Here is a 57,671-nt window from a genome sequence, read left to right as displayed (position 1 = left end):
ACACTTGTTCACGGATGAAGCGAATGGTGTACTTACTAAGAAAAATGGGGAATATGCTTCGTGTCCGGATACAATACCGCCGCTTGAGGATTTGTCTGTTCCGGCCTTGACCAATAGTAACTGGGATGGGGCGGAAATATTCTACATGAATTCTACCGATCAGAATGAAGTTAAATATATCCATGTTCCGCCTGATTCTGTTGAAACAAACGCGTATGGAACGTACGATAAATATTTAGATAATATTGTAGTTGGTAGTTCCACGGGAAAGGCCCTTTATGTTTTGATGCCGCCCGGAGGCAAACTGACGAGAATCTTTTCCAAGAACGGTTTCTCTTTTGACCCCTCGGCGAACGATTTTAAGATTCAGGTTGTCTATGTTAAGGAGGGAACCGAGTTTAAAAACGGCGCCTGGGATTTAACAAATGCCAATGAATTTACCTACTTGAGTAATAAGAAATACTCGGGTAATTTGCTTTTTTATACGAACAGTGATATCAAGTGGAATTATTGGGTAAGTGCGTCGTTCCAGGGAACGTGGATGACGACTGGTAAAATGGTGGTTGCTGGTCACTTCAAGTTGGCAGGCCAGGTTATCGCAAGGCAGTTGGAAATCATGAACGATGTCAACGGCGATTTCAAGTATATGCCGTTTGATCCGCCTTGGATTGACATCAATCCCGAAGCCCGTAGTTGGGGCACAGTCTACGAAGGTGTTGCCGGTCCTCAGCCGCTTTCGATTGTTTTGAATGAACCTCCGACTACGGATGTCAGTTTCAAGTACTGTTTCGTATTTGACGGCAATCAGGCAAATAACAAGGATTCGGATCCGGATTCGTTGAATGCCTGGGCAAGCTTGGAAGATGTGGTTGCGAGTGAAATCCCTGTATGTAATGGAACGTCTGTATATCAGGTTGTTGATTTCCCCAAGGGACATACAATTCCGTCGAAGACCGTGTCTGTGACCGTTGCGAATGACCTTGTTGAAGAATGGACGGAATTTTTCAAGATACGTGTGTTCGATATGGTGGGCGCCGTGCTCCCGAACAAAATGCGTGAAGGCGAATTCCTGATAGAAATTGACGATGACGACAAGGCTCCCAAGAGCAAGGACACCGTATTTGTTGGCGTTGAAGATGCCGATAACCCGTTTATCAAGTTCCCCGCTATGACGGGAAATGGCGCCGCTCTTGATGAATATCAGATAAAGATTGAATCCTTGCCGATGAAGGATGGCAATGTTGTCGGAACGCTGACATACGACGGTGCTGTAGTCGATGCTGACGTCATTGCAGCAGGTTTGGTTATTTCTAACGAAGATATTGGCAAACTCGTCTATCATGGCGAAGAAAATGCGTATGGAGATGACAAGGCTTCGTTCACTTATAGGGTCATCAGCAAGGATGTTTCTGCCGTTGCTGCCAACACGGTGACTATCAACCTGCAGGCTGTAAACGATGCCCCGACTGTGACTGCCGATACGATTAAGATCGGCGAAGTTGACCACGAGGTGAAGTCCGGTTCCATCGTCGGTGCGGATATCGAAGGTGATGCTTTGGCATATTCTTTCGATAACGCCTTTGATGAAACATTCACCGAGGCCAACTACAATAAGATTACGTCGCTCTACGAGATGGATCCCGCAACGGGCGTTGTCTCTGTAAAGAATGACGCTGTTTTGAATTACGAATCGGCCGACAGCGTGCTTGCCATCAAGGTGAAGGTCGTCGACAATGCTGCTACGACCAGCGGTGTGGGCAAGGATTCAGCCTATGCCGTTGTCGTGCTCCAGATTGTCGACCAGAACGAAGCTCCGGTTGTTCGTGATACGACGTTCTCGGTGGACGAGAATTCCAAGGCTGGAACCGAGGTCGGCAAGCTGCTTGCGACAGACCCGGATGTAAAGAGCGCAGACTTCGGTGTGCTCAAGTACAGTCTTGTTGAAACGGATGTTCCGTTTGCAATCGACAATCAGGGCGTTATTACGGTTTCTGAAGATGATGCTCTTGATTTTGAAACAAAATCCAGTTGGATTATTCATGTTGTTGTTACGGATGGCTTCTTGCCGCAGACGGTTGAAGTGGTCATCATAATCAACGACCTGAACGAGCCACCGCACATCGAGGAACCCGAAAACGAATATAACGTTGTCGAAAATACGGGGAATGGAGTCGTGTTTGCGTCAATCAAGGTTACGGACCAGGATAATGACGACGGAAGGACAACTTTGACGGCCAAACTCGAAAACCTTATCGAGTCAGAAGGCGTGACTGCAGAAGACCTTTTCGAAGCCACTGTGGTGGAGGATACGACGGACCATTCTCTGAGGATTGTCATTACTGTAAAGGACAGCGCGAAGCTTGATTACGAAGCCCTGCTGGCAAATGGCGAAAATGAGGTTCTCTTCGATGTAAGGCTCCTGCTTACGGACCGTGGTGCCGCCGAAGGAAGCCTTACTGATACTGCTTTCACGACGATTTTCGTGACTGACGAGAACGAAAAGCCGACTGCCGAGGATGGCGATTTCACGATTGCCGAAAATTCTGCGGCAGGAACGCTTGTCGGCAAAGTCGTTGCTTCTGATCCGGATACGGCAAATGCCGCTTTCGGAACCCTCTACTATAGCTTTGTGGAAACGTCGACCCAGTTCGAGATCGATGCTGCCGGTACAATTAGGGTTCTCGAAGGTGCCGTCCTTGATTACGAAACGACTCTTCCGGACCACAAGATTACGCTCCATGTGAGAGTGACCGATGGTGTATTTGCCGATACGGCTACGGTGACGGTTACACTTACCGACGAGAACGAACCGCCCATTATTATCGACGACGACAAGGACAACTATGACGTGCCCGAAAACACGCTTGCGACAACGGAAATCGCTCGCTACGAAATCATGGATGTCGATGCTGTCGATGCCAATTTTGCGACAGCTCTGAAGGTTGTCCTTTCGGATATGGAAGAAAATGCAATTTCTGCCGACAACCTGTTTGAAGCAAAAATTGAACAGAGCGACAGCAAGACATACGCCGTGATTCGCGTTAAGAATTCTCCGGATTTCGAAGCGATACTGGATGCAAATGGCGATTCTGTATTCTTTGTTGCTCTGACCCTGAAGGATCAGAACGGCGTTGCCGGTTGCAATTCCGTAACGCTCGACAAGAAGATTACGGTGCTTGACGTGAACGAAGCTCCGGTCATTGCCAACAGGAACTTCACCCCGGATGAAAATATCGAAAACGATGAAGTCGTGGGCGAAATGACGGTCGATGAACCCGATACGAAGAATGTCGAGTTCCGCCATCTGGCTTTCTCCATCATTGAGAATGTCCCGTTCTACATGGATTCGAACAAGGTGAAGGTGGGCGATGCTAGCCTGCTTGACTTTGAAACGACTCCGGAATACACCTTCCGTGTGGTGGTGAAGAACTGCGAGAAGAATGCCTCTACGGGCAATTACACTGAACGCTGCCTTGCCGATACGGCCGACGTGAAGGTCACGCTTCAGAACGTGAACGAGGATCCGGAAATCAAGTGCATCGTGGGTGATACCAAGTGCAATGGCCCGTTCGAAATCGCCGAAAATTCGAAGACCGGCACTGAAATCCACGCATTTGCGATTACGGACGTGGATGCGAACGATGCGGGCAAGTTGACTGTTGCCCTCACCGATTCTGTGCCCGGTGGTACCGCGGCGACGCTCTTTGACGTGAAACTGAACGACGCTCATTCGGAAGTGACCATCGTGGTGAGGGATAGTTCCAAGCTCAACTACGAAGCGGTGGATTCCGTGTACGTGGTTGTCCTGACGGTCAAGGATGTTGGTGGCAAGACCGATACGCTCATCCGCACGATTAATGTCAAGGATGTGAACGAAAAGCCGACGATTGCCGACAAGAGTTTGGATCAGCCCGAAAATCTTGCGAAGGACGCCGTTGTGGCGGAACTTTCTGCGACGGATCCCGATACGAAGCATGTGGCTGATTTTGGTCACTTGGATTACTCCATCATTACCGAAAACATGCCGTTTTATATGGATTCGAACAAGGTCAGGGTTGACGATTCGACAAAGATTGACTTCGAGACAACTCCGGTGTTCACCTTCAATGTGAAAGTGGAAAACTGCGAGAAGAACGCCTCTACGGGCAAGTACACTGAACGCTGCCTTGCCGATACCGCTACCGTGACGATTACCCTTACGAACGTGAACGAAGTTCCGGAAATCAAGTGCATTGTGGGTGACACCAAGTGCAACGGCCCGTTCGAGATTGCCGAAAATTCGAAGACCGGTACTGAAATCCATACGTTTGCGATTACGGACGTGGATGCGAACGATGCCGGCAAGTTGACTGTGGCCCTCACCGATTCTGTGCCCGGCGGCATTGCGGCTACGCTCTTTGACGTGAAGCTGAACGACGCTCATTCGGAAGTGACCGTCGTGGTGAAGGATAGTACCAAGCTCAACTACGAAGCTGTGGATTCCGTGTATACGGTTATCCTGACGGTCAAGGATGCCGGCGGTGCGACGGATACGCTCATCCGTACTATCAATATCAAGGACGTGAACGAAGCCCCGACGATTGCGAACAAGACCGCGGAGCAGCCCGAAAATCTTGCGAAGGATGCCGTCGTGACAGAACTTTCCGCGACGGATCCCGATACGAAGCATGTGGCTGATTTCGGCCATCTGGATTACGCGATCATTACCGAAAACATGCCGTTCTACATGGATTCGAACAAGGTTAGGGTAGGCGATTCTACGAAGCTCGACTTCGAGACGACTCCGACGTTTGTCTTTAACGTGGAAGTGAAGAACTGCGAGAAGAATCCCTCGACGGGCAACTACACCGAGATGTGCTTGGTCGATACAGCCCTTGTCACCATCAACCTTAAGGATGTGAATGAGACTCCGAAGATTGTCGTCGATGACGATGATGACGGTGACGATGATACCGACGAGGATTGCATCGCGAACTGCGATACGACTGGCCGCGGACACGACCCGGTTTCCAAGAAGACCCTTACGGTGGGCATCGATGAAAATAGCGCAACCAACGTGGTCGTGTTTGCCTATGTGGTTGCGGACGAGGACGTTGGCGACGTGGGCAACCTGACGCCGAGTCTGAAGGATGACAACAATACGGGTGTCGATTCCCTCTTCAAGGTTGGCATGAAGACGGAAGGCGGCAAGACGAAAGTGGTCGTGTATGTGAAGGATGGCTCGAAGCTCGATTACGAGAAGGTCAAGCTCGAACATGAAGTGACGGTCTTCATTACGGACCCGGACGGCCTCCAGGATTCCATCGTGCGTATCATCAAGGTGCAGGATGTGAACGAGGCTCCTGTGGTTAAGGACTTCACCAAGACCATCGCCGAAAACCTCCCGAACAATTCTGTGGTGGGCGAACTCGACGCTACGGATCCTGACGTGCTGAACAAGGCGTTCAGCACACTCACGTACACGATTCTCGAGAATGACGTCCCGTTCTATTTGGATTCCAATGTCATCAAGGTTGCCGATAGCGACAGGCTGAACTATGAAAAGGATTCCGTGTTCACATTCCATGTGAAGGTTTCCGATGGCGTTAATTCCGCTACGGCATCGGTCACGATCAAGCTTTCCAACGAAGATGAAAATCCGAAGATTATCGTGGATGACGATGATGACGGCGATGACGATTCCGACGACAAGTGCATTGCGAACTGCGATACCACAGGTCGTGGTGTCGATCCGGAGGGTAAGAAGACCCTTACCGTGGGTGTCGAAGAGAACGTGCCGACAGGAACCGTTGTTGTGAGCTATGTCGTTGCTGACGAAGATTTCGGCGAAGTGAAACATCTTATTCCGACACTTTTGGATGACAAGAATTCGGGTGCCGATTCCCTGTTCTCGATCGCTTTGGATACCACGGGCGCGAAGACCAAGGTTGTCGTCACGGTGAAGGATAGCGCCAAGCTCGATTACGAGACAATCAATCCGAAACATGAAGTTTCGATTGTCGTGACAGACGTGAATGGCCTTGCCGATACGCTCAAGCGCGTTATCGAGGTGATTGACATCAACGAACCGCCAACCTTCGAATCCTGGCCGTTCGAATTCAAGGAACACAACGAGCCCGGCGTTGTCGTGGGACATGTGGAACATGGCGAAGATGTCGATACGATGGCTATTTCTGGAATCAGCAAGCCTGAAAACTACATCCACGACAAGTTCGAGCTGACGGGCGGTGCTGACGGTGCCGATACGTTGTTCACGCTGTTGCCCAATGGCGACCTGGTCGCGAACAAGACGTTCAACTTCGAGACCGATCCGACGGAATACACCATCTACATCTCGTTGATGGATACCCTGATGCCGGAACTCGTCGAGACCGACACGATCCATATCACGCTCCTCGACCTCAATGAGGATCCGTGGATCGTCACGGACTCCGTGGTTGTCGAAGAGAATGTGGAGAAGGGAACCGTTATTGATACTATCGAGGCCAAGGATCTTGACCTCTACGATACCGTGCTGACATTCACGCTTGTCGAGGACAAGAGCGGCTGCTTCGATGTCTCGGAGAGCGGTGTCGTTACGGTGAAGACCGACAACTGCAAGGAACTTGACTACGAAAAGAACAAGGAACTCCCGATCAAGGTGAAGGTGACCGACACGAAGGATGCTTCCGAAACCAAGACGATTGTCGTGAAGATTACCGACGTGAACGAAGCTCCGGAAGTTGATGACGAAACCATTACGGTCAGTGAAGATACGCCGATTGGAACTCCTGTCGATACGGTCAAGGCTATTGATCCGGATGACGATCCCAAGTACAACGAGCTTATCTACACGATTGTCGGTGGTGATTCGTCCGTATTCAAAGTCGATTCCACGACGGGAGTCGTGACGCTGATTGATTCTCTCGATTACGAAGAGAAGAGCGAATACACTCTTGTTGTCGAGGTGTTCGACGGCGAATTCAGGGATACGGCCACCGTGACCATCAAAGTCGGCAACGTAGTCGAAAGTTCCGAAGTGGAAATCACCCGTGCCGAAACCCGCGATACGGTCGTCATCAATCCCGATACGCTTTACGTGAACACTCCGGACGTGTGCATCGAATGGAAGGCTGACGGCAAGCTCATGGGACCGGATTGCGATCTCGAGCTCCACGAAGGCGAGAATATCATTGTCCGCACCTTCCAGGATCCGACGAAGGACTTCCCGGGCGTGGATACCTTGGTCATTTACTTCAGTACGGCAACCCCGGTCGTGACGGTCTCGAAGGCTTCGGATGCGAACGCGAAGACCAACATCTTCACCATCGTGGAAGAGGCTGCTGCCAAGGATACCACGTTCTACGTGAACAATCCGAAGAACGATATTCTCGTGACGGTGACGGATACGGTTACCCACACGAGCGAATCGTTCACGGTGAAGGTTGAACTCGAGGCTGTCGACATTCCGTCCAACACGTTCAAGAAAACACTTGGTGGACTTGTGGATGCCTGTGTGACCCTGAACGAACATGCGACGGATGTGACCTATACCCCGGTCAACGGCAATTCTACCGCCGTGACCTACACGGAAAAGGTCAACGGCAAGGATGTGACGGTCACCTACTACACGGATTCCGAGGGCAACATTATCGAGAATGCCGACGGAATCAAGACGATGACTGTCACCTACACGACCGAGGTGGAAGGGCGCGAAGTCCGCATCTCGTACTTGGCCGATGCCGTGACGGGCGAGGTTGTCCAGACTACGGGCGGCTACGCCAAGCAGGAATCCGGCAAGGATTCCAAGGATGGCGGCAAGGAATCTGGAAAGGGAGGCAAGGATAATAAGGACTCTAAGGATGGCAAGTCCGAGAATCCGGTTGTCTTTACGGTCACCTACGATTACGTGGATGCGAACGGCAATATCATGACGGTTGCCTATGGTGTCGATGCCGAAGGCAACCTCGTGAAGAACGAGGATGGCAACCTCGGCTACGAAGTGAGCTATACCTACACGAACAAGTACGGCAACTCTGCGACCCGCTCCCTGTTTATCGTGGTTGACCAGGTTTCGCCGGTCGTGGAAATTGTTGCGCCTGTCGATGGCGAAGTGGTGTACACGAACTTTGTGGACGTGAAGTGGATGGTGAATGGCGAAGTGCAGGACACCCTCATTACGCAGGCCCTGGAGAAGGGCGCGAACGCCATCGTGCGCTTCTACCGCGACAAGGCCGGCAACCAGGCGTCCGATACGATTATCGTTATCATGAAGAACGCGAAGGACGTGGACATCGCTGTGGAACAGCCGGTGACAGTGGTGACCCGCGAGAAGACGGAAGAGTACTATGCGTCCAACGAGCCTGAGGAAGGCGAGACGTTCGCCGTTACCATTTACAATACGAAGACGGATAAGGAAGTGGAAACCCAGGTGGGCGGAGATTTCGAATCTAAGCCCGGCAGTGGCGACGAACCTTACCCGGGACTTGCTGGACACTTGGGCCCGACTCTTGGCATTGATACCAAGGTGCCGACCGTGAACGCGATTGGCGGCCTTGCTACGCTTGACGACCTTGTCGGCAAGGATGGCCTGGTTCCGCTGGAAGGCGTCGATGCCGCAAACAGCGTGAAGATTACGGTCGATGAATACATGGACCAGTATTGCGACGCTGAATTCGCCGAGAACGTGGGATCCGATATCAGCCGCGCGAACCTCTTCAGGACGAAGATGTACGTGAAGATCTGGATTTACACTAGCCTCGGCCAGTTTGTGGATTACTACTCCTTCACGCAGGATCTGGACAACCCCGACTACGTGAACGATGCGGGCCTCCTCACGATGTACTTCGAAATGAAGCCGGATCGTGACGGCAATGTCCGCACGGAATCGGGTCGTCTGTATGCGACGGGTGCATATGTCTACAAGACGGAAGTCGAGCTGAAGTCCACGCTACGTTGCTCCGTGCCGCCGTTCACTGAAACGACGAGGGGCAGTGGCAAGTATGAACCGGACAAGGCATCCAACAAGAAGGGTGCGACCCGCTCTGTCAAGGAAGACCTGCTGAAGAGCTTCGGCTACAAGCGCCCGGACCAGAAATAGCGCGCCCCTGGCGATGAAATTTTTGTAACCCCTTGATACTCAGGGGGTTATTTATTTCTATGGGAAATGGCGACTGCATGGCGCTCCGGCGACGCTTTGGCGATGGCTGGATGCGGTGTCAAAAAAGGGTTGCAAAAGACTTCTTTGTAAAATGCGGCATGTGCTTTTTTGCAAAAAAAGGTTTATTTTTAACAAGTCGAACGCCCCAAAAGGAGTCTTATGAAAACTTCTCCGTTCCGCCTGCTTCCGGTCCTCTTTCTAATCCCCTCTCTGGCCTTCTCTGCATCTGTTGCGGGCAAGGTGCGCGCCGCCCTTGGCGAATGCGAGAGGCAGAAGGCAAAGCAAGTCAAGTGGTCTCCGCTTGTCGTGGGGGCTTCCATTTTCCAGACTGACCGTCTCCGCACGGGAGCCGAGTCCGAAATTATCTTCGGGCTTCCGGACGGGAGTACCGTGTCTATAGCGGAGAATGCGGAAGTCGAAATTGAACGCCTCTTGGAACCCGACGGCAAGGGCTCCTTCGATACGCGTCTGAACGTGGAAGACGGCTTCGTCAAGTTCGCCATCAAGAAGCAGAAGAAACAGTCCAAGTTCCGCTTCAAGACGGGGGTTCACACGGCATCCATCCGTGGAACGGATGGCTTCGTGGGTGGCGGCGAGAATTTTTTTGCGAGTCTTTCGACGGGTAAGCTGGATGTGCAAACGGGCGAGGACGGTCCGGCATCTTCTATCGGTGCGGGCGAGACGATTTTCGGAAAGGATTCGCTCGTGACGCTCAAGCTAGCTTCTTCGGGTAACCCGAAACTGGCGCGCCGCCTCGTGGCAATCATGAAGTCGGGCAAGGCGCTCGACGAGATGGTGAAGGATGTGAAGGCAGCGGATGCTTCTGTGCAGGAAGAGATGAGGAAGGCCGCGGTGGAAAGTTTGCCCGAGAACGGATTCACGCTGGATGCGGAGAGTGCAGAAGTGTGCGAGGCTGGCCTTACCGTCAGCGGAAACTACCGCACGGCCGATCCGAACGCGAAGCTCGTGGTTAAACTTGGCAAGACCTTTACGTCGTCTAATCTTGTGGCGGTGGCGGATGGCGCTCCGCATGCATTTGTGCAGAATATTCCCGTGAACGATGCGAATGGACTCTGGACCGAGACCGAGGCGCAGGTCGTGTTTACATCGGCGAAGGCCAAGGATACTAAGAAGGTCGCGGTCGGCGTGAATGCTTCGTGTGCGGGCGTGAACCAGGTGGCTCCGCAGATTCAGTTCGTCTCGTATGATTCCGTTGCGTGCAAGGCGCAGCTCTCGGTTGGCGGAATGCAGGGCGATGAGGCCCTCCTTGCGCTCTCGGTGGACGGCTCTGCGACTTCGGAAGAGACGGTGTCCAAGAATGGTCAGAAGACTGTCAAGCTTGTCCCTGGCGTTCACGAATACGTCTACACGGCGACGGACCTTGCGAAGAATGTCGCTACGGCAAAGAAATCGATGGGTTGCTATCCGGTGCAGCGTTTTGTTGTCGAAGTGTTCGGAGAACCGAACGAGAATCTGCTGGTGCCGCCTCCTCCGATGGGAATAGCGGACCGCATCGGCAAGACGCTCCAGTTCAAGATCAAGAACCCGGAGAACGACCCGCAGTTCCTTTACAGGGTAACGGTGCGCCAGAACGGCAAGGTCATCTTGCAGGAGACCCTGTCGCAAATCCAGTCGCTGGATTACGACATTCCCGTCGAGCTTGTCCGTGGAGCAAAGAACAAGTTCGATATCGAAGTGATTCATAAGAGCGGATTCAAGGCCAAGGCGGTTAAGCGGTTCGAGGTTCGCTAATGTCGTTCGGAAGTTGGTTTGTTAGAGTTGTTGCCTTTGCGGCATCCGTCTTTGCGGTTGCTGCGCCTTCGGAGTTGAAGGGGGAAACCTCCGGATTCCTGACGGTGGACAAGTCGCCCTATACGGTAAGCGAGACGATAGTCGTGGGCGAGGGCAAGGGCCTTGTTGTCGAGGCGGGCGCTGTGATTGAATTCAGGCAGGGGGCTGGGCTCGATGTGCGTGGCGGTTCGCTTTCGGTGATGGGCAAAGCCGATAGCCCGGTCGTGTTCCGCGGTGTCGACGGTGGCTCCTGGAACGGAATCTCGGTGGCGGGCAATCACAAGGCGAACCTTTCGTACCTGCAAATCGACGGTGCGGAAATCGGACTTGCGGTGGAGCGCGGCTCGGTTTCCATGAGCGAAGTGGATATCTTGAATGCGGGGCGGGTCGGTTTTTTTGCGAAGGATGCTTCCGTGCAGGTGAACGGTGGCGCATTCAATTACAATGCGGGCGTTGCGCTTTGGCTTGCTTCGGGGGTGAAGGCCGAAATCGAAGGAGCTTCGCTGTTTGGAAACAAGTTTGGTGCAGTCTTGCAGGAAGGCGCGAAGCTCAAGCTTGACCAGTCGAACATCAGCGGCAACGAAGTCGGCCTGGTGTCGCAGGACTGGAACAGCCTGAATTTTAGCAGGCTCAGTATCGAGGGAAACCAGGTCGGTCTTGTGCAGAGCGACAGTCCTTCGGATGAGCTCAAGAATGCGGTAAGCGGTAACGACAGCGACTTTTCCCAGGATTTCGCAATGGTGATGAAGAATCTTCCCGATGCACCCGAGAATCCAGAAGCGGAAGCCTATTCGAAGAGCCACCATGCGGAATCGGCAGCCCCAGTCCAATGGGCGATGAGCGGAAACGTTGCAATGACGCTAGGCTATCATGCGGTCTGGACGGAGAAAGACGAGAACGGCGACGAATATCCGAATCTCTTCCAGGTGCCGGGGCTCTTTGCAAACGCAAATGCCTATATGCAGGTGCGATCGACGGACGGAAAGCTGTTTGAGATGTCTGCGAACCTTTCGATGGACCGCTGGAACTATTTCAACCCCGAGAATGTCCTTGCCGTTTACCGGGACAGCCTGCAGCGGATTGCGCTTGGCGACATGTACCTCCTGGGCGGGGAAACCTACCTTGCGGGAATCGACCTGCTGGGTGCGAGCTATGACTTCAACCTGTTGCGCAATTCTGCCGGGATTCCGATGTTCATGCTGAGCGCTTTTGGTGGCGAGACGCGCGCTCCGAAACTCGTGGGCGAGCGCAACAAGGATGTCTACAAGGACTACATCGAGGATGGCGAGGCGGAGCCGCAGCAGCTCATTGTGGGCGGGAAAGTCCGTTGGAATCTGAATCGGAGGTTCAATGCGACGTTTGGCTTTATCGGGAACAAGGATGAACTCGAAGATCCGCTTCTGCGAGACGGTTCCAGCGCTAACGTGAATACGGCGGTGCCGGCGACATCGTCGAGGGCCTTCTTTGCCGATGCGGAATGGAAGATGTTCCCGGGCGACTTGACGCTGAATGCGCAGTTTGCAGTTGGCGGTGCCGACACGTCGGGAGTCCTGATGCAGCGCGCTGTGAACAAGGTGTTTTCCGATGCCGGGCTTGACGTGTCGAACTATGCGAAGCTCCGCAGGCTCATGAACAACCAGACGCTTGTGGAACTGCTTTCGCGTGGCGAACTGGAAGAAATCTTTGGCGAAAACGCGATGATGACCGAGGCGGAGATGCGTTCTGCTCTCAAGGCGTACCTGGAACGCGCGAAACGCGTGTTGTCTGGTTACAAGGACGACGAGGATTCGCATGCCGATATCAAGAATTGGAACGGCGAGAATTTTGCGTGGCTCGCGTCCATGCACTGGGCGTTCAAAAATACGGTTGTCGATGCCCACATGCGGTTCGTTGGCCCAGATTACTTTAGTGCGGGCTCTCCCGACTTGCTGCAGAACTCCCGTGAGTGGTTTGTGTCGTTGAACCAGAAGGTTATGGATTTCTGGAAACTGAATGCCGAGTACAAGCTTGAAATTGAAAATGCGGCGCATGGGGAAGATTACAACGTGTTCGGCTTTGCGGAAGGGAGTGCTCTTGGCCTCTTGCCTGGCGCGGACGACGACTGGCTTAAAAAGCATGAGCAGGATGATAGCCGAACGCTTTACGATCATACCGCAAAAATCGCGAATAATTTTGATGTGGCGGGCCGGTTGAAAATCGTTGCGGGCTATGCCTTCAACTACAGGACGAGAAGTACGGACCAGAGGCTCTATGCGAATTATTCTGCGGCATCGGGAATCTACTCCGACCTGTGGTTTGCGAAACGCGGCGGGGCGACCATTGATGTCGTCGATGGCGACGATACGCTGAAGGTGGATTCCGCACGGTGGGTGAAATACTATGCACTTGCCCAAAAGCCTTACCTGGCGACGCAGTTCGAAGAGAACATCGCGAAGCACACGTTTAACTTGGGCCTTAGCCTCTCGCTACCCTACAACACCTTGAATGTCGGTGGAGTGTGGTGCATTCGGCGGGATTATTCTGGATTCGAACAGGATAAACTAATCTCCGATTTCAATTTTAGCGACGAGACTTTCGGAATTCTCGGCTATTACTTCCATGGTGGCGACTATTTTGAACAGAGCTATCCTGTTTCGCTCCTGACTGCTGTGGGCAAGGTGCGCAACCGCCTCTCGGTGGTGCCGCGCTATAAGGTCTATGAACGCGACAATATGGACGATTTCGAATGGCGCATCGCGGAAAGCCTGCAGATGCCGATTGTGGATAAGTTTATGGACCTGTCGCTGACGGGCTTGTTCCGCCAGGAGTTCCTGAACCGCGACGAGGGTTCTGCCCATGTGCGCGAAGTAGAAATGGATGTGGGCGGTTCCCTGACGCTCGGGTTTACGCACTTGAAGAACTTGACATCCTCGTGGACAATCGGGGCGCTCTACAGCCATCGCCCGGACCTGCTTTCGGATGAATACTTTGACCTCTACGGCACGGCGACGGTGAATTATGCGTTCTGATTTTTTTGCGCAATGAGATGTGTGGTATGAATCGTTTTTTGTTGTTTCTGATACTTTCGTTTTTTGCCGTTAACGGATGGTGTGCTGCGACGGTTTGTTCCGAATCTGGGAAACGGTGCGACATGAATGTTGCTTCCGCGGATGATTGGTGGATGCTTAATCTGGAGATTCTGGAATGTAAAGTGCTGTGTGCAGAATACGACACGCTTCAGGTAACCGTCACTTCGGATATCGAATTTGACGAGTCCGCTCCGGATTCGGGGTGCGTCCCTGCGTTCGATGCGGTCAACTTTGCGGGCTCCTTTATCCTTAAGGGCGACGAGGTGCACACGATATCCAATATCTGCATGGAAAATACGGCGATGGCCGATTCCTACGGCATGTTCAATGTGGCTGAACATGAGCTGGTCGTGCGAAACTTGAGGTTCAGGAATATCCGTGCGGATGCCAAGGGCGCAAAGTATTTTGGCTTGCTTGCCGGCCGCGTCGATGGAAACCTGCGTCTCGAAAACGTGCTGTTCGAGAATGTCCGGGTGAATGTCGATTCCGCGTCGTCGTTTGCGGGAGGCCTTGTCGGTATCGTTTCGCCGCCCGAAGAGGGACCCGAGAGGGGTAAGGCGGTCCTTTCCAATGTCGTGGTTCGTGATTTTGTTGTGAACAGCAGCTCGAAGAAGGCGGTGGGCGGTCTCCTCGGCTATGTGCAGGATTCGCTTACGGTGATGCTCTCGAGCATTTCGCTTTCGATGGAGCAGGGGCGCATTGACGGTGAGGTGGATGCCAATACGGCCCTGTTCGGTGGCGTTGTCGGCATGGCGAACAACATGACCCAGTTTGTCATGGATACGCTTAATGTGGATATTTCTATCGCCGGGGATTTCGATGCGAATACGGAAGCCGTGAATATAGGAGGCGTCGCGGGGAAGATTGCGTCCGGCGGATTCCTTGCCGCGGATGCGGTAGTGAACGGACGCATCAAGGCGTCTTCTTCGACACTGTTCGATACGGACCATTTCTTTGCAACCGTATTTTATGTGGGCGGCCTTGTCGGGCAATGGAAGGCTGTCAATTCCGATACCTTCTGGGTAAACGGCGGCTCGGTCAATGTGGATATAGGCACCGATAGCCTGCTTGTTCCGTTCCTGGACGTGGGCGGTATCCTGGGCAATGCCTTTGTTGACGACGAGAAGGCGCGCCCGCTGGTATCGGTTATGAATGTCGGGTATGACGGAAAAATGGACTTCGGATTTGCGAACCACGTGCAGCGCATCTATGCGGGCGGATTCGTAGGCGACATCCACAGCGAATCGGGATACTTCTCTGCCGTTATCGAAAATGTCAAATCCGCTCCGGAAATGCGCGGTTTCACCTTCAGCGGTGCGGCGGGAAGCCTCGTCGGCCGCATGGATGCCCTGGCGGTCGGAATCAGGAATGTGCAGGCGTCGGGAAAAATCGGGATGCAGATGCATAACCAGCTTTATGATGCCCGGTCCCCCTTGTACTTGGGAGGTCTGGTCGGTTTTTCCGAGAATGCGAAACTGGCCGTGAGGTCTTCGTCGTATTCCGGGAGCCTGCAACTTGCGGTGCAGAGGTCGTCTATCGATACGGTGACGGCGTGGAAGGCGGGAGGTCTCGTGGGGTTTGCTTCCAAGGGATTCCTGCTGGTGGATTCCTCTTTCTTCGCGGGTAGGGTGATGGCGACGAATGTTCCCGGGCGTCTTTCTTTAGGCGGCCTGCTCGGGGAGACGGATACTGCGGATTCCCTCGTTATTGAGCGCTCGTATGCGGTCGGCAAGCGCGATACGTTGATGGATGTCCGCTTCCAGCCGGCTGATACGGGATCTTTTGCCATCGGGGGCCTGGTTGGAAATGTTGGCAGGGTTCCTTCTGTCAAGATTCGGGAGGTGTTCGCTAGAGGAGCCATGGTGCTTCGCGATACGCTGCTCACGACGGGGCAGGAATACATGAACCTGGCGGGTATTCTCGGCCGTGACGACAGCACGGTGAAGAATGCGGATTTCCTGATGCAGGACGCCTATTATCGTGGCGGTTTCGACCTGGATGGTTTCAAGTGCCAGCGCCAGCCCTTGATTTTCGGCGTGACGGCTGCGGCAAACAAGCGTGCCTATGTCAACGCGGTCTATGCGGTCGATTTTACGGGGCGTGCGCGGGAAGCGTCACAGGTAAAGCAGAAACTGATTGAGGTGGTTGCTACGGAGCCTTCGGATGAGTTTATCCTGCAATATCGCGGAGAGAAGGTCCTGGTCGTAATGGATTCTGCTATTTTCAGGGATGTGCTGAATGGGGCCGAAGAACGTGAAGCCCCTGCTTGGGATTGGGACGAAAACAAGAACGATGGCCTTCCGTGGCTTGTGTCGCTCCCGAAGTTTGATGCGTATGACGGTGGCGTCGACACAGTTGAAGTGGTTCCCGAGGAAGCCGATGCGCTTGATACATTGATCCAGGTTGTGCGCTGCGAATCCATCGAGGTCTACGCATCGGGCAATATTGCGAAGGTCGATATCCGCATCCGCAACGAGACTCCGTCGCCTGTCGTGATGAAGCTTTCGCTTGTCAATGGGGCGGATTCCGCCGTTGTCGATACGCTTGTCGTGAGGACTCCGGAAGATTCCCTCGACATTTTCGTCTTCCGGGATATTCCGAAGGGGAACTACAGGGCGGTTGTCACGCTCGATACGAACACCTTCGAGACGACGGAATGGAATGTTGCGGGCGGCGTAACCCTGATGGCGAATTCCTGGACGATGGTGGCGCTCGGTTCTGTCGAGAAGGACTCCGTGAAGGGTGTGGCCGGCCTGACGGCCTACCGTTGGGACGAGCGCGCGAAGGTCTGCGATTACTGGCAGTATGTGCCGTATGCGCTGGATGATGCCGTGGAGGCGGTCGATGGCTTCTGGGCCTATTCGAAGTCGGAACTCGAGCTTCCGATGAAGGCTCCGGATTCCGTTGCAGATTCCCTGCGTTGGAAGTTGGAACATGAATTCTACGGCTGGAACATGGTCGCGAACCCTTATCCGTGGGCGCTTTCGACCGGCGATGCTTCCGATTTTGAGAATGCGGAGGGCGCGGAAAGCCCCCTGTGGGTGTGGAATGCGGATAAGCGTGACTATGACCCTGTTTCCGTGTTGCCTCCGTTTGGCGCGTTCTGGGTCCATAGCGATAGCGAAAGCGTCCGGGCGGTGTCGACGGAGCCGGTATTCGGCAAGGAGCCCGTGGCGACTTACGGACATGTCGAGCATGTGGCGGTTGTCTCGCTCGAAAAGTCGCTCCGGAAGGCGGCTCGCGGTTCGTGGAGCGTGCGCTTGACGCTGAAGGGCGAGGACGGCAGCGAGGATGCCTGGAATGTTGTCGGGGTCGGTAGCCGTAGCGTGGATGTCGCCGAGCCGCCGGCAGGGATGGCGCCGGGGGTTAACCTTTCTATTTCGGGTGGGAATGACAGCACGCGTGCACTTGCGAAGAGTGTTCGGGCTGCATCGGCCATGCCTGCCGGCGGGAGCGTCTCTTGGACGCTCGCGGTTTCGTCGGCGAAACCGCAATCGGCGTTGCTCGGCGTGGAAGGCCTGGCAGAACTTGAAGCGATGGGCTATAGCGCGGTACTTGTTGTTGATGGCATGGAGCGCGTGTGCGCAGCGGGCCATCCGGTGAAGCTGGAACTTTCTTCCAGGGTGGCTAAAGCCGAATTCCGTGTTGTCCCGAAGTCGGCGTTGCCCGCCGTTGCCGCAAGCTCTATCGGGAAAATCCGCTTCGTGCGGTCTGCTGGTAGTCTGGACGTCGCTTTCGAAGCTCCGGGAACACTTGCCGGGTCTAGGTCCGAGGTTCGCCTACTCGACTTGCAGGGCCGTATGCTGTCGCGTGCGTTTGGCAAGGTGCAGCCGGGCATGAACAGCCTCTCCCTTTCCGTTTTCGGTCGTGGCGGCGTGTTCGTGCTGATGGTCAGGGCCGGAAACGAAACCCGCTCCATGAGGATTCGTTTGTGACGTTCTATATCGGTTGTCATCTTTCTAGTGCTGCAGGCTTCAAGGCGATGGGCGAGGATGCCCTCTCCATAGGGGCCAACGTATTCCAGTTTTTTACCCGCAACCCGCGCGGCGGTGCCGCGAAGCCTTTCGATAAGCAAGACGCGGCGGCGCTTGTGGACCTGATGTGCGAAAACGAGTTCGGGCCCGCGCTTGCGCATGCGCCCTACACGCTGAACCCGTGTGCGGCTGACCCGGGGTTGCGCGACTATGCCCGCGACGTGATGAAGGATGACCTGTGGCGCATGGACCACTTCCCTGGAGCGATGTACAACTTTCATCCCGGAAGTCACGTGAAGCAGGGTGCCGAAAGGGGCATCGAGCTGATTGCGGAACACCTGAACGCGATACTGCGCCCGGACTTGAAGACTCTCGTGCTCCTCGAGACCATGGCGGGGAAGGGGAGCGAGGTAGGCAGGACCTTCGAGGAACTGCGCGCGATTATCGACCGGGTGGAACTTTCGGACAAGCTCGGGATTTGTCTCGATACCTGCCACGTGCACGATGGCGGCTACGACATCGTGAACCGCCTGGACTGGGTGCTGGAACAGTTCGACAAGGTTATCGGGTTAAAACGCCTGCACGCCATTCATTTGAACGACAGCAAGAACCCGCTCGCAAGCCACAAGGACCGTCATGAGGTTATCGGCGCGGGCTTTATCGGGCTCGAGGCGCTTGTGCGCGTGGTGAGCCATCCGGCGCTCCGCGACCTGCCGTTCTACCTCGAAACCCCGAACGAACTCCCCGGTTATGCCGCCGAAATCGACCTTATGCGAAAAAAACGCAAAAATTTATGATTTTTTCCGCAAAATCCCCTTGACAAAGGACGTTGTTTATCTATATTTGGGGGCGTCTAACAGACGATGCTTCATAGCTCAGTTGGTAGAGCCCGCGACTGTTAATCGCGTTGTCCTTGGTTCGAGTCCAAGTGAAGCAGCTTAGAACCCCGTTCGAAAGAGCGGGGTTCTTTGTTTTTGCGACAAGGGAGGGCTTGTTGCTTATTTTGTATATTTCATCCTATGATTAAGAACCTGCTTATCGCTATCCTCGCTGCCGCGGCTTTTACGTTCGCGGCTGACCCCGTCACTGTTGAAGCCCGCCTGACCGAAATCCCGGGCAAGATGCCTAGCAACGACCTCTACAGCTACGTGTACGTGTTCAAGTACAAGGTGCTGAAGGTGGTCTCCGGCAAGCTCGACGCGAAGGAAATCCTGGTGGGCGTGTACAACCCGCTTATCGCCCGCGGCAAGGTCAAGGACAAGATGGCTGACAAGAGCAAGGGCAACGTGGGCGAGTTCAAGGCGAAGGCCAAGCACACGCTCAAGATTGTGCCACTCGAAGGCAACTGGGATGGCGCAGTGGAAGACGAGTATTTTGACGACGAATCCCCGCGCTATCTCGCGATTGAAGTGAACGAGTAGGCTGTGGTCTTCTCTTCCCAGATTTTTCTGTTCTACTTTCTGCCGACTTTTTTGGTCGGCTACTTTGTGCTGTTCCGTGCCGGGGTCAAGCATTCCGGCCTGAACTTCTTCATCACGATTTTCAGTTACATCTTTTACGGCTGGCTCGAACCGTGGCTCGTATTCCTGATGTTCGGCTCGACGCTCGTGGTTTACGTGAGCGGGCGGTTCATCTCTGCGCCTGGTGCGAGCAGGCGGCAACGTAATTTGGCACTCCTCGCGGCGATTGTCGTGAACCTCGGTGCGCTCGGGTTCTTCAAGTACTACATGTTCGGCATGGGCGTCATCAACGACGTGGTGGCGAAGCTCGGTTGCGAGCCGTTCTCGGTGATGACGGTGCTGTTGCCGGTGGGCATCTCGTTCTATACGTTCCAGTCCATGAGCTACGCGATTGACGTGTGGCGCGGTACCGCCCCTCCGGTCAAGGACTTCGTGACGTTTGCCTGTTACGTGGCGCTCTTCCCGCAACTTGTCGCAGGCCCGATCGTGCGTTACAATACGGTGGCCGAGGAACTTGCGACCCGCACGCACACGCTCGAGAACTTCGTGCGCGGCATTATGTTCTTCAGTTTCGGTTTTGCCGAAAAGATTTTCCTTGCGAACCAGGTGGGCATCATCGCCGATCGCGTGTTTGCGGCAGACGCCCCCGGTGTGCTGAACTGCTGGTGGGGTAGCCTTGCCTACATGTTCCAGATTTACTTCGACTTCTCGGCGTACAGCAACATGGCGATTGGTCTTGGCCTGATGCTCGGGTTCCATTTCCCGCGCAACTTCAACGGCCCGTACCGCTCGGGGAGCATCACCGAATTCTGGAAGCGCTGGCATATTTCGCTCACGAGTTGGTTCCGCGATTACCTCTACATCGCTCTCGGTGGAAACCGCGTGGGCAAGAAGCGCCTGTATTTTAATTTGTTCATGGTCATGTTCCTGAGCGGCGTGTGGCACGGCGCGAACTGGACGTTCGTTTGCTGGGGCCTGTACCATGCCTTCTTCATGATTGTGGAACGTGCGAACAACAAGAACGCGCTTTACTACAAGGCGCCCCGCGTGGTGCAAATCCTGATTACGCAGGTGCTCGTGCTGTTCGGCTGGGTGCTGTTCCGTGCCGATAGCATTGGCGAGGCGTGGCGCATGTGGAAATCGATGCTCGGGCTTATGCCGGTGAGCGGCGCCGACGCCATCCTTACGGCCGAAATCTTCACGCCCACGTGCATCGTGTTCATGGCGGTGGCAGCCCTGCTTTCGTTCTGGAAATTCCGCAGTTTCGACTGGTGCAACGAGGTGAAACCCTGGAAGGCCGCAGTCGCGCTCGGGCTCTTTGTGCTCGCGACACTTGCGCTCTTTACCCAGAGCTACAACCCGTTCCTGTATTTCCAATTTTAACACTTCGCGGCCAGCAACTGTCTAGGGTGTTGCCCCGTGTTATGTTATATTTTCATTGGTATTTTGGGATAAGACTGCATTTGGAGGATAAATGAGGCGTTCTTTTCTCGTTTCTTTTGCGATGTTTCTTGCTGTTGCGGGACTCTCCTTGACGGCATGCGGGGACGATGATAGCAGTTTCGCCCCGCGGGACGAGGATTCTTCTTCGTCCGTATGCGAGGACTGCGACGAAACGACATCGTCATCGTCTGTCATCCCCGCTTCGAGCGGGGATCTCCAGTCCTCCTCTAGCAAGAAAGAAACAAGCAGCAGTTCGAGCAAGGAGATTGCTTCGTCGTCTTCGACTCCTCGCAATGACAATTCAAGCAGTTCTGTGAAGTTTTCTTCTAGTGAGGAAAAAGACAAATCGTCATCAAGCAAAATACAGAGTAGTAGTTCTGAAAGGTCGTCTTCTTCGAATATAGCCTCTAGTAGTAGTTCCGTAAAATCGTCGTCATCGAGTGTAAAATCTAGTAGTTCTGTTGTTTCGTCTTCCAGTAAGGATGTTGCGTCTAGCAGTAGTGAATATGTGCCATTTGACCATACGGTGACCTTGGGGGCAATGAGGGACGAGTACAAGACCTTTGTCGACGAACGTAATGGCCGCAGCTACTACTACATTACGATAAGGGGCAAGAACTCTAAGAAAGAGGTGGATTCCGTGACTGTAATGGCTGAAAACCTCAATGTCGGCAAAATGATTACATATGTAAAGGATCAGGCTGACGATACGACGATTGAACGTTACTGTTACGATAGGGACACCACAAATTGCGACCGTTACGGGGGGCTCTACCAGTGGGCCGAGATGATGCAACTGCCTAACGATTGCAACACTAAGAGTTGCGCCGACTTGATTCAGCCGAACCATCAGGGAATTTGCCCGGATGGATGGCGGCTCTTGACCCAGGAAGATTTTTACATAGTGCTTCATGCCGACGGCAATACGCATGGAATTGCGGGGGTTCGATCCTCGTATGGGTTTAACGGGTTCAATTCCACCGGCTATTCCCTCGTCGGCGCCGGGTACGTATGGGATCGCAGACTTCAAGGATTAAAATCATCCACAGCTTGGTTCTATCCGGAGGAAGGTCGTGAAGGGTATGTTGAAGGATATGCCCTTGCAATGGGAGCGAACAATACGGAAACTGAAGCTTCAGAGGTTTTCTCTCAGCTTAAGACAAACGGTTTCTCCGTTCGCTGTGTTAAGCTAGAAGAATAACCACAAATTTTAAGGGCATCTTCCTGCAGTTTAATGCGGACCCGCAATTCGCGAAGGCCGAAGTGTCTAACAGCCACGAGGCTTTCGCAGTACCCGCTTCGAAACGTTCCTGCGATAAACAGTCTTGCTCCGGAGACACACTCGTGTTTCTTTGCGGAGAGAGGGCGTTTTGCTAAGCAAACACTCGAACGAAGTGAATGTGTTTGCGTGCGAAATGCCCCTCGAAGCAAACTATATTATGAAAAGCGTTTATGGACCCTATCGTCGTTTCACTCCTCCAGGGTGACAGATGAAGGTATGGAATGGGAGATCCCCACCTTGGTGGCCATGCGCACTAAGCACTAAAGTGCTAAGTGCTGTCCGCCCGCCTTCGCGGGGATGACATTGGGGTCCAGAATGGCAATTGGGGCTGGGAACGCCCAAAAAAATGAAAATCCGGCGTGTTTTTTACTATCTTGCCTTATATGAGTGAAAACCCGCAGAATGTAGAAGAGGCCGAGGAAGTCGAAGAAGAACTTCCGAAAGTGGAAAGCAGCGAGGACCTTGCCCGCATTATACAGGCTATCGTGTTCGCTTCGCCCGACATTGTGACGCTCAAGAAGTTGCGCGAGATTCTGGGCGACTTTCTGGATGCCCGTACCGTGTCGGATGCGCTCATTGCTGCAAACGATTCGCTGAACAAGATTAATTCCCCGTTCGAGATTGTGGAGCAGGCGGGCGGCTACCGTTTCCGCACGCGTGCGAAGTACTACCCGTGGGTGCGCAAGCTGTTCCCCGAGGCGAATGCGCGCCGCCTGAGCCAGGCCGCACTCGAGACCCTCGCGGTGATTGCCTACCAGCAGCCCATCACGAAGGCCGCCATCGAGCAGGTGCGCGGAGTGTCTTCTGTAGATGGCCCTATCAGGAACCTGCTCGACAAGGGCTTTATTGCATTGGGCGCGCGCGCCGAGACTGTCGGCAACCCCTATACGTACGTGACGACCCAGGAATTCATGAAGTATTTCGGCATCAACCGCATTCCCGAGGACCTGCCGCGCCTGCGCGAGTTCAGCGAACTCCTGGAAGCGGGCACGCTCGTGCCGCAGTACGCCAAGCAGGAATCCGAACCTACGGAACCTGTGCCTCCGGAAGATAACCCGGAACAGATTGAACTTTCGATGGGAGACCTGTAATGGCTGTCACCCCGTTGATGCAGCAGTATTACGAGATCAAGAAACAGAACCCTGGCTGCATTTTATTTTTCCGCATGGGCGACTTCTTCGAACTGTTCGAGGACGACGCCGTGGTGGCATCGAAAATTTTAGGACTTACGCTCACGAGCCGCAACAACGGCGCCTCGGGTGCGACTCCCTTGTGCGGGTTCCCGCATCATGCCGCAGACCGCTACGTGCCGAAGATGGTGGCGGCGGGCTACCGCATCGCGATTTGCGAGCAGGTGGAAGACCCGAAGCTCGCGAAGGGTATCGTGAAGCGCGATATCGTGGAGATTATCAGTGCCGGCACCGCGATGGACGAGTCGAACCTGAACGCGAAGGAGGCAAACTACCTGTTTGCCTACGTGCCCGCGGGTAACGATGCCGCGTTTGCCGTCGCCGACGTGACGACGGGCTACCTCGCCGTATGCAGGAGCAGCGTGCAGGCTTTCGAGTGCGAGTTCAGCCGCCGCATGCCCAAGGAAATCGTGATACCCGAGGGGGCGGTGATTCCCTCGAGCATCATGGACATGGTCAAGGCGGATAACGTGCTGGTGACACAGATTCCCGAATTCATGTTCGGGGAGGAGCAGAGCCGCGACGTTCTGTTTAGCCACTTCAAGGTGGAATCGCTGGTGGGCCTCGGGCTCGATGGCCGCGAATGCGAGACGGAAGTCGCGGGTGCCCTGATGGCCTACCTGATGGACCAGAAGAAGTCCGAACTTTCGCACTTTACGACGCTCGAGATCTTGAATCTCGACGACTACATGACGCTCGACCCGAGTACGCTCAGGAACCTGGAACTTACGCGCCCGCTGAATGCGGACGACTACTCGAGCACGCTCTGTTCGGTGCTGGACCACACGGTGACTGCGATGGGCGGGCGCACGCTCAAGGACTGGGTGAGCCACCCGCTGATTTCTGTTTCGCGCATCCAGGAACGCGAGGAGGCTGTCGCCGAACTGGTACAGAACCCGGTGGCGCTTGACGAACTGAAGGAATCGCTCACGAGCATCCTCGACATGGAACGCCTGATGGGGCGTGTGGGGAGTGGGCGTGCCAACGCGCGCGACCTCGCGGGCATGGGCCGTTCGCTTTCGCAGGCATCTAAGGTGGCCGACGTGCTCGAGGGTCTGCGGGCCCCGATTTTTGAAGGCCTGCGCGAGACGCTCGAACACGCGCGCGGCCGCGGCGAGGAACTGTTGGCGCAATTCAACGAGGACTTGCCTCTCACGGTGCGCGAGGGCGGTATGATACGCCCTGGCGCGAATGCCGAACTCGACGCAATGAACGCCGACATCAAGGAAAAGCGCGAATGGATTGCCTCGCTGGAAGGCCGCGAGCGCGAACGCCTCGGAATCCCGAGCCTGAAGGTCGGTTACAACCGCGTGTTCGGCTACTACATCGAGATTACCAAGGCGCAGATGGCGAAGGCGACAAGCCCCATCCCCGAGGAATATATCCGCAAGCAGACGACGGTGAACGGCGAACGCTACATTACGCCCGAGATGAAGGAATGCGAATCCATCATCAGCAACGCCGAGGTGAACATCCACGAGCTGGAATACCGCATATTCTGTAGCCTGCGCGACCGCGTGGACGGCTGGCGTGCCGAACTCCAGGAGATTGCCGACGCGGTGGCGAAGGTCGATACGCTCTACAGTTTCGCGCGGGCGGCCCGCAAGTACAACTACGCGTGCCCCGAGGTTTTCGAGGGCTCGGGTATAGAAATCCGCGGCGGTTTCCATCCGGTGATTGTCGCCGTGAACCCCGACCTGGACTTTATCCCGAACGATGTTTCGCTTTCGCCCGATGGCACGCGCCTGATGCTCATCACGGGCCCGAACATGGCGGGTAAGTCGACTTACCTGCGCCAGACCGGACTCATCGTATTGATGGCGCAAATCGGCTGCTTCGTGCCGGCGGAATCTGCCCGCATTGGGGTAGTGGACCGCATATTCACCCGCGTGGGGGCGAGTGACCGCCTGAGTCGCGGGCTCAGTACCTTCATGGTCGAGATGATAGAGACCGCAAATATATTGCGGAACGCGACTCCGCACAGCCTTGTGCTGCTCGATGAAATCGGGCGCGGCACGAGCACTTTCGACGGGCTTTCCATCGCCTGGGCGATTGTGGAGACCCTCCACGACGAGCCCGCACGGCAGGCGCTGACCCTCTTTGCGACGCACTACCACGAACTCACCGGGCTCGTGGAAAGCCTCGAGCATGCGGGCAACTTCCAGGTGGCCGTGCAGGAAAAGGGCGACAAGCTGGTGTTCCTCCACAAGATTCTCGCGGGCGCCTGCGACTCGAGCTACGGCATCCATGTGGCCGAGATGGCGGGCCTCCCGAACAACGTTGTCCGCAGGGCGAGGAAGATACTTCTCCGGCTTGAGAAGGAAAAGATTGACCCGAGTGATGGCGCCGTGAAGAAGAAGCAGAAGGAACACCCGCAGCTGGACATGTTTGCACCGCCCGACGAGAACACGCAGCTGTTGAAGGACGAAATCCGCAGGCTCAAGCCCGAGGAAATGACCCCGATGCAGGCGCTCCAGCGCTTGATGGAACTGAAGGAAGCGTACGGGAAATAACTGCTATGCAAGGAGATCCCCGCCTTCGCGGGGATGACGATGTTGTATGATAGACTTTGCTGCCATAATGGAACATGCCTTCGCGAACCGTCCGTACCTTTCGGACGTTCACGGCATCGAGCATTGGCACCAGGTGGAGGCCAACGGGCTCCTGCTTGCTGGCCGCGTTGCCGGCGTGGATGTCGACGTCGTTCGTCTCTTTGCCATATTCCACGACAGCAAGCGCTTTGACGATGGTCACGACCCTGAGCACGGCGCACGCGGTGCCGAATTCGCGAAGGAATGCCGCGAGGCTAAGCTCTTTGAGATAGAAGACGAGCGCTTCGACAAGCTTTGCCATGCCTGCAAGTTCCACACGCACGAACCGAAAAACGGCGACCCGACCATAGACTGCTGCTACGATGCCGACAGGCTCGACCTGGGCAGGGTAGGGATCCCGCTCGACCCTGAAAAGATGGCGACCAGTTTCGGGAGCAGGATTGCGAAACAGTCCCGGAAAGAAAGCGTGTCGGTATTTGCCATGCGCCAGTGGCTGAAGAATCTGGAATTGAAATAGGTTTCGGATGGTGTTTTGAAATGGAAAATCAAGAAAGAAAAGACAACAATTACTTGTTCGATTCCGGGAATCTCTCGGAAGGGGCTCTTGCAAAAAAGCACCGCCTTGAAAACGATCCGAGTTCCCGTACTAATATAATGGATTATCTGCCCGGCATGGAAGTGATCCAGTCGGACATTGCCGATAAGGTTCTCTCCGAGTCCGAAAATTTCGATTATTCTAAATACACCGGCAAGGACGTAAAGCGCGCTCTGGAACACGAACGCTGCACACTGGAAGACTTCAAGGCGCTCCTTTCTCCGGCGGCCGCCCCGTATCTCGAGCAGATGGCCGCGAAGGCGAAAATCGAGACCAGCAAGCACTTCGGCAACAACGTGTACTTCTTCACGCCGCTCTACATCGCGAACTACTGCGAGAACTACTGCGTCTATTGCGGGTTCAACTGCTACAACCATATCAAGCGCATGCAACTTTCCATGGAGCAGATCGAGCACGAGATGAAGGTCATCGCCGACAGCGGCATGGAAGAAATCCTGATTCTCACCGGCGAAAGCCGCGCGAAAAGCAGTGTGGAATACATCGGCGAGGCCTGCAAGCTGGCCCGCAAGTATTTCCGCATGGTAGGCATTGAAGTTTATCCGGTGAATACGGACGAATACCGCTACCTGCACGAATGCGGCGTGGACTACGTGACGGTTTTCCAGGAAACTTACGACAAGGTTCGTTTCGAACAACTTCACCTGATGGGCCATAAGCGCGTATTCCCCTACCGTTTTGATTCCCAGGAACGCGCCCTCATGGCGGGCATGCGCGGGGTGGCATTCTCTGCACTCCTTGGCCTTTCGGACTTCCGCCGCGATGCGCTCGCATCGGCACTCCATGTGTATTACTTACAAAAGAAGTATCCGCATGCTGAGATGAGCTTGAGTTGCCCGAGACTGCGCCCGATTATCAATAACGACAAGATTGACCCGCTCGACGTTCACGAAAAGGAACTCTGCCAGGTGCTCTGCGCCTACCGTATCTTCTTGCCGTACGTGGGCATTACGGTTTCGAGCCGCGAAAGTAAGGAATTCCGCAACGGCATCGTGAAAATCTGCGCGACGAAGGTCTCTGCCGGCGTATCTACGGGCATCGGCGACCACGAAAGCAAGTACAGCGGTCACGACGACGGGGAAGGCGGCGACGAACAGTTCGAAATCAACGACTCGCGCAGCTTCAACGATATGTACGGCGACATTTCGGGCGAAGGCTTGCAGCCCGTGCTGAACGATTACTTGTACGTGTAGCGGTTAGTAACTGAAATTCGCGCAGCCTATGTCTCCATAGGTCGAGAAGCAGACACCGTGGTCGGAGAGAAGAGCTCCGCCTTTTGGGTTTGTTTTTGATTCGCGCATTTTCATTGAAGCAGGAAGCAAGGCGACCTCTACGGAGCGACTTGTCGGCTCCATCCCTGTCCACTGGAAACTCACTGTCACACGATAATTAGTGTTGTTTCCGCCCTGGTGTTGTATTGCATCCAGACCAGCCTCTTTTCCGTGATTCAACAGCTTGCTGATGAACAAAGGTTCTTTGGGATAGGACCGATATTGATCTTTACCATTAACGTCTTTATACTTGTACGTGATATATGTATCACCACCTTTTTTTAAGTCTTTGCCACTATTTCGTGCATCGAGAATATCTGCGACGCCATAAAAACCAGCCTCATTCAGAGCTTCATACCATATTCCACTGTTTCCGACCAGTTTGCTGAATTCTGAGCCTTTGTTGATGCTGGTGTGGGCACTCTGTATATTGTTGGGATGGTTTGGATGCATTTCAATAACGAACAAGTCTACACCGGTTGAACTAGCCAATTTAGTACTCAACTTGCTGCGATTCTGGGAAGCAAAATCACCTTTGAACAAAGCTTCTTCATCTTCAATCAGTGCCCTGTTCAGCGCGTCCCTCAGATAGAACAGTTTCAACAAATCAATTTTTTCTTTTGATCTTTCGACCAGCCCGAATATACTCGGTACGGCCACTGCAGCAAGTATCCCCATGACAACGGTCACCACCATGACTTCGATCAGGGTAAAGCCCCTGCGACCCTTATTTTGCGCTTGCATGTGCATCGTGCTACATCCCTTGCAAATAATGAATCATTTACATTAAGAAAATAACTTTTTCGGAGCCCTGTAAACAAAATTTTTTTGATTTTTGGGCGAAATTTAAGCAAAATCACAATATAAGGCCTGTTTTTGCTATTTTTAGGAGCATGAAGACCCTCGATACGACCCTTTACTTCATTACCGACAGCACGAGCGTTCCCGAAGAGCGTTTTTTGCCAGTTGTTGAGGCCGCCTGCAAGGGCGGGGCGACCATCGTCCAGTTGCGAGAAAAGGACAAGTCTACCCGCGAGTATATGGACTTGGCGGTGGCAACGCACGAGATTACGGCCCGATACGGGATTCCGCTGATTATCGATGACCGCGTTGATGTGGCCCTCGCTATTGGTGCCGAGGGAGTTCATGTGGGGCAGAGCGATATGCCTGTAGGTATCGCCCGGAAAATCATGGGGCCGGACAAGATCATAGGGGCGACGACAAAGACTATCCCGCAGGCGCTCGAGGCTTATGAGCAGGGTGCAGATTACCTGGGCTGCGGTGCGATTTACCCGACCACGACGCATGTGAAAACGGTGATTACTCCTGTCGAAACTCTCAAAGAAATCGTGAAGGCTGTCCCGGTTCCTGTGAACGCGATTGGTGGTCTCAACAAGGATAACATCTTTGTTCTCAAGGGTTCCGGCATTGCTGGCATTTGTGTCGTTTCCGCAATCATGAAGGCTGCCGACCCGGAACTTGCGACCCGAGAACTTAAACAGGCCTTTTTGGACCTGAACGCATAACTTGGGCTGTATTACTGGCCGCTGCCGCGAAGCCGTTGTCCGATCCTGAGCGGCGATTCTGGCGAGATGTTGTTGATGCGGCACAACGCCTTTACCGAGATGTTGAACCATGCGGCGATGCTTTCGAGGGTGTCGCCCTTCTTGACAACGTATTCTTCTTTCTTCAGGCGCCACTGCATCTTGCGGTGTGCGGTGATGACATCGCTCTTGGAAATATGGCTTGCGTCTTCTGTCAGGGACCAGTGCGGAAAGTCGATGACGGTTTCGGGGTCGATGTTGTAGTTCCCGTACCTGATTTCGAAATGGAGGTGCGCTCCGGAAGAGCGTCCGGAGTTGCCTCCCAATCCGACGATGTCGCCGGGAAGCAGCTTGTCGCCGACCTTGACTTCGCGCTTGGAGAGGTGCCCGTAGAGGGTCTGGATGTCGTTGTCGTGCTGGACCAGTACGTAGTGGCCGTAGCCGCCGGGGTTGTACTTGGACATGATGACCACGCCGGGCAGTGCGGCGACGATAGGCTCGTCGCGGATAATCTTGACATCGACACCCCGGTGCAGACGGTGGTTGCGGATTCCATAGGGGGAGCCGAGCCTAGCCTCGTGTGTGACGGGAATGAGCATGTTCGAAAAGTCGAGGTAGTCGCGGTCGACGGCGACGGCTGCTACCTTGTTCGTAGTTGAAGCGCTGCTTTCCTGGACTGCGCTCGTATCGGCGGTTTCGGCCGCGTGGGCCGCCGCGATGCAGAGAAATGCCAGGATAAAGAGTCTCATTCCCATGAACCTTTTACTTGAGGAATGCGAAAAATACGGCGCCGATGATGAGCGCGAAAGCGACGATGTGGTTCCAGTGCAAAGCTTCGTTGTTGAAGACTGTTGTCGCGATGACGGTGAATACCGTAAGCGAAATGGCTTCCTGGATGATTTTAAGCTGCATCAAGGTGAAGGGACCGCCATTGATGCGGCTACCGATGACGTTTGCCGGAACGGCGATGCAGTATTCAAAGAAGGCGATTCCCCAAGAGGCCACGATTACGAGAAATAGCGGCCAGTCGGTGCTGATGTGCATTTCCTTGAGCTTGAGGTTCCCGTACCAGGCGAAAGTCATGAATACGTTGGAACAGCAAAGGAGAAGAATGGTGAAAATGCCGGCTTTCATGATGTAGTAGACAGTAGGAAGTAGACAGTAGTCAGTGGTTGGTGGTTAGTGATTCGCTCGCAAACGGTAGGGCTTTCCGGTGCTCATCTGGTAGGCGAGACGGGCGCGGACTTGTTCCAGGTATTGGATGTACTTTTCGTTTTGGTAGTCGCGGTATGTCCAGTCGAAGGCGTGGAAATGTCCGTCCTGAAAGTATAGCGTGGGTTCCACGAAAATGCCTCGCTGCATGTAGACGCGCTGGCGCTGGTCCTTGGTCGTTGCAAGGAAAAACTGGCCGAGGGTCATGTAGCCCGGGTCGAGGTTTACGGGTCTTAGCCCTGGCGTTCCGTTTTGCCTTGCGATTTCGAGTTCCACCTCGTTTGACCAAAGCTTGATGTCGACGATGGTCTCGCGTTCCACGAGGGGCTCATAGCTGAAGAAGGCACGGACGGGCGAGGATCCGATTTCGTCGACATAGTAGTTGGTAAACGTGAAGGGGAACGGTTCGAGGTTCAGGTCCTCGGTGCCGAAGCGCTTAACCAGGGTTTCCCGGACGGATTCGACGGCGGAGGTGTCCCTTGCGAGGATACCTACGACAATCTTGACCTTGGCTGGAGTCCTGAGTTCGCCCATAAATTACAATTTAGTAAAAGGCGAAAAGCGCGGCTTTTAGTATTTTTTAGATATGCGCTTTTGTTTGTTGACCGTGTTTGCCCTTATGTCTGTCGCCCTTGCCGAGACGCTGCGCGAGGTGCCCGCAATACTTGATTCCGTGTCGCACGAACCGACGCACTTTACGCAGGGAATTTTCTTTGACGGAAAGGAAATTGTCGAAACAACAGGGCAATATGGGCAATCCGGACTTTACCGCCGGACTCTCGACGGTAAAATTCTCGATTCAGCGCGGATTGCGGACCGCTATTTCGGGGAAGGCTCGATCGCTGTAGGCGAAGACATCTTCTACCTCACCTGGAAAGCGAAAAAGGCGTTCATCTATAACCGCAAGCCGTTCCGAGCGAAGGGCGAATTCCGCATCCCGACGGAGGGCTGGGGACTCACGTATTGGCGAAACGCGCTCCTCATGAGCAACGGCTCCGAAGAGCTTCTGCAAATTGCGCTCGGGAGTTTCAACGTGGTGGGCGTCATCCGCGTAACCGACGAAGGGCGTCCCGTGAAAAATCTAAACGAACTTGAAATTGTCGGGAATACTTTGTACGCAAATGTCTGGCAGACGGGGTTGATTGCAGTAATCGACTTGCCGAGCGGGAGGGTCAAAAAATACCTTGACCTTACGCAGAAGTGGAAAGAAATCTACCGGAACCACCGCAACATTGACGTGTTGAACGGGATTGCCTTCGACGGTAAGTTCCTTTGGGTGACGGGCAAATACTGGCCGCAGATTTATAAAATCCAGCCGTAGGTGAGATTTACCTTGGCGCTGTCGCCGGGGCAGAACCAAAGAGAATGGAATTGCTGTAGCTGAGGCCGATCGAGAGACGTGGCTTCTTGGGGTTGAAGTCGAGGATGCCGTAGCGTGCATCCAGGGATATCCTGTGTGCTCCTAGCCTGAAGCTCACGTAGCTGCCGACGCCGACTTCTACGTTGCCGAAGTCGAGCTGGTCGTCGATCCAGCCGAGGTTGAGCCAGAAGTTACGGCAGATGTATTGCTCGAAGCCGATACGGATAAAGTCGCCGATGGGAATTTGCTCGATGACCGAGAATCCGCCGCTAAAAAGTTCCATCCATGCGTCAAGAAGGGAATTGATTGCTACATAGTCGTAGTCGTCATATTCGTCGTCGTAGTGGCTGTAGGAGTCGCTGTCGCCATCGTCGTCGCAAGCTCCAGTTTCGCAGACCAGCGCGACGGTAATTCCGAGCCAGATGGCCGAGACCCAAGTGCGCCAGGCGAAATACTTGTTGCCTTGGCCAAACATGAAGTAGGGAGAGGGGAGGAGACCCCAGCCTGTCACGAAACCGTTGGCGTAGCCCTTGGTCGTTTCGAGGCCGAGCGGGATTTCCCATTCGTTGCCTTGCATGCTGAAGTTGATTTTTTCGAGGCGCGCGGTGTAGACCCTGTTGTTTTCGCCTTCGCGTGATAGTTCAAGCGATTCCATGAATCCAGACGCTGAAGGCGGGTGCATGGTGCATCCGCTGAGCGCGATAAGGAATGCGAGGACTGTCAGATAGAAGAATCTCATGCCTTAAATATACTGCGAGCCTGAACAAAACGGATAATGCAGTGCTGAAAAATTGACAAATGGGAATAATGTAGTGATGAAATACACGCAAGGGTATTCCAGGTCGGAATACCCTTGTGAGAAATATGGAGAATTTTTAATGTACTCCGTTGCCGTCGGCCACGTCGCAGGTCACGGGCTTGCCGTTCACTTCGAGGGCGAGGGCATCGCAGAACACGGCGCCACCCTTCACGGAGAGCGCAATCTTCTCGAAGTCCTTCACCTTCAGTTCGCGCGGTTCGCTGGGTGCTACACCCTTGAAGAGGGCGCGGTCACCGGGCTTGGCGTCTTCGGGCACGGAGACGAGCCTGCAGGTGTGAGCCTCGTTGTCGAGATCGCCTGCAAAGAGCATGCCCTGGCTCATGATGCCGCGGAGAGCGCTGGGCTTCAGGTTTGCGAACAACAGAATCTTGCGGTCCTTCAGTTCTTCGGCCTTGTAGCTGTTCTTGAGGCCGCTGCAGATGGTGCGGAGTTCGCCTTCGCCAGCGTCCACCTTGAGCACGTAGAGGCTTGTAGCGTCCGGATGGTCGGCCACTTCCTTGATTTGGGCGACGCGCATGTCCATGGCGGCGGGCACGTCGGCTGCCATCAGGGGCTTGTTCTGCTTGGGCTTCGGCTGCGGCTCCTGCTTCTTGACTTCTTCTTCAATACGCGGGAAGAGCGGCTTGCCTTCGCCGAATGTTTCACCACCCTTGAGGATACCCCAAGCGAGGTCGTCGGCGCTCTGGAATTTGGAACCGATCATGGCGAGGCCTTCTTCTGCCTTGGAGGGAATCACCGGCCACAAGAGGCAGAGTGAAAGGCGCACGGCTTCGGCGGAAACGTAGAGCACGGTTGCGAGTTCATCCTTCTTGGTTTCGTCCTTCGCGAGCTTCCACGGAGCCTTGACTTCCAGGTAGCGGTTGATGCTACGCACCAGCTGCATGATGGTCTCGATGGACTGGGAGAGGCGGGCCTGCGGCAGGCCTTCCTTGATTTCGGCAATCACCTTGTTCGCGAGGTCGATGACTTCATTTTCGGCATCGCCGATGGAGGTGGCGGCAGGGAGCTTGCCTTCGAAGTTGTTGAGCACCAGGCGGTGTACGCGGTTCAGCACGTTACCCAGGTCGTTGGCGAGGTCGCTGTTGATGCGGCGCACGAAGGCATCGTGGGTGAAGTTCGCGTCCTGGCCCACCACCATTTCGCGGGCGAGGAAGTAGCGGAACGCGTCGATGCCGTACTTTTCCATGTAGTCCATGGGGTTAACCACGTTGCCTGCGGACTTGCTCATCTTTTCGCCGCCGTTCACGAGCCACCAGCCGTGGGCGAGGATGTGCTGCGGAAGCGGAATGTCGAGAGCCATGAGCATGGTCGGCCAGTACACGCTATGCGTGGTCAAGATGTCCTTACCGATCAGGTGATAAGTGGCGGGCCAGATCGGCGTGCCGTCGGCATAAGTCTTGTGGAAGGCGGTGGAGGCGCTCACGTAGTTCAGGAGGGCGTCGAACCACACGTAGGTCACGTAGTCGGTGTCGAAGGGCAGCGGAATACCCCAGCTAAGACGAGCCTTCGGGCGGCTGATGCAGAGGTCGTTCAGCGGTTGGCGCAGGAACCCGCGGATTTCGTTCCAGCGGTAGTCAGGCACAATCCAGTCCTTGTGGCTTTCGAGGAAGTCGATCAGCTTCTGCTGGTAAGAACTCATCTTGAAGAAGTAGTTCTTTTCCTTGAGCCATTCCACTGGGCGGTGGCTGATGGGGTCGCACTTGTTCTCGTCCAGTTCATCTTCGGTAAAGAAGCGTTCTTCGCCGACGGAGTACCAGCCTTCGTATTCCTTCGAGTAGATTTCGCCCTTGTCCCAGAGCTTCTGCAGGCATTCCTGCACAAAGGCCTTGTGTTTGGGCATGGTGGTGCGGATAAAGAAGTCGTTACCGATACCCATCTTCTTCCACAGGTCTTCGAAGCGGTGGTAGTATTCGTCCACGTGTTCCTGCGGGGTCACGCCGCGCTTGTCGGCGGCGCGCTGCACCTTCTGGCCGTGTTCGTCGGTCCCGGTCAAAAAGAACGTCTGGTAGCCGAGAATCTTGTGGAAGCGGGTGAGGATGTCCGCGAGGACGGTGGTGTAGGAGTGCCCGATATGCGGGGCGTCATTCACGTAATAAATCGGGGTAGTAACATAAAAATTTTTCATGTGCCCAAAGATAGAAAAATTATATTAAAGGGAAAAACGAGGTATTTATGTCTTTCATGGATTTGGCCAAGAACCGCTATAGCTGCCGAGCATTCACTGCCCAGGCCGTAGAACCCGAAAAACTCGCCCAGGTGCTCGAGGCGGGTCGCCTGAGCCCGACGGCTATCAACGCACAGCCCGTGACGGTGAAGGTCATCAAGTCCCCCGAGGCTTTGGAAAAGATCCGTGGCATTACCCGTATGGCCTACAATGCGCCGGTGGTGCTCATGGTCTGCTACGACGAGCCCAACTGCTACACCGCCGAAAAGTACAACGACAACTTCAACAGCGGCGTGATGGATGCAAGCATCGTCACCACCTCCATGATGATGCAGGCCACCGACCTCGGCCTTGCGACGCTTTGGGCCCGCGGATTCAATGCTTCGTACATCGAAAGCGCTTTTGAATTTCCGGACAACTTAAAGCTCGCCTGCCTCCTGGATATCGGCTATGCCGACCCCGAGAACGGCGGCCCTTCGCCTAGGCATCTCGTGCGCAAGAGCATGGATGAATTTATGAGCGAGGTGTAAACTTTAATTCGGGGAACCTGCCTGAAAAGGCTTTTAAAAAAGAGGTAGTATATGGGATTCAACTTCCGCGGACTTGCTTTCAAGCAATCACTGATGATTCTTGTTGCCGTCACGGTCATTGTCGGCCTGATTTTCGGAATCATGACTTCGAAAATGAGTTCGCAACTAGAAGAGATGACCATTGAGAATGGCGAGCAGATTAGCCTTGCGAACGTGACCTACATCGACAAGCTATTCGATGCCGGAAAGCATGTCGGCGAAGATGCCGCGTCGACTTTGAGCAATAGTCGCATGACAAAAGCCGAACTCGACGAGTTCCTGACGCATACGCTTGCGACTGCCCGCAATCTCGTCCCCCATATTGTGGCGGTTGTGGTTGCGTTCGAACCGGGAATGGGACCGGAGACACCCAAGGGCGAATTCATGCGGCTTGCGCGGTTTGTGGACAACGAAACAAAGTTGATTACGGGCGCCAACTACCAGGATAAGGAATGGTATGCAAACACAAGGGATGCCCACTCTAGCCGCTGGCAGGAACCCTTTATCGGTGAATTTGTGGATGAACCCATTGCGGTCTATACGGTTCCCATATTCCATAAGGATAAGAAGGGAAATGAAGTGCTTGCTGGAGTCCTGGCCGTGGATATGTCCATCGAATTCCTCAAGGAAACGGTGGCGGCGGCCCAGGTTCCCAATTCTGGCTTTGCCATGGTCCTCTCCGAAAAGAATGTCCCGGTTGCATTCCCTAAATACATTGCAGAAGGGAGAGGGGAAAAGGAAATAGCGGTCAAGGAATTTAACAATAAGAACTTGGTGCCGTTCGACAGGCGAGGCAAAAAGGACAAGGGCTTGATTCTTGGTTCTGTTGTCGGTGACGAAGAGGCTGCCATTTACTATACGACGATGAAATCCAACAACTGGACTTTCATGGTTGTCTGGCCTGCGCAGAAATTCCTTGAACAAAGACAATCTTCGGTTAGACTTTTTGTGGTGCTTGCGGCCTGCGGCTATGCGGTCTTGCTGGTTATCATGTTGTTGATTTCGTTCAGGGTCGCGAAGCCGCTCAAGGAACTTTCCGCTGCCGCAAAGAAACTTGGCAATGGCGATTTCGACGTGGCGATTCCGCAGATGAAGGGGCACGACGAGGTGGCGGAGTTCGCCTGGGCTTTCTCGAACATGCTTTCTTCGCTCAAGGATCATGTCGAAAGGCAGAAGGACATGAAGCGCATCGAGCGCGAACTCGACCTGGCCCGCAATATCCAGCTGTCGACGCTTCCGAGAGAAGAATGCGAAGAAAATTCCGATGACGACCGCCACGAACTTTCGCAGTTCCTGCTTCCGGCGAAGGAAGTGGGCGGCGACTTTTATGATTTCTTCAAGATAGATAACGATCACTTGTGCGTCATGGTGGGCGATGTCTCGGGCAAGGGTGTCCCGGCCGCGCTGTTCATGATGATTTCCCGAATTATCCTGCGGACGATGACCAAGAACATGAAATCCGTCGTGAATGCGTTTAACAGCACGAACTTCGCGCTTGCGAAACGCAACAGGCTGAACATGTTCGTGACCGTGTGGGCCGGAATCATCGACTTGCGCACCGGCCATGTGGAATTCGCCTCGGCTGGCCATAACCCGCCTGCGGTCCGTCATAGCGATGGCACTGTCGAATTTGTAAATAGCAAGTCGGGACTTGTTCTGGCGGCAATGGAGGATACGCTTTACCAGTCGCAGTCTTTTGATCTCAAGACTGGCGATTCGCTGTTCCTTTTTACCGACGGCGTAACAGAAGCGACTAATTCCCGGGATGAACTTTTTGGCGACAAGAGGTTGCTTGAGACGCTTGAAAGGGGCGGTGATTTGAAACCTGCCGAAACATGCGCCTTTGTCAAGAAGAGTATTGACGATTTTGTGCAGGACGCCCCGCAGTTCGACGATATTACCATGTTGACCGTGAAGTTTATTGGCAATGACGAACCGGTGTGGGAACGTTACGAAAAGACCGTAGATGTCGCGAAGGACAATCAGGGCGCCCTCAAATCGTTTGTTGAAAATATCCTCACTCCGATGGATGGGGCGAAGAAAATGCAGATGCAGGATGCTTGGCAACGTTATGAAAAAATCGTGGACGTCATTCCTGAAAACCAGGACATTCTTACTGCCTTTGTCGAGGGGATTCTGGCGCCGATGGAGGCGTCGATGAAGTCCCAGATGCAAATCAATATTGCAATCGATGAAATCTACAGCAATATCGTCAAGTTCTCCGGAGCCACAAGCGTGACGCTGATTGTCGAAATCCGCAAGGCGACACTCGATGCGCGGTTGACCTTTATCGATAATGGGGCTGCTTTCGACCCGCTCAAGCAGGCAGATCCGGACGTGACGTCTTCTGCCGAAGAACGCGAAATCGGTGGCCTTGGAATATTTATTGTCAAGAAGACGATGGATAGCGTCAGTTACCGCAGAAACGGCGACCAGAACGAACTTGCGATTACAAAGAGGCTCAGCTAAGAATAACGGCTATTTTCGGCTGAGTTCGAGTACGTAGTCTGCTGCGTTCACAAAATCCTGGGCGTGTTCGATTGCAATGACGGTGTGGCCGGCATCGGTAAGCCCGTGGATGAGTTTTAGCAGATGCTGGATATCCTTTTGATGGAGCCCTCGCGCGGGTTCGTCGAAGAGGAATAGCGTGTTGGGGGCCTTCGCGCGTGCAAGCGCGATAGACAGTCGCAACCTTGCGCGCTCGCCACCGGACAGGTGTGCTGTCGTTTGCCCAAGCTTCAGGTATTCGAGCCCGGTATCCACGAGTGGCTTGAGTTTGTCTGCAAACGGCTTGAGGTTGGAAAATAGCTTGTATGCACTGCCGACTTCCAAATCGTAGATGTCGGCGATGGAGAGCGACTTGAACCGGACTTCCAGGATTTCGTCTTTAAAGCGTTTGCCGAGGCAGACAGGACATTCGGACTCTTCGTAGCCTGCGGGGTCGAGGATGACTCCCTCGCCCTTGCAGTTTTCGCAGCGGCCGCCGGGGGCATGGGTCGCAAATTTGGATGCGGTGTAGCCCCGGACTTTGCTTTCGGGAAGCTTCGCGAACAGTTCGCGAAGAATCATGTTCAGGTTGATTGCGGAGGCTACGGTGCTCCGGCGGTTGCCGTGGAAATCGCCTGTCGATAGGATGGATAGCGCCTGGATGCCGAGAGGACTGAATTCTCCTCGGGTTCCGCGGTAGGCGAGGTTACGGAAGAGAAGGGTCGACTTTCCGCTGCCGCTCTGGCCTGTGATGACGCTGAATTTTTGCACCGGGAACCACGCCGAAACAGGCTTCATGTCGAACATGGCGAAATTCTCGATTGCGATGGCGTTCGTCTTTGAGGGCTTGACCCTTGTGCTTGCCTGCTTCCGAATTCCGAGTTCTCTTAACCAGTTGCCGGTGGGCGAATTGGGGTTCTGCAGCACCTCTTTCGCTTTTCCCTGGAATAGGATTTCTCCGCCCTTTTCTCCCGCTCCGGGTCCCATTTCGATAATCCAGTCTGCACGCCTGATGATGCCTGGATTGTGCTCGATAAGCACGAGGGTGTTTCCGCGGGATTGGACCTTCTTGAGGACTTTCCAGAGGGCGTCGACATCGCACTCATGCAGTCCGCTTGCGGGCTCGTCAAGGACGATGAGCAGGTTGTTCAGGAGTCCGGTGGAAAGGCTCGATAGCCTTAGGCGCTGGATTTCACCCCCTGAAAGGGTCGTGGCGCTCCGTCCTCCCGTCAGGTAGCCGATTCCCAGTTCGTTGATGGCTCGGATGCGGTCGACGAGAGTGTTGAATGCGGGAAGCTGTTTTGCTGTAAGGCGCTTGTCGAAAAGGGTGTGCAGCAGGCTTTCGAGCTTTGCGAACGGCGTGTCCAGAACGTTTTTCCAGGTGGTTGGACTCTTGCTGGGAGCGCCATCTCCCTGGCCCTCGACGGTTGCGCTTAGGATGCTCCCGTTCAGCCGGAGTCCCTTGCAGCGAGGACATTCGGAACCCTCGTCGCCGTTTTCTGATTCGATGATGCCGGTCCCTGCACATTCAGGACAAACGCTCTCGCGGGTGTAGGGCGAGAGGTCTTCTGCGGCAAGTGGCCTTGAAAGCTGCTCTCCGTGGTCCGGGCAGCGTGGCACGGTGCTGTAAACCTTGCGGGTCCCATCGATGTCAAGCGTGATTCCGCCGTGGGTGAGTTTCAGTGCGCCGTCTACAGCTTCGGCGATGCGGGTGCGGGTGTTTTCGCGAACAATCACGCGGTCCACGACAATGAAAAATTCTTCGGGAACAATCCTGCGTTCGCTGTCGGTCAGGTCGGCTAGCGAGTAGCTGACTCCATCGGCCATGGCTCGCGTAAAGCCCTGGGCCAGGAATACTGCCGAGAGCTTGTCGAGGTTGGAGGCGGATTCGACTTTCGCCAAAAATTGCAGCTTGGTCCCCTGCGGTAATCCTGCGATTTCTCGGATGATGTTCTCGCGACTCTGGCTTTCCATGGGTTTCCCGCATACGGGGCAGGCGGGCCTTGCGTAGGCGGCAAAAAGCGCCCGCAAGGTGTTGTCGCATTCCGAGATGCTCAACGCGTATGCCTTGGCTGGGGCTTCCCCGTGGCTTGGTCCTACGGCAAGACTTGCTGGCAGGCCGTCGGCACTGTCGAGGGGGATAATGCGCCTCCCGCCCAGAAGTTCAGCGGCAAAAGGCGATAGAGTCTCGAGATAGCGACGCTTGGATTCTCCATGCAGGGTGTCGAGAACGAGTGTCGATTTTCCGCAACCCGAAGGACCGCAGACAACGGTAATCTTGCCCAATGGAAATTGGGCGTCCACATTTTTTAGATTGTGCAGTCTGCAGCCACGTATCGAAATAAATTCGGGCATGGAATAGAGCTTATTCCCTTACCGTGAATCGCAGTTCGCCGAACGGGGTGCAGAGGTCCATGTTGTCGAGGTTGTTCGTTTCGATTCCTGCGAACATGCGGTATCCGCCGCCGATGGAAATTTCGAGCATCTTGGTGATGCGGTAGTTGAAGTGGGCCGAAATATCCGCCGTGAAGAAGTAGTCTTCGGATTCGAAAGCTTCATCGTCGGGTTCCATCACGTAGAGGGCTCCGCCGCCCACGTTGATGGGGACAGAAATTGCAATCTTGTCGAATCGGAGCGGGAAAAGCTCGATGAAGCCGCCGAACGACATGTACTTGATCATCTGCTTTTCTTTGACATTGTGGTTGTGGACATCGCTTAGGAGCCTGTCGACCCACATGCCCGTCGAGAAGATGGGCGCAATGTCGAGACCGATGCGGAGATTTGCGAAGATGGCTCCGTCGTCGGCCACAAGCACGTTGCCGCCGCTTACTCCGATAAGGGCCTTGAGTCCGCCTTCGGATTTTTCCTCGGTGACGGGCGTGTCGCCCATGCCTGCCAGTTCGGCGTAGCTCGAGCCGACGCAGAAGAAAAGCAGAAGGCAAATGGCGATGGCCTTCGTGGAAAGCCTATTTTTCTTGGTCTGACTTTGCATTGTGGACATCCTCCAGGGTTGCGGTCCAGTTCCACTTCTTTTGTGAAGATTCCGGCCAGTAGCAGATGGTCCACACGAGGCTGTTGCCGCATAGGATAATGGACCAGACTCCGAAAAAGAGGAACAGCACCAACGGGATAAAGGCGAGAGAGCCGTAGAAAATGGACATGCGTGTTACCATCGCTGTCTGGATGAGCATGAGAATCTTCACGTAAATGTTGATGGCGATCCATGCAATGATGGTTGCCATGAGCGAAACGGCGAAGAGCTTGCTTTTGCGATAGGGCGGCTTGACTCCGGTTTCCCTTTGTCTGAGGCTTCTGGCCGGGAGCGCGTAGAGCATCAGGAAAATGAGGAGCATTGCCGCAAAATGAAACGCGATATACCAGAATGCGGTAATGAGGACCTTGAGCAGTTCCGGCGAGAAGTGGAAGCCGTCGACGACTATCATGGTGAGGACGTCTTGCACATGGTTCACGAATCCTGCGAACATTCCGATGAAACCGGCGAATATGAGCAGGAAGGGCGTGTAGACCTGGATCTGCCTAAACAGCGTTCTCGAGGTCTTGACTTCCCATACGACATTGAAGTTTGTTTCCAAACTGCCGAAAGCGAGAATGAAGGTGACGAAAAGGCCAAGGGCACCGATGAATCCGAGTTTGCCGATAGGAATGTGCTCGGCGTTTTGCACGATGTCGATGATTTGTTCGGTAGGCCAGTCCAGGTTAAGAACATCGATGATGATGGGCAGGTAGTCGGACATGAACCCGCCAAACCCCACCGCGAGCGTTATTGAGGTGAGCAAAATGAGAAGCGGGACAACCGCCACGAGAGTGGTGTAGGTAAGACTTGCCGCTCGGGTCATTCCGTGATAGTACAGGAATGATTTTCCCGTAACGACAATGACCTTCACAAACGAAGGTGACCTTTCGGCAATGGAGTCGAAAAGCCATTCCCAGGAGAAATTCTTCCACCAATTGGGCATACGAGTCCAAATATAGAATAAATATGGCTGAAACGGGTGTAAATGCTTTTTAAGGCCGGCAAGAGGGGCTTATTTGATGACTTCGACGGTTAATTTGTTGAATGCGAGCTTGCCGCCATCGCGGAGTTCGAGTGCAGCGCGGAAGGTGGTCTCGTTCTTCTTGAACGGCTCGAGGACGGGCGTGAACTTGTTTTTGAGTAGGCCTTCGACTTCTTCGTCGCTGAATTTGCGCTGGTAGAACACCTGCGGGATGCCGTAGCCACATTGCGGGCACACGTAGGCGCCGCTTTCGGTTGTGCCTTGCGGGCCGCTTTGCTGGGAAGTGCTGCCGCGGAAGCGCAGGCTGTCGCCGCAGACGGGGCAGGGGAGGTCCCTGTGCTGGAACTCGAACACGGCGCGGCCCTTGTCGGCGCCTTCGCCCCACTTGAGGGCGGCCGCGAATTCGGAGCCCTTCTTGCTCTTGAATCCTTGAATGAGCGGCGTGTGCCCGCTCCCGAACAGTGCCGCGATTTCCTTTGCGGTAAGCGTATGGCCTGCGATGGTTTTGAAAAGCGTGAAGTTGCAGTCGTTTGTCATCCCCGGCTCTTTTCCATTTGTCATCCCCGGCTCCGGCCGGGGATCTTTGGATTGTGTAGTTCCCGTGCAGAATATCGCGTTCTTGTTCTCTTCGAGCGGGTTTCCGCACAGCGGGCACTTGTAATCCGTCTTTTGCCCGTGGAACTTGCCGTCGCTTTCGAAGGCGAAATTGATATTGAAGTCTTTGTCGAGCGTGAGCTTTGCCGAGAATTCGCTGCCCTTCTTGCTCTTGAATCCGGAAAGCGGGCCGACGGTTTCGCCGGCGAGGAGCGCCTTGACTTCGGAATGGGCGAGCATCTTGCCTGCCACGGTGTGCCCGAACCTGAAGCCGCATTCTGCATTGGGGCACACGTAGCCCCACGGGGCGGTGTCGAGCGCTCCGCCGCACTTGGGGCAGTTCAGCTTTTCGGTCGCGGCCTCGCGCTCGAACTGGCAGGCATAGCGGGCATGCAAGTCTGCAAAGAGCTGCTTCACGTACTTCACGATGCCGTCGCGGAATTCCACGGGCGTGAGCTGCCCTTTCTCGACCTGGGAGAGCTTGTACTCCCATTCACCCGTCATCTCGGGCGATTTCACCTTCTCGTCCATGAGCGCGATGACTTCGCGGCCTCGGGCGGTACTCACCAGGTAATTTTTCTGCGCCTCGATGAACCCGCGCTTCTTGAGCGTCTCGATGATGCCCGCCTGCGTGGCCGGCGTTCCGAGCCCGCGGTCCTTCATGGCCTCGGCGAGTTCCTCGTTCTCGATTTGCTTTCCCGCAGTCTTCATCGCGGCAAGGAGGGTTGCCTCGGTGTAGTACTTGGGCTTGCTCTTCTTTTTCTTCTGCAGTTCTACGCTGTCGAAGGGGGAGGTGTCGCCCACGTTCCATTCCGGGAAGGCTTCGACCAGGTTCGTGATTTCGTCGCTGTCGCCCTTGCCCTCGGCGCCTCCGTCAGCTTTTCCGGCCTCCGCGCCGGCATCGCCCTTCTTTCCTTTCGTCTTTCGTCTCTCGTCTTTCGTCTCTTTTACCAGCGCGCGGAATCCCAAATCCTCGTTCCGCTTCAGCTTCAGTCTAAACAGGTCTAGATTTTTTGATTTCGGGTCTGGATCCTTCGACTCCGCTGACGCTTCGCTCAGGATGACGTCCATCTCGCTCCACACGTACGGCTTGAGCCATGCCTGCACAAAGCGTTCCTTCGCCAAATCGTAAATCTTCTGCTCCATTTCAGGTAGCCCGTTCGGTGTTTCGCCGGTCGGGATGATGGCGAAGTGGTCGGTGACCTTGCTCGAGTTGATGAAGACGAAATTCTCGCTTTCGCTGCGCATTACGCCCTTCTGTTCGGGGCTGGCGAGCCTCTGGGCGAGCGCGTAGGCCTCCTGCTTCATGGTGTCGGGCAGGTTTTGCGAGTCGGTACGCGGGTAGGTGAGCAGCTTTTTTTCGTAGAGGTTCTGCGCGCAGTCCAATACCTGCTGGGCGCTGAACTTGAAGCGTTTGTTGCCTTCTTTCTGCAGTTCCGTGAGGTCGAAGGGCTTTTGCGGGAACTGCTTCTTCTGCTGCGTGTCGATTTTCGCGATGGTCGCCGGTGCGGGCGGCTTGCAGCGCTCCACGACCGCGTTCGCTTCCGCTTCCTTCTCGAAAACCGCGACTTTTAAACCGTCATTTGTCATCCCCGGCTTGGTCGGGGATCTTCCATCCTCTTTTGTTTCCTGCTTGACGTATTGCGCCTGGTACCCTTTCCATGTGCCGACGACGCTGTAGTAGTACAGTTCCTTGAATTGCTCCACCAGGGCATCGCGTTCCACGACCAGGTTCAAGGTCGGCGTCTGCACGCGCCCTACCGAAATCATCTTCCCGCGGCCCGCCGTGAGTGTGTAGGCGCGCGTCGCGTTGAGCCCTACCATCCAGTCGGCACGTTGCCTAAGGCGGGCGGCGTAGCTCAGGTTTACGCGCTGCGTAGCGTCTTCCAGGTTCTTCCACGCCTTGTCCAAATCCTTCGCCACGTAGCTGTTCACCCACAGGCGCTTGATGGTCTTCTGCTTGAAAGCGGGCGTAAAGTCGAGCACCAAATCGAAAATCAGGTTTCCTTCGCGGCCGGCATCCGCGCCATTCACGAGCACGTCGGCCTGTTCCATCATCTGGCGCACCACCGCGAGCTGTTTTCGGGTGCTCTCAATTTCCATCAGGCGGAATTTTTCGGGCAAAAGCGGCAGGTTCGAAAGCCGCCAGCCTCCCTCGTAACCGGGGTAGGCGTCGAGCGGCGCGAGCGTAATCAGGTGGCCCACGCACCAGGTGATGCAGTGGTTCTTGCCGATAAGGCATCCGTCGCCCTGCGTGAACTTCTCTCCCTCGATCCGCTCGAGCATCGGGCGGTAGTGCTGGTTTGCAACAGAGGGCTTTTCGGCGACGAGAAGAATCATGGTTGCCGAAAAAATATAAAATTGATGTGCGTTTAGGCCTGCTGTTTCCAGTGTTTTAGTTGCGAAAGGTGCGAGTCGAAGAACTTGCGTCTTTCTGCTTCCGGCATGTTTTCTGGGTTAGGCATGTGCGAAAGCAAAAAGTCCAGCAGCGTATTCTTGTCGGCGTAGGCGAACTTGCCGTCGGCATAGCACCACTTGCAGTAATCCTCGTTGAAGTTGCCGTCGACTTCGCGGCTGATCATCGCGTCGTCGCCGAGGGGCATGCCGCAACACTGGCAAAAGAGCTGACGCGGCGCGCCGAGCAGCGTATTGATGGAAACGTTGAATTCGCGAGAAAGCACCTTGAGCATTTCGGTGTTCGGCTGAGTCTCGCCGGTTTCCCAGCGGCTAACGGCCTGCCTGGTCACGTGAATGCGTTCAGCCATCTGGTCTTGCGTGAGGTTGTGCTTTTCGCGGATGTTCTTCAAAATTTCTTGGGTCGTCATGAAATCTCCTTTGTTCGATTACAGAGTCAAATATACCTACGGCCTGGCGCAAATGCAAGAAACAGGCTGTTGCGTTGTGTAAAAGATAAACTAGTCTTTTGATGGGACTTGTCTCGGCATCTTCAGGTTCAGGGGGCGGTAAAGCTCGTCGTATATCTGTTGGAGCTGTTTCGGTTCGAAATCGTAAAGGCGGAAAGTTCCAATGACGCTTCTTGCGGTATCGAGGTTGCCGAGATTCCTCCCGACCTGGATATGCTTGAAACCGACAATATTGATTGCCCGCATAAGGGGGAGAAGTTCGCGTAGAATTCGCTTGTTGTTGCCGCTTTCCAGTATCAGGACAATCCAGTCGCTATCGGGAAAATCGTTGAACCGTCTAGCTTGACGCACCATAGCCAGGTCCTTGGCGATTAAATTGAACGGGGACAACGGCTTGATTTCTGCGTGTGGAAAGTCCCGGTTGCGGATAGTTTCCAGTGAATTCGGAGGTCGCTCTCCCGAAAATCCGTCGCCGGTCATTGCGATGAACGCTCCGGTGGAATCGGTGATGTAGGCTTTGCTGGAATCGGAATGTAGCGCCCATATCTTTTTGCCGGGGTCGTCTTCCGCTTCCTTCTGGATGGCAACGTATAGGACTTCCGGTTTTCTCTTTTGATAATCTTCTGATGAGGGATTGATGAGTTCCGTCAAAACGGTGTAATAGGTGTTCGGCTGGAACCCGCGCCGTGCTCCAATCACGAAATAGCTGTCGGTGACGGCGACGGCCAAATTCAGTAGGGAAGGATCGTCTGCTTCAAAAGGAACAGGGACATCTTCATACATGCCGTCGGTCCCTGCGCTCGACTCTTCCTTAGGTGCTGAGCACGCTCCCGCAAGAATGCCAATGATTGCAAAAAGAAAAAATTTTTTCATACAGCATTTTCAAAGATAATAAAACGGATAGTCGTTGCTTCGGTCTTTTTTTATGCGGCGGGGAACACCGTGAGAACAAATTTTCGTGTAAAGTAAGATTTTACAACCGCTTTGCCAAAAAAAATGCTAAAATTATATTTGTAAGCGTAAGGACCTCGGGTCAAGCGCCTACGAAATTAGCCCCTGTCACCCCGGCAGGGGCTTTTTCTATACATTCCGGCGTTGTTCCTGCGTCTTTTTACACCTGTAAACATTTTTCCGCACAAAAACTCCCCGAGTCAGGCCTTAAAAGTCTATTTTTTAGAAAACCGCGCAAATGCGCAAAGGGATTGAAAATGATCGACGTGAAGGGCAAGTGGACCTTGATTACCGGCGGCTGCCGTGGGGTAGGCCGTCTCACCGCCATCGAAATGGCGAAACTCGGTGCAAACATCATCTTGCAGGGCCGCGACAAGGCGCATGCCGAACCCGTGATGGAAGAACTCAAGAAGTACGGCGTCGAGGTGCGTGCCGTGGGCTGCAACCTCGAAAGCGAAGCCGAAATCGATGCCGCCCTCGCAGAAATCGACAGCTGGGGCGTGCAGGTGGACCTCGTGTTCAACAACGCGGGTCTCATGAGCCACTACTTCACCGACTATCTCACCAACACGATGGACGATTTCCACCACGCGATGGCCGTGAACTTCTTCGCCCCGATCAAGATTGCCTACCATTTCTTGCCGGGCATGATCCAGCGCGGTTTTGGCCGCATGCAGCTCACCACGAGCGGCATCGCGAACGAGCCGGAACTGATGGGCTACGCCTGCGCGAAGGCCGCCCTTACCAAGTTCGTGAAGGATTTCGCCTGCAAGCTCAACGGCACCGACGTGATGATGAACGTGATGGACCCGGGTTGGCTCCGCACGGACCTTGGCGGCCCGAATGCCCCCAATGCTCCCGAAAGCGTTATCCCGGGCTCGATGGTCTCCGTGATGCTCGACGACAAGAAGAGCGGCCGCTGGTTCAGCGCCCAGGAATTCACCGGCATGACCCTCGCCGACGCTGTCGAGAAGGGCAAGTCCGTAGAGGCTTAATAAGGAATTCCGCTTTGGAGAGAGCCTGTCGCTATGTCGACGGGCTTTTTTTCGTGTTCGGTTGACCTGTTTTCCCTGTCTATTTATATTTCTAGGCATGAACAATTCTCAATCCCGCAGCAAGCTTCGTGATGAAGTATATACCCAGATGATGTGCGCCCAGGCGCGCCTCAGTAAAGACCAGAATACCCAGATGGGGGCGGTGCTCGTGAGTGCCGAAGGCCGCGTCATCAGTACCGGCTATAACGGCGCCCCCGCAGGTTTTGATGACGAGACTGTGCCGTACACCCGCGAAAAGCAGCTGCTGGCCTACGACCTGCTCGATGCCGATACGGGCGAACTGTTGAGCCATCACGAGTTCGAGGCGAACAAGTACCCCTTCATGGTGCATGCCGAAATCAACGCGCTGCACTATGCCCGCGGGAAGGTTCCTCCCGGCTCCAAGCTTTACGTGATTGGGTTCCCGTGCGAACGCTGCGCGCTTGACGTGAGCCTTTCGGGCGTTGCCGAAGTCTTTGTGACCAAGGACGATTACGACCCGAAGTCCACCCTCAACAACAGCCGCGATACTGCCTACTACATGTTCGCGCAGGCCCACATCGTGGTGACCCTCTGCGGCAAGCGCATCCGCCCCGTGGTCTCCAAGCCCGCGGCGAAGTAGATTTTTGTAAAAAGGCTCTGTTGGGCCAGACCGTACTTTTGGGTCAAAACTGCGAAAACGCTGCGAAAATGGCAAATTGGCTCTGCTGGGCCAGATTGTACTGCTGTGAACTTGCTGCGACGGTCAGGGCGGGCCGGATAGTGAAAAAACTACGGTTCCGCAGCGAATAAACAGCCTGGAAGGGGCTTACGAAACCCAAAAAGTTTGCTAGCCGAGGGCGCCTGTACAGAATAACCCGACAGAGCCAAACAACGGGAAAGTATGACTTTCGTGTTGTGGATAAGTCCGTGGCTTAGAATGGCGATTTTGACCATCATAAAGGGCTTGTGTTTAAAATCTTAAACATTACTGGGGGCTTCAACACCAAAGTTCTACATCGCCTTTTCACCGGTTGCCCTATGATGACCGTTCGCGTTAGACTCTAGTAAGACACTCCGGTCGGCGCTCACTCTCGCCTCCGACGACTCGTTAAGACGAGTCGCCTACGGCTCACAGCGTGGTCAAGACCACCGTAACCGATGTCTCTTGGGCGTTCCCGCACATATATGTGCGGTCGGGCTATATTGCAAGGCCACCCGTGCGCACCTGCGGCACGCCCGCGCGGCTCTTGCAACCAAGCCTCGCTCCGCGAGTCTTGTCCCCAAGGGGTCACTATCCCTAACGCAGAATCACAATTACAAATGCGTCGGTCCGTTCTCGACGCAATAACCTTCTTTATATTCCCCTTTATTTGAGCAGACACCCCTTATGTTCGATGCAACAACATTAAAAACTTGTTCATTAAATTTGACATACCTATAATTCACTGATGGAACCTTGAAATCATGGGAGGAATAACAGGTGCACTTGGAAGCCTCTTGCACATTTACATAAGAAATAAACAGAGTATCATCTACAAAATCTAAAGCTACATCAGCGGAAACGTCACAATAATCTAAAGCGTAAAGAGTCAAGTCAAAGCAACCTCTGCAATCGCCCAAATAAACAGCTGAATGTTCACCATAACCAACAATTAGCGACGAAATCATCTTCTCAATATCCGACGAACTGGATGAGGAAGCGTCCGCACACTTTCCAAGAACCACCGAAGTATATAGCGTTGGGTTTTTCTCTTCCGCCGAACCGGATGCTGAATCATTGCATCCAACAAGGAACAACAGGACCGCTAGAAGGAATATTCGAACTATAGGCAGATGCTTCATATTATAAAATATAACTTATTTCCTGCCCCTATCACCTCTTGTTCTTGGGTAACTTTACTTCATATTCCACTGCTTTCACATTGTTATCCCTTACGTACCTGACAACACCCGAACGGTCAGGCAAGTGCCGTTCCTTGAATCTTTCGTATTGTTCGCGAATAATATAGTCTTCACGGCGGCTGTAGTTGGCAATGATAAGCACCGAATCCAGACGGGTCTGGTCGATATGCTTGTCAAGATTTTCGTAAATCCATTTATCGATTTTACTTAATGGGCGATGCATAACCACCGTTTCAGGGCGGTAATAACGGCTACGGTCTCTATTCAGAATCATATCGAATCGGCGAGTCAAGAACGAAAGGCCGTAATACTCCTTTTCGGAATACAGCTGTCTATACAAAAGAAAATGCACCGTATCGGCATAGTGCATGCTTTCGTCTATCAGTGGCGGAATAGAATCAAATTCACCATTTTCCAAATGGGTTAAAATTTTCTTTTTCAGGCTCAAATTTTTATTTATAGGAAGCGGGCCACCAACCTGAAAAGGGACAAACGCCAAAGAATCCCCAAATGAGTCGCTGACGGACAATAATTCCTTCTTCGTAAGCACGGGAGTCCAGCCGTCATCAAAGAAAATGCGGTTTCCTGTAGGCCCTGGAAGAAAAAAATCCTTTTCAAATAATGCAACGGCAGAATCTGATTTCGCAGAATCGATTTCCGCAGATGCTCCCCGATAAAGGAACTTAAAAAATGTCTTGCGTTTTTCTTCAGGTGATGGAGCAATCCATTTTTTCGTTTCGACATCATATTTCTGTTTAACGTCAATCACCATATGCAGCAGAAAACATTGTGAACCGAATCCTGTAGAAATTTCGTTATAATCTTCAAAAGTTTCCTGCGTCTCTAACGATGCCTTGGCGACATTCGCTTTATATTCCTGTTTTTTATCATTGCACCATTTCGCAAACGACTTGGAATATTCTGGAAAAACATCTTCGATGTCCTTGTCAAGAATCTTTTTCTTGACGATAGAGCCAAAAACTGGTGCGTTCTGCGACGAGTCTTGCACTGCATTCAGCCTAGCCTTTGTTCTTGGGTAGAACTTTTTTGCATACTTGACAAAACTGTCTTCTCGCTTCTGGGATTGAGCCATCTTTTTCTGAGCTTCTTCGTCGTTATCATAGGACCAGACTGAAGACAATCCGCAAATACTGCGGTTGCCCCGGTGGTTGCTTTCATGGGCAAAAGCTAGACCTGCAAGCAAAAGGATTACGGAAACAGGAAGCGACAGACATTTCATAAACGACTTTTTTATCAAATTATTTAAATTTCGTTGTCATGTCAAGTGTATCGCCACGGCCATATTCGTCGCGATACACCAACTTCCAAGAAATAGTCGTATCGCGAAAAGACTTTGACGTATTGTTGTATAGAACATATTGTATTCGTTTGGGTTCATTAGGCAATCACCATGCGTCGCTCGTATAAGGCGCCCAAGATACACGAAGACGCACTCCAGATTATCAAGGATGTTGCCGGTACGCAGCTGGACGCCGAACTCGTCAAGTATTTCTTGATAATCCCCAAAGAAAGACTCTTTGGCTCTGTCCAGTCATTCTGTACGGCTACGGAAACGCTGCGGACCGCCGAACGGTCATTTCAGCGTAAAAACATCGGTCATGCAGCCGAAAAACAGTTTTGGAAGGGCTTACGGATTGAGGATTTTTTGCTAGCCGGGCACAAGTGTACAGTTTAGTCCGACAGAGCCTGTAAAAAGACTGCTTTTTTGTGCATTGTTTATGCGAATGACACTTTCTGTCGTTCGCATTTATTATATTAGTGCACATGGTAGCAGTAAACAAGTCGAAGAAAGAAATTGAATACCTCTGCACGGACTGCGGTAACACGACGCCCAAGTGGGTCGGGAAGTGCCCGTTCTGCGGGGCGTGGAATACCCTCAAGGAACATGCGGTAGAGCCTGTCAATACGGGGGCTGCGCGTGGCGGGCGCGGGCTTGGAGGTCCGGTCCATCAGGTCGTGGCACTCAAGGATGTGGCTACGGAAGACACGCGGCGGCTGAGCACCGCCAATACGGAATTCGACCGCGTGCTCGGAGGCGGGCTTGCGCCAGGTTCCCTGGTGCTCATCGGTGGCGATCCCGGGATAGGCAAGTCCACCCTGGTGCTCACGACTCTCGCCACGATGACAGCCGCCGGCGTGAAGACGCTGTATGTGAGCGGGGAAGAGAGCGCTTGCCAGGTGAAACTCAGGAGCGAACGCCTGAACATTTCTGGTTCCGACATGCTGCTCCTGTGCGAGACGAGCCTCGAGAAGATCGTGGAACACGCGAAAGAGGTCAAACCGCAGGTCATGGTCATCGACTCCATACAGACGGTTTACAAGGGCGACCTCTCGGGCACTCCGGGGTCGGCGGCCCAGCTTCGCGAATGCACTCTCGACCTCATGGTGTTCGCGAAGAATACGGGCTGCATCACCATCCTCATCGGGCATGTGACGAAGGACGGGCAAATAGCGGGGCCGCGCATCCTCGAGCACATGGTCGATACGGTCGTCTACTTCGAGGGCGACCGCAACCACCAGTACCGCCTGCTGCGGACCATCAAGAACCGTTTCGGCGCGACCGACGAGGTGGGCGTTTTCGAGATGACGAGCCACGGGCTGGAGTCGGTGGCGAACCCGAGCAAGGTCTTTTTGCAGGAGAATATCCCGCCTACGCCGGGAAGCGTCGTCTGCTGCACGATGGAAGGGACGCGCGCTCTCCTGTTCGAGACGCAGGCGCTCGTGAACCAGACGGGTTTTGCCGTGCCTCAGCGCGTGGCCGCGGGTATCGACCCGAAGCGTCTCACGATTATCCTCGCCCTGCTCGAGAAGTTTGGCGGAGTGTCGATAGGCGCATCCGACGTGTTCGCGACGATTGCGGGCGGCATGAAGGTGACTGACGCCTCGTCCGATCTCGCGCTCGCTCTTGCCATCGCGAGCAACCACCTGGGTATCCCGCTCGGCCGCCAGACCATCGCGGTCGGCGAGCTCGGACTTTCAGGCGAGGTCCGCAGCGTGAGCCTTCTGGACCAGCGGATCAAGGAGGCCATCCGGTTGGGGATGGTGGAGGCTGTCGTCCCTGCCAATGGCCGCCTGCCCGAGAACCTCGGCAATATGAAGGTGGTGCGCATCCGGAGCCTTTCAGAAGCTATTTCCTGGCTCATGGACAAGAAGTAACCTCCCTGACCCCAAAAAGGAAGCCCCGCATTGGTGCGGGGCTTCTTAAATCCGTTAGAGGTTTTGACTACTCGTCGTCATCGTCGCTGTGTTTTCTCTTTTTCTTCTTTTTCTTTTTTGGCATGGCGTCGTCAGAAACAGAAGACTTCTTGCCGGAACCCTGCACGACCACTTCGGCGGCCTTTTCACCCGGCTTGGTAAAGCCGTACTGGCGCGGGTCGAAGCCGGCGGGGAACTTGGTGCGGCTGTCGTAGATGACCTTCTTGGCGGTGAACTTCTCGATCTTGGCGTCGCTCAGGTCGGCACCGGAGAAGTCGACGTTCTCCATCTTGGTGTCGGCGTCGATCTTGACGTTCCTCATCTTGGCGTTGGTGAAACGCACCTTCACGAGCTTGGCACCGGCGAAGCTAGCACCGTTGAGCTGGGTGCCGATGAAGTCGGTCTGCTCGATCGTGGAGTTCGAGAGGTTGGCCTTGTCCATGTCTGCGCCGTCGAAGATGTTCTTCTTGATGTAGGCGCCATCGAACACGGCTTTCGTAAGTTCGGTTCCGCGGAATTCGCACTTGTTCACTTCGGTATCGAAGAAGGAGGACTTGCTGAGCTTCGCCTTGTCAAAGTTGCTCTTGGAAACAGAGCCCTTGTCGAAGACCACGCCGGTCAGGTCCTGTCCGGTGAACTTCATGTTCTTCACGGTGGACTGGGCGAACTTGGCCTTCTGGAGCTGTGTCTTGGAGAGGTCGACGTCGTTGAATTCGGTCAGCGAGAGGTCCGCTTCCTGGAGGTTCACGTTCTGGAACTCGGCACCGCTGAAGTTAGCCTGGGAAAGACCCGCCTTGGCGAAGTTCACGTTGATGAGGTCAACGCCCTTGAAGTTCGCGGCGATGAGGTTGCAGGCCGTAAAGTCGGTCTTCACGATGGTCGCCTTCTTGAGGTTCACTTCGCCCATCAGGGAGCGGGAGAAGTTGGCGTTCGTGAGGTTTGCCTTGCTGAGGTCGGCACGGGTAAGGTCCACGTCCATGACGGAGGCCTGCGTGAAGTCCACCTTGCTGAAGTCCGTTTCGTCGGCCACCTTCATGGCGTCGAGGCGGGCATTCTTGAAGTTTACGTTCGGGAACTGGCTACCGAGGAGCGTTGCACGGTAGAGGTCGGCCTCTTCCATGTCTGCGCCCTTGAAGTTGGAATTGCGGATATCGGCGCCGCTGATGGTCACCTTCTTAAGGTTCGCGTTCTTGAAGTTCGCTTCGCTAATCACTGCGTTACGGAAGGAGACTTCCGGGAGCTGAGCGCCCTGGAAGTTTATCTTTTCACCGGCGCTGCGCTGGAAGTCGGTCACGTTCTTTTTTGCTTTGGCGTTCGAAAAATCAAACCCGTCGATACGCTTGTCGCGGAAAGACGTGTTTAGATCCTGACCGGAATAATCCTGGGCAAAACCGCTGATCGCCAGTGCGCCAACGAGGCAGAGCCCGAACTTCGTTATCATCTTCATATTCATATACAATTCCCTTTAAGGATAAAAACCAAATAACGGATAGCCCTAAAATAATTAAAAAAAATGACAAATAGCAATAGAAAAGAAAAAAACTTTATAAATAAAAGCTAATTTATACCCCGAAATGGCAAATTTTGCATCAAATCGGTACGATGTGGTGGTTTGCGGGGCCGGTCCTGCCGGTCTCATGGCGGCTTGCACCCTGGGAAGATTGACCGGCGGTGCCAGACGGATTCTCCTTTTGGATAAGAAGGAGCCTTGGAAGGAACCCATTTTCTGTGCAGAAGCGGTTTCTACGGACAGGCTTAACGCCCTTTGGCCCGTGGACCCTTCCTTTGTCCGCGGTTCGCTTTCTGGAATCTATTTCACATCGCCCAAGCGTTATCGCGCGGAATTCTACAGCAAGGATTGCGGTCTCATCCTGGACCGAGCCCGGTTCCATCACTCCATCTCGGATGGCTGTTGCGCTGCGGGCGTGGAATGCCGTTACGACGCTCTGATCAAGAAATTGGAAAAGACGGCGGATGGTTGGAATGTGACGGTCTCGGTCGCGGGCGGCGCGCTTGAAACGGTCTCTGCGGCTGCGGTTGTCGATGCGTCCGGTCCGAGCTGCAGGCTTACCCGTGGAATCGAATGCCTCGAGGGCATCGAGTCGGGCGATACCGACCTCGAACCCGCGATTTTCGCGGTGGCGGAAGGCATCGAACACAGCCGCGAGCATATTGAACTCTTTTTCGGAAGCGAGTTTCCTGATGGCTACGGCTGGATTTTCCCGCGCGACGGCGTGGAAGTGAATATCGGCTTTGTTCTCGGCAAGAACGTGCGCCACAAGGAACCCCTGCGCAAAAAGCTTCTGGACTTTATCGCTAAGGATTATCCGAATGCGAAGGTGAAGGCCGTCTATGGAGGCACGATTTCGTGTGGGCAGTCGACGAAACCCATGGCCAGGTGCGGACTTTTCAAGGCGGGCGATGCCGCAAGTTGCATGAACCCCATTAGCCGCTCGGGTATCGTGGAAGCCTTGCTCTGTGGAAAGATTGTTGCCGAGTCCGTAAAAAATTGGCTCGATGACGCCGGCGAAAACCGCAAAAAGATCGAAGCCGAAGTTCAGGAACGCTGGATGGCGGCCCTCGGTCGGCAGCACCTGCAGATTGCTCGGGCAAAACCCGGATTCAACAGTATTTCGGATGCGCAGTTCGACCGTGCCGCCAAGAAACTCTCGAAGCTGCCGCGCGAAAAGCAGACTCTCCTCCGCATCTTCTTCGCGGTGCTTTGGGCGTGCCCCACTGTTATCTGGAAAATGCGCTCGTTTATTCGGTAGGAATCGATGATGTCGGGAAATATTGCAGAAAGAGTCGAGGATGTCAGGGCCAAGTTCGCTTCGTTTGCCGATCCGGACGACAAGTGGAAATTCCTGCTCGATCTCGCTCGCGCCCACAAGGGGATGGACGCTTCGCTCAAGGCGGAAAAATTCATTATCCAGGGGTGCGCCTCCACGATGTACCTTGTGCCCAAGTTCGATGGCGCCGTTCTCCATTTCGAGATGGATGTCGAGGGCGGCACGACGAACCCGCTGATCAGCCGGGGCCTCGGAGCGCTAGCCCTCAGGGTCTACAACGATTTGCCGCCAAGCGAAATCCTTTCGCTCGACCCCGTGTTTTTTCAGCAGATTGGCTTGAACGTCGGACTTTCGCCGACCCGCTCCAACGGCTTTGCGAGTCTGCTAAAACAAATTTATCTGTACGCGCGCGTCTTTGACGCCATGTCTAAAAAGTAAAAGGTAGGTTAGAATATGGTTAGTTTCTTGAATGGCAAGAGCCCCTTTGACGAAGCAGAAGAAAAGCTGGAAGCGGGGGAGACTGTAAACGGTCGCCCCAAGATGCCAACCGGCCCCATCATGGGCTGGCAAGACGGCGTGTTCCTTTTGGTGGTCATCGCCCTGATTGTCGGCGGCTACCAGTATTACCAGTATGCAAAGCGTTCCAGCGCGGAAACGTTTGCCCGCTGTGATGCGCTTTATCAGGCCGCCCAGGAAGATCCGCAGAAGTATGCGGAAGTGGAAGCATGCTACGACAGCACCTGGGAACTCGGGTTCGTGAGCGATTCCATGGAAGTGCTGCGCCAGAACCGCCAGGGTGCCATTGCCGATATGCGTAGCGCCCAGAAGGATATCCTCGAAGATGCGAAGGGTGCCCTCGACGAGGGCGATACGGTCAAGGCCGTCACAATGCTTCGCAAATATGCCGGCGCCAAGCTCCTTCGCCCCGCTGATGCGGCGGAATGGAACAAGATTTCTGCGATTCCCGTGGCCGAATAAGTCCCGGCGTGGTCTCCATTGCGGAATAATAATGTAGATTGGGGTTATGTCTAGGTTTGTCGAGATTGACGGAATGTCTCCCCGACTGGGGGAACGCGTGTTTGTGGCCGATGGGGCATTTCTCGTTGGCGACGTGGAATTGGGGGATGATTCTTCCGTGTTTTACGGGGCAGTGCTCCGTGGCGACCTAGCTCCGATTCGCGTAGGTATGCGGACGAATATCCAGGATAACGTGACGGTCCATGTTTCGACGGATGTCCCGACAGTTATTGGAAACGAGGTGACCGTGGGGCACAACGCGGTGCTGCATGCCTGCACGATTGACGACAATGTGCTTATTGGCATGGGGGCTATCGTGATGGATGGCGCGCACATCAAGAAAAATTGCATTGTGGGGGCCGGAGCCGTCGTTACCCAGGGCAAGGAATTTCCTGAGAATTCCCTGGTCCTTGGTTCTCCCGCCCATGTGGTCCGCGAACTGACTGTTGAAGAAATCGAGAATGTCCGCGGCGGGATGTTCCGCTATGTCGAAATAAAGGACAAGCTCTTGCGCGGGAACGGCTGATGGGTTTCAAGTTCGTATTTCTCATCAATCCCATCAGTGGAGGCGGGCAGGGCAAGGTTATCTTTAACTTCTTGCCCGAAATTATGGCATCCATGGGCTTTGCTGCAGAAGAATGGAAGGCCGAGTTCACCCACTACGAAGGCATGGAAGCGCAGATTCTTGATGCGCTTTCCCATACGGAAACGCTTATCGCGGTCGGTGGCGACGGAACGGTGTCCGCGGTCTTGTCGACGATGCTTGCCTCCGATTTCGCGACCAGGGTGAAGATTGGGCTTATTCCGCTGGGGACGGGCAACGACCTTGCACGCGTGCTAAAGCTCTACAAGCCTTTTGTGGACCAGGGGCTTTTGTTCCTGGTGCGTCGGCTGCTGCGTGCTCCTGCGACTCCGTTCGATATCTGGAAAGTCAACGGGAAATATGCGCTCGCCAACTACTTTTCGGGTGGTATCGACGCCCGCATCGCGCATGATTTCAACCAGGACCGTGCTAGCGGAGCGATTTCTTCGTCTTCCGTGGTGGCAAACAAGCTGCATTACGTCCGCCGTTTCTTTGCCGACAGGAACTACCGCCTTACGCAGGGCTCTCTCCGCTATGTCGATAAGTACGGCAAGTCGCATAGCCTCGACTTGAAGGGCCACCGTACCTTGATTGTCGGGAATATCCCGAGCTTTGCGAGTGGCGCGAATCCCTTTTTCAGGGCCAATATGGCGGATGGATTCCTGGAGGTGGTCGACGTGCCTAATATGCCCGCCTTCTTGCTTGCGATTGCGATAGGGAACATCCCGCTGCTCGGCTACATTTTCAAATGCCATTTTCTCAAGTCAATCAAGGTTCATTCTCT

The 57,671-nt window shown here is 54.2% G+C and carries 41 protein-coding genes and 1 tRNA gene (2 of these 42 only partly in view); 26 read left to right on the top strand and 16 right to left on the bottom strand.

Annotated elements, in window-relative coordinates; genetic code table 11:
- On the bottom strand, positions 1-184 hold the beginning of the coding sequence (locus B2952_RS03170; protein WP_173382403.1) for a hypothetical protein. It extends 392 nt beyond the left edge of the window; 184 of the gene's 576 nt are visible here — the first part of the coding sequence; the start codon lies at positions 182-184; the stop codon falls past the left edge of the window.
- A 261-nt stretch (positions 185-445) separates the two neighbouring features.
- Here B2952_RS03170 and B2952_RS03165 point away from each other — a divergent pair, with 261 nt between their 5' ends.
- From B2952_RS03165 to thiH, 13 genes are all read left to right on the top strand, one after another.
- Positions 446-9,079, top strand: coding sequence for a cadherin repeat domain-containing protein (locus B2952_RS03165; RefSeq protein ID WP_290733816.1), 8,634 nt, complete (start codon positions 446-448; stop codon positions 9,077-9,079).
- Positions 9,080-9,298: 219 nt separating this feature from the next.
- The gene (locus tag B2952_RS03160; protein WP_290733818.1) at positions 9,299-10,891 is read left to right on the top strand and encodes a FecR family protein; all 1,593 of its coding nucleotides are present in this window, start codon (positions 9,299-9,301) and stop codon (positions 10,889-10,891) included.
- The gene (locus B2952_RS03155) at positions 10,891-13,938 is read left to right on the top strand and encodes a right-handed parallel beta-helix repeat-containing protein (protein ID WP_290733820.1); all 3,048 of its coding nucleotides are present in this window, start codon (positions 10,891-10,893) and stop codon (positions 13,936-13,938) included. Before B2952_RS03160 ends, B2952_RS03155 begins: the two co-directional genes overlap by 1 nt.
- Positions 13,939-14,060: 122 nt before the next feature.
- Positions 14,061-17,933, top strand: coding sequence for a hypothetical protein (locus tag B2952_RS03150; RefSeq protein ID WP_290733822.1), 3,873 nt, complete (start codon positions 14,061-14,063; stop codon positions 17,931-17,933).
- The gene (locus tag B2952_RS03145; protein ID WP_290733824.1) at positions 17,930-18,769 is read left to right on the top strand and encodes a deoxyribonuclease IV; all 840 of its coding nucleotides are present in this window, start codon (positions 17,930-17,932) and stop codon (positions 18,767-18,769) included. Before B2952_RS03150 ends, B2952_RS03145 begins: the two co-directional genes overlap by 4 nt.
- Positions 18,770-18,836: 67 nt before the next feature.
- Positions 18,837-18,909, top strand: a tRNA-Asn gene (locus B2952_RS03140).
- Between the two features lie 82 nt (positions 18,910-18,991).
- The gene (locus B2952_RS03135) at positions 18,992-19,393 is read left to right on the top strand and encodes a hypothetical protein (RefSeq protein ID WP_290733826.1); all 402 of its coding nucleotides are present in this window, start codon (positions 18,992-18,994) and stop codon (positions 19,391-19,393) included.
- 3 nt (positions 19,394-19,396) lie between these two features.
- A complete protein-coding gene (locus tag B2952_RS03130; protein ID WP_290733828.1) occupies positions 19,397-20,815 on the top strand; it encodes an MBOAT family O-acyltransferase in 1,419 nt (472 codons plus the stop codon).
- Positions 20,816-20,906: 91 nt separating this feature from the next.
- Positions 20,907-22,076 (top strand): FISUMP domain-containing protein, encoded by a 1,170-nt coding sequence (locus B2952_RS03125; RefSeq protein WP_290731559.1) that lies wholly within the window; start codon positions 20,907-20,909, stop codon positions 22,074-22,076.
- Positions 22,077-22,540: 464 nt separating this feature from the next.
- Positions 22,541-23,248 (top strand): SMC-Scp complex subunit ScpB, encoded by a 708-nt coding sequence (scpB, locus tag B2952_RS03120; RefSeq protein ID WP_073113677.1) that lies wholly within the window; start codon positions 22,541-22,543, stop codon positions 23,246-23,248.
- Positions 23,248-25,860, top strand: coding sequence for a DNA mismatch repair protein MutS (gene mutS / locus B2952_RS03115; RefSeq protein WP_290731562.1), 2,613 nt, complete (start codon positions 23,248-23,250; stop codon positions 25,858-25,860). Before scpB ends, mutS begins: the two co-directional genes overlap by 1 nt.
- 46 nt (positions 25,861-25,906) lie before the next feature.
- Positions 25,907-26,416, top strand: coding sequence for a hypothetical protein (locus tag B2952_RS03110; RefSeq protein ID WP_290731565.1), 510 nt, complete (start codon positions 25,907-25,909; stop codon positions 26,414-26,416).
- A 20-nt stretch (positions 26,417-26,436) separates the two neighbouring features.
- Positions 26,437-27,705 (top strand): 2-iminoacetate synthase ThiH, encoded by a 1,269-nt coding sequence (gene thiH / locus B2952_RS03105; RefSeq protein WP_290731568.1) that lies wholly within the window; start codon positions 26,437-26,439, stop codon positions 27,703-27,705.
- A gap of 3 nt (positions 27,706-27,708) precedes the next feature.
- Here thiH and B2952_RS03100 read toward each other — a convergent pair whose 3' ends face one another.
- Positions 27,709-28,533 carry a type II secretion system protein gene (locus B2952_RS03100; RefSeq protein ID WP_290731571.1) on the bottom strand — a complete coding sequence of 275 codons (825 nt, stop codon included), beginning with the start codon at positions 28,531-28,533 and terminating at the stop codon, positions 27,709-27,711.
- Between the two features lie 143 nt (positions 28,534-28,676).
- On the opposite strand from B2952_RS03100, the gene thiE reads away from it, so the two are divergent.
- A complete protein-coding gene (thiE, locus tag B2952_RS03095; protein WP_290723765.1) occupies positions 28,677-29,309 on the top strand; it encodes a thiamine phosphate synthase in 633 nt (210 codons plus the stop codon).
- Between the two features lie 11 nt (positions 29,310-29,320).
- On the opposite strand, the gene B2952_RS03090 is transcribed toward thiE, so the two are convergent.
- Genes B2952_RS03090 through B2952_RS03080 form a run of 3 tightly spaced genes read right to left on the bottom strand, consistent with a single transcriptional unit; the run spans position 29,321 to position 31,073 of the window.
- Positions 29,321-30,076, bottom strand: coding sequence for a M23 family metallopeptidase (locus B2952_RS03090; RefSeq protein WP_290731575.1), 756 nt, complete (start codon positions 30,074-30,076; stop codon positions 29,321-29,323).
- Between the two features lie 13 nt (positions 30,077-30,089).
- The gene (locus B2952_RS03085) at positions 30,090-30,461 is read right to left on the bottom strand and encodes a DMT family protein (protein ID WP_290731579.1); all 372 of its coding nucleotides are present in this window, start codon (positions 30,459-30,461) and stop codon (positions 30,090-30,092) included.
- A 45-nt stretch (positions 30,462-30,506) separates the two neighbouring features.
- Positions 30,507-31,073, bottom strand: coding sequence for a DUF4416 family protein (locus tag B2952_RS03080; RefSeq protein WP_290731581.1), 567 nt, complete (start codon positions 31,071-31,073; stop codon positions 30,507-30,509).
- Between the two features lie 52 nt (positions 31,074-31,125).
- Between B2952_RS03080 and B2952_RS03075 the strand changes: the two genes are divergently transcribed.
- On the top strand, positions 31,126-31,860 hold the full coding sequence (locus tag B2952_RS03075; protein ID WP_290723757.1) for a glutaminyl-peptide cyclotransferase: 735 nt from the start codon (positions 31,126-31,128) through the stop codon (positions 31,858-31,860).
- A gap of 7 nt (positions 31,861-31,867) precedes the next feature.
- Here the strand turns inward: B2952_RS03075 and B2952_RS03070 are convergent, their stop codons facing one another.
- Together B2952_RS03070 and metG are read right to left on the bottom strand one after the other, a co-directional pair.
- A complete protein-coding gene (locus B2952_RS03070; protein WP_290733830.1) occupies positions 31,868-32,638 on the bottom strand; it encodes a hypothetical protein in 771 nt (256 codons plus the stop codon).
- A 136-nt stretch (positions 32,639-32,774) separates the two neighbouring features.
- A complete protein-coding gene (metG, locus tag B2952_RS03065) occupies positions 32,775-34,844 on the bottom strand; it encodes a methionine--tRNA ligase (protein WP_290733832.1) in 2,070 nt (689 codons plus the stop codon).
- Positions 34,845-34,891: 47 nt separating this feature from the next.
- Here metG and B2952_RS03060 point away from each other — a divergent pair, with 47 nt between their 5' ends.
- Both B2952_RS03060 and B2952_RS03055 read left to right on the top strand, forming a co-directional pair.
- The gene (locus tag B2952_RS03060) at positions 34,892-35,413 is read left to right on the top strand and encodes a nitroreductase family protein (protein WP_290733834.1); all 522 of its coding nucleotides are present in this window, start codon (positions 34,892-34,894) and stop codon (positions 35,411-35,413) included.
- Between the two features lie 51 nt (positions 35,414-35,464).
- The gene (locus tag B2952_RS03055) at positions 35,465-37,921 is read left to right on the top strand and encodes a SpoIIE family protein phosphatase (RefSeq protein WP_290733836.1); all 2,457 of its coding nucleotides are present in this window, start codon (positions 35,465-35,467) and stop codon (positions 37,919-37,921) included.
- Positions 37,922-37,930: 9 nt separating this feature from the next.
- Here B2952_RS03055 and B2952_RS03050 read toward each other — a convergent pair whose 3' ends face one another.
- The 6 genes from B2952_RS03050 to B2952_RS03025 form a co-directional block, all read right to left on the bottom strand.
- Complete coding sequence (locus tag B2952_RS03050) at positions 37,931-40,243, bottom strand: ABC transporter (protein WP_290731587.1); 2,313 nt, start codon at positions 40,241-40,243, stop codon at positions 37,931-37,933.
- A gap of 61 nt (positions 40,244-40,304) precedes the next feature.
- Positions 40,305-40,931 carry a hypothetical protein gene (locus tag B2952_RS03045; RefSeq protein ID WP_290731590.1) on the bottom strand — a complete coding sequence of 209 codons (627 nt, stop codon included), beginning with the start codon at positions 40,929-40,931 and terminating at the stop codon, positions 40,305-40,307.
- The gene (locus B2952_RS03040) at positions 40,906-41,916 is read right to left on the bottom strand and encodes a YihY/virulence factor BrkB family protein (RefSeq protein WP_173366228.1); all 1,011 of its coding nucleotides are present in this window, start codon (positions 41,914-41,916) and stop codon (positions 40,906-40,908) included. Before B2952_RS03040 ends, B2952_RS03045 begins: the two co-directional genes overlap by 26 nt.
- A gap of 69 nt (positions 41,917-41,985) precedes the next feature.
- Positions 41,986-44,889 carry a DNA topoisomerase gene (locus tag B2952_RS03035; protein WP_290733838.1) on the bottom strand — a complete coding sequence of 968 codons (2,904 nt, stop codon included), beginning with the start codon at positions 44,887-44,889 and terminating at the stop codon, positions 41,986-41,988.
- A gap of 32 nt (positions 44,890-44,921) precedes the next feature.
- Positions 44,922-45,374, bottom strand: a complete 453-nt coding sequence (locus B2952_RS03030; protein WP_072811141.1) for a zinc ribbon domain-containing protein — start codon at positions 45,372-45,374, stop codon at positions 44,922-44,924.
- A 90-nt stretch (positions 45,375-45,464) separates the two neighbouring features.
- On the bottom strand, positions 45,465-46,286 hold the full coding sequence (locus tag B2952_RS03025; protein WP_290733841.1) for a hypothetical protein: 822 nt from the start codon (positions 46,284-46,286) through the stop codon (positions 45,465-45,467).
- Positions 46,287-46,621: 335 nt separating this feature from the next.
- On the opposite strand from B2952_RS03025, the gene B2952_RS03020 reads away from it, so the two are divergent.
- Complete coding sequence (locus B2952_RS03020; RefSeq protein WP_290733843.1) at positions 46,622-47,359, top strand: SDR family NAD(P)-dependent oxidoreductase; 738 nt, start codon at positions 46,622-46,624, stop codon at positions 47,357-47,359.
- Between the two features lie 97 nt (positions 47,360-47,456).
- Positions 47,457-48,020, top strand: a complete 564-nt coding sequence (locus B2952_RS03015; protein WP_088637897.1) for a deoxycytidylate deaminase — start codon at positions 47,457-47,459, stop codon at positions 48,018-48,020.
- A gap of 674 nt (positions 48,021-48,694) precedes the next feature.
- Here B2952_RS03015 and B2952_RS03010 read toward each other — a convergent pair.
- Entirely contained in the window at positions 48,695-49,222 is a 528-nt protein-coding gene (locus B2952_RS03010) for a hypothetical protein (protein WP_290733845.1), read from the bottom strand.
- Positions 49,223-49,253: 31 nt separating this feature from the next.
- Complete coding sequence (locus B2952_RS03005) at positions 49,254-50,522, bottom strand: hypothetical protein (RefSeq protein WP_290733847.1); 1,269 nt, start codon at positions 50,520-50,522, stop codon at positions 49,254-49,256.
- 171 nt (positions 50,523-50,693) lie between these two features.
- On the opposite strand from B2952_RS03005, the gene B2952_RS03000 reads away from it, so the two are divergent.
- Both B2952_RS03000 and radA read left to right on the top strand, forming a co-directional pair.
- The gene (locus tag B2952_RS03000) at positions 50,694-50,978 is read left to right on the top strand and encodes a hypothetical protein (RefSeq protein ID WP_088640542.1); all 285 of its coding nucleotides are present in this window, start codon (positions 50,694-50,696) and stop codon (positions 50,976-50,978) included.
- A gap of 89 nt (positions 50,979-51,067) precedes the next feature.
- A complete protein-coding gene (radA, locus tag B2952_RS02995; protein WP_290723728.1) occupies positions 51,068-52,459 on the top strand; it encodes a DNA repair protein RadA in 1,392 nt (463 codons plus the stop codon).
- A 67-nt stretch (positions 52,460-52,526) separates the two neighbouring features.
- Here the strand turns inward: radA and B2952_RS02990 are convergent, their stop codons facing one another.
- Entirely contained in the window at positions 52,527-53,951 is a 1,425-nt protein-coding gene (locus B2952_RS02990; RefSeq protein ID WP_173382432.1) for a pentapeptide repeat-containing protein, read from the bottom strand.
- Between the two features lie 121 nt (positions 53,952-54,072).
- On the opposite strand from B2952_RS02990, the gene B2952_RS02985 reads away from it, so the two are divergent.
- The 5 genes in view from B2952_RS02985 to B2952_RS02965 are tightly spaced (at most 46 nt apart) and all read left to right on the top strand, a layout consistent with a single transcriptional unit that may run on beyond the window.
- Complete coding sequence (locus B2952_RS02985; protein ID WP_290733852.1) at positions 54,073-55,269, top strand: NAD(P)/FAD-dependent oxidoreductase; 1,197 nt, start codon at positions 54,073-54,075, stop codon at positions 55,267-55,269.
- Between the two features lie 9 nt (positions 55,270-55,278).
- Positions 55,279-55,725, top strand: coding sequence for a SufE family protein (locus tag B2952_RS02980; RefSeq protein WP_173366496.1), 447 nt, complete (start codon positions 55,279-55,281; stop codon positions 55,723-55,725).
- A 15-nt stretch (positions 55,726-55,740) separates the two neighbouring features.
- Positions 55,741-56,265 (top strand): hypothetical protein, encoded by a 525-nt coding sequence (locus tag B2952_RS02975; protein ID WP_290723718.1) that lies wholly within the window; start codon positions 55,741-55,743, stop codon positions 56,263-56,265.
- Positions 56,266-56,311: 46 nt separating this feature from the next.
- Complete coding sequence (locus tag B2952_RS02970) at positions 56,312-56,830, top strand: gamma carbonic anhydrase family protein (RefSeq protein ID WP_173366491.1); 519 nt, start codon at positions 56,312-56,314, stop codon at positions 56,828-56,830.
- Positions 56,830-57,671, top strand: the 5' portion of a protein-coding gene (locus B2952_RS02965) for a diacylglycerol/lipid kinase family protein (RefSeq protein WP_290733856.1). The gene runs 124 nt beyond the window's last position; the window shows 842 of its 966 coding nt (coding positions 1-842); the start codon lies at positions 56,830-56,832; its stop codon lies off the right edge, out of view. Before B2952_RS02970 ends, B2952_RS02965 begins: the two co-directional genes overlap by 1 nt.

Origin of the sequence: Fibrobacter sp. UBA7003 (assembly GCA_002449765.1) — a bacterium.
In the GTDB taxonomy this organism is placed as follows: Bacteria; Fibrobacterota; Fibrobacteria; order Fibrobacterales; family Fibrobacteraceae; genus Fibrobacter.
The sequence above is the reverse complement of the archived record's forward strand: the minus strand, read 5'-3'. Positions and strand labels throughout refer to the sequence as shown.

Excerpts from the sequence above, each read along its gene's own strand:
- B2952_RS03030 (WP_072811141.1), bottom strand. The coding sequence starts at position 45,374 with ATGACGACCCAAGAAATTTTGAAGAACATCCGCGAAAAGCACAACCTC.
- B2952_RS03010 (WP_290733845.1), bottom strand. The coding sequence starts at position 49,222 with ATGAAGCATCTGCCTATAGTTCGAATATTCCTTCTAGCGGTCCTGTTG.
- B2952_RS03090 (WP_290731575.1), bottom strand. The coding sequence starts at position 30,076 with ATGAGACTCTTTATCCTGGCATTTCTCTGCATCGCGGCGGCCCACGCG.
- B2952_RS02970 (WP_173366491.1), top strand. The coding sequence starts at position 56,312 with ATGTCTAGGTTTGTCGAGATTGACGGAATGTCTCCCCGACTGGGGGAA.
- B2952_RS03155 (WP_290733820.1), top strand. The coding sequence starts at position 10,891 with ATGTCGTTCGGAAGTTGGTTTGTTAGAGTTGTTGCCTTTGCGGCATCC.
- B2952_RS03150 (WP_290733822.1), top strand. The coding sequence starts at position 14,061 with ATGAATGTTGCTTCCGCGGATGATTGGTGGATGCTTAATCTGGAGATT.
- scpB (WP_073113677.1), top strand. The coding sequence starts at position 22,541 with ATGAGTGAAAACCCGCAGAATGTAGAAGAGGCCGAGGAAGTCGAAGAA.
- mutS (WP_290731562.1), top strand. The coding sequence starts at position 23,248 with ATGGCTGTCACCCCGTTGATGCAGCAGTATTACGAGATCAAGAAACAG.
- B2952_RS03135 (WP_290733826.1), top strand. The coding sequence starts at position 18,992 with ATGATTAAGAACCTGCTTATCGCTATCCTCGCTGCCGCGGCTTTTACG.
- B2952_RS03045 (WP_290731590.1), bottom strand. The coding sequence starts at position 40,931 with ATGCAAAGTCAGACCAAGAAAAATAGGCTTTCCACGAAGGCCATCGCC.
- B2952_RS03005 (WP_290733847.1), bottom strand. The coding sequence starts at position 50,522 with ATGAAATGTCTGTCGCTTCCTGTTTCCGTAATCCTTTTGCTTGCAGGT.
- thiE (WP_290723765.1), top strand. The coding sequence starts at position 28,677 with ATGAAGACCCTCGATACGACCCTTTACTTCATTACCGACAGCACGAGC.
- B2952_RS03060 (WP_290733834.1), top strand. The coding sequence starts at position 34,892 with ATGTCTTTCATGGATTTGGCCAAGAACCGCTATAGCTGCCGAGCATTC.
- B2952_RS03020 (WP_290733843.1), top strand. The coding sequence starts at position 46,622 with ATGATCGACGTGAAGGGCAAGTGGACCTTGATTACCGGCGGCTGCCGT.
- B2952_RS02980 (WP_173366496.1), top strand. The coding sequence starts at position 55,279 with ATGTCGGGAAATATTGCAGAAAGAGTCGAGGATGTCAGGGCCAAGTTC.
- B2952_RS03080 (WP_290731581.1), bottom strand. The coding sequence starts at position 31,073 with ATGGGCGAACTCAGGACTCCAGCCAAGGTCAAGATTGTCGTAGGTATC.
- B2952_RS02985 (WP_290733852.1), top strand. The coding sequence starts at position 54,073 with ATGGCAAATTTTGCATCAAATCGGTACGATGTGGTGGTTTGCGGGGCC.
- metG (WP_290733832.1), bottom strand. The coding sequence starts at position 34,844 with ATGAAAAATTTTTATGTTACTACCCCGATTTATTACGTGAATGACGCC.
- thiH (WP_290731568.1), top strand. The coding sequence starts at position 26,437 with ATGGAAAATCAAGAAAGAAAAGACAACAATTACTTGTTCGATTCCGGG.
- B2952_RS02990 (WP_173382432.1), bottom strand. The coding sequence starts at position 53,951 with ATGAATATGAAGATGATAACGAAGTTCGGGCTCTGCCTCGTTGGCGCA.
- radA (WP_290723728.1), top strand. The coding sequence starts at position 51,068 with ATGGTAGCAGTAAACAAGTCGAAGAAAGAAATTGAATACCTCTGCACG.
- B2952_RS03085 (WP_290731579.1), bottom strand. The coding sequence starts at position 30,461 with ATGAAAGCCGGCATTTTCACCATTCTTCTCCTTTGCTGTTCCAACGTA.
- B2952_RS03070 (WP_290733830.1), bottom strand. The coding sequence starts at position 32,638 with ATGAGATTCTTCTATCTGACAGTCCTCGCATTCCTTATCGCGCTCAGC.
- B2952_RS02975 (WP_290723718.1), top strand. The coding sequence starts at position 55,741 with ATGGTTAGTTTCTTGAATGGCAAGAGCCCCTTTGACGAAGCAGAAGAA.
- B2952_RS03110 (WP_290731565.1), top strand. The coding sequence starts at position 25,907 with ATGATAGACTTTGCTGCCATAATGGAACATGCCTTCGCGAACCGTCCG.
- B2952_RS03015 (WP_088637897.1), top strand. The coding sequence starts at position 47,457 with ATGAACAATTCTCAATCCCGCAGCAAGCTTCGTGATGAAGTATATACC.
- B2952_RS03055 (WP_290733836.1), top strand. The coding sequence starts at position 35,465 with ATGGGATTCAACTTCCGCGGACTTGCTTTCAAGCAATCACTGATGATT.
- B2952_RS03075 (WP_290723757.1), top strand. The coding sequence starts at position 31,126 with ATGCGCTTTTGTTTGTTGACCGTGTTTGCCCTTATGTCTGTCGCCCTT.
- B2952_RS03160 (WP_290733818.1), top strand. The coding sequence starts at position 9,299 with ATGAAAACTTCTCCGTTCCGCCTGCTTCCGGTCCTCTTTCTAATCCCC.
- B2952_RS03000 (WP_088640542.1), top strand. The coding sequence starts at position 50,694 with ATGCGTCGCTCGTATAAGGCGCCCAAGATACACGAAGACGCACTCCAG.
- B2952_RS03025 (WP_290733841.1), bottom strand. The coding sequence starts at position 46,286 with ATGAAAAAATTTTTTCTTTTTGCAATCATTGGCATTCTTGCGGGAGCG.
- B2952_RS03100 (WP_290731571.1), bottom strand. The coding sequence starts at position 28,533 with ATGCACATGCAAGCGCAAAATAAGGGTCGCAGGGGCTTTACCCTGATC.
- B2952_RS03035 (WP_290733838.1), bottom strand. The coding sequence starts at position 44,889 with ATGATTCTTCTCGTCGCCGAAAAGCCCTCTGTTGCAAACCAGCACTAC.
- B2952_RS03040 (WP_173366228.1), bottom strand. The coding sequence starts at position 41,916 with ATGCCCAATTGGTGGAAGAATTTCTCCTGGGAATGGCTTTTCGACTCC.
- B2952_RS03125 (WP_290731559.1), top strand. The coding sequence starts at position 20,907 with ATGAGGCGTTCTTTTCTCGTTTCTTTTGCGATGTTTCTTGCTGTTGCG.